We start from the raw sequence: 57,065 nt of genomic DNA, 5'->3' as shown, positions 1-57,065 counted from the left end.
GGCAGGCCGGTGGGGTGCAGGCCGAGACCGACGGCCCGTGGTGGGAGCGGACGGAGGGCGGGGACTGGGCCTCGCTGGTCCCCCTGCTGGGTGAGGGGGCGCTGCGGCACCGCCCGGGCACCCGCTTCCACTACTCCAACGTGGGGTTCGGGGTGCTCGGCGAGCTCGTCGCCCGGGTGCGGTCGGCGCCGTGGCACGAGGTCGTGCGCGCGCAGTTCCTGGAGCCGCTGGCCATGACGCGCACCTCGCTGCGCCCGCAGGCGCCCGCCGCGCAGGGGCTGGCGGTGCACCCGTGGGCCGACGTCGTCCTGCCCGAGCCGGAGCACGACGCCGGGGCGATGGCCCCGGCGGGGCAGGTCTGGTCGACGGTCCTCGACCTGGCCCGCTGGGCCGCCGTGGTGGCCGGGACCTCGCCGGTGCTGCAGCGCGCCACGGTGGAGTCGATGTGGGAGCCGCAGAGCGTCGACGACGCCCGCGCGGGGGCCTGGACGAGCGGTTACGGGCTGGGGTTGCAGGTGTGGAACGCCGGGGGCCGGCGCTTCGCGGGGCACTCGGGGTCGATGCCCGGTTTCGTCGCGATGCTGCGCGTGGACGTCGCCACGGGGGACGCCGTGATCGCCCTGACGAACTCCACGACGGGTTTCGGCGACCTGCCCGCCCGGTTGCTGTCGACGCTGCTGGAGACCGAGCCGCACCCGCCGGTGCCGTGGGTGCCGCGGGAGGTGCCCGCCGACGTGCTGGAGCTGGTCGGGCCCTGGTACTGGGGCCCGGCCCCGCTGCTGGTGCGCGCGACGGCCTCGGGCTTCGAGCTGGCGGGCATGCACGGCGCCGGGCGCGGGTCGCGGTTCGTGCGCGAGCGCGTGGTGGGGGGCGAGCAGGTCTGGCGGGGCCTGGACCACTACTACGCCGGTGAGCTGCTGCGCCCGGTCCGCGGCGACGACGGGGCGGTGTCGCACCTGGACCTGGCCAGCTTCCGGCTGACCCGCACGCCGTACGACCCGGCGGCCGACGTGCCCGGCGGGGTCGACGGGCGGGGGTGGACGCCCCTGTCGTGACCGCCACGTACGCTGGTGGGGTGACGATCGCACCGGAAGGCCGGCGCATGCTGCGCATCGAGGCGCGCAACGCCGAGACGCCGATCGAGCGGAAGCCGGACTGGATCCGCACGAAGGCCCGCACCGGGCCGGAGTACACCGAGCTGAAGGGCCTGGTGAGGTCCGGCGGCCTGCACACCGTGTGCGAGGAGGCGGGCTGCCCCAACATCTACGAGTGCTGGGAGGACCGCGAGGCCACGTTCCTCATCGGCGGCTCCGAGTGCACCCGCCGGTGCGACTTCTGCCAGATCGACACCGGCAAGCCGTCGCCGCTGGACCGCGACGAGCCCCGCCGGGTCGCCGAGAGCATCCGCACGATGGGGCTGCGGTACGCGACGATCACCGGCGTCGCGCGCGACGACCTCGCCGACGGCGGGGCGTGGCTGTACGCCGAGACGATCCGGCAGACCCACGCGCTCAACTCCGACGGCGACTTCCACACGGGCGTGGAGATCCTCGTCCCGGACTTCAACGGCCGCCCCGAGCTGCTGCAGCAGGTCTTCGACGCGCAGCCGGAGGTCTTCGCGCACAACGTCGAGACGGTGCCGCGGATCTTCAAGTCGATCCGCCCGGCGTTCCGCTACGAGCGGTCCCTGGACGTCATCACCCAGGGCCGGAACGCGGGGCTGGTGACGAAGTCGAACCTCATCCTGGGGATGGGCGAGACCGACGAGGAGGTCCTGGCCGCGCTGCGGGACCTGCACGAGGCCGGCTGCGACATCATCACGATCACCCAGTACCTGCGCCCGACGCCGCGGCACCACCCGGTCGAGCGGTGGGTGAAGCCGGAGGCGTTCGTGGAGTTCTCCCAGGCCGCCGAGGAGATGGGCTTCGCCGGCGTCATGGCCGGTCCGCTGGTGCGCTCCTCGTACCGCGCGGGACGGCTGTGGGCCGGGGCGATGCGGAAGCGCGGGGTGGCGATCCCCGAGCAGCTGGCGCACCTGGACAAGGAGACCCCCGCTGCTCAGGAGGCGTCCAGCCTGCTGGCCCGGCGCTGAACCCGGCCCCCGCGGGGGGCACGTATCCTTGCGCGCATGGCACGACGAGGCTCCGGCGGCGCGACCGCCGCACCGAAACCCAAGAAGCAGCGGTGGGCCCGGACCCGTCAGCTGAAGCAGGTCTACGACATGACCGTGCGGGTCGACCCCGCGACCCGGTGGTGGCTGCTGCTGGCGTTCGGCGGGCCGATCGTCCTCGGCCTGCTCCTGGGCCTGCTGGTGGACCACCCGATCTACTTCACGATCCTGGGTCTGCTGCTGGGCGTCCTGGCGGCGATGTTCGTGCTGGGCCGGCGCGCCGAGCGCGCGGCGTACGTGAACCTCGAGGGTCAGAAGGGCGCCGCGGGCGCGGCGCTGTCCTCGATCCGCCGGGGCTGGACGATCGAGCAGGAGCCGGTGGCCGCCGAGGCCCGCAGCCAGGACATGGTCTTCCGGGCCGTCGGGCGCGGCGGGATCGTCCTGGTCGGCGACGGCCCGCCCACCCGCGTCCGCCGGTTGCTGGAGGCGGAGAAGCGCAAGGTCGCGCGGGTCGTCCCCAACGTGCCGGTGCACCTGTTCACCGTCGGTGACGGCGGCTCGGAGGGCGAGGTGCCGCTGCGCAAGCTCGCCTCCCGCGTGCAGCGCCTCAAGCCGCAGCTGACCAAGCAGGAGGTCGCCGCCGTGCAGAAGCGGCTGCGCGCCCTGGGCGGGATCCGGCCGCCGGTCCCCAAGGGCATCGACCCGATGAACGCCCGTCCCGACCGCCGGGCCATGCGCGGGCGCTGACCCGCGCGGAGCTCCGTGACCGCAGCCCCCTCGGCCCCCGGCCGCAGGGGGCTGCGTGCGTCCGGGCTACCGCCGGACGACGACGGTGCGGGAGGCGCGGTCGTGCAGCCCGCGGCGGTCGCCGTCGAAGACGACGGCGGGGATGACCAGGGTGAGCAGGACCGCGCGGGCCGCGCCGAGCGCCAGACCGACCGGGCGTCCGTCCAGCCGGCGCACCACGAGGCCGGCGACGGCGTGGCCGATGCTCATCCCCACGGTCGAGACGAGCAGCACGTGCATGGCGAAGAAGACGAGCAGGGGGCCCAGGTCCCGGCCCAGGCCGGTGAGGAAGGCCCGCGCGATGAGCGTCGCGACGGCCCAGTCGACGAGGAGCCCCACCACGCGCCGGCCCCAGCCCGCGACGGCGCCACGCCCGGAGGCGGGCAGCCCGAGCCGCGCACCGGCGGGCGGGTCGGGGGGCTGGCTGGTCGTCGGGTCGGCCACCGAACCAGGGTACGTGCCGGCCGCCGGGGTCCCCGGTCCGCCCTGTCGCCCGCCCTGACGCGTCGGTAAGGTTGCGGAAACGCCGACGTAACGAGCATGAAACATCGTGCGCCTACGGTCGGCGCGTCCGCGGCGGCTCGACACCCGGGCCGGATCCGTTCCTGGAGGTTGGATGTTCAGCAACGCCCAAGACGTCATCGACTACATCGCGCGCGAAGACGTGAAGTTCGTCGACATCCGGTTCTGCGACCTGCCCGGTGTCATGCAGCACTTCACCGTCCCGGCCAGCACGGTGGACGTCGACGCACTGTCCGAGGGCCAGATGTTCGACGGGTCCTCGATCCGCGGCTTCCAGGCCATCCACGAGTCGGACATGAAGCTCATCGCGGACGTGACGTCGGCCTTCGTGGACCCGTTCCGCAAGGAGAAGACCCTCGTCATCAACCACTCGATCGTGGACCCGTTCACGAACGAGGCGTACAGCCGCGACCCGCGGAACATCGCGGCCAAGGCCGAGGCGTACCTGAAGACCACCGGGATCGCGGACACCGTCTTCTTCGGCCCCGAGGCCGAGTTCTACATCTTCGACGACGTGCGGTTCGAGACCAACCAGCGCGAGTCGTACTACCACATCGACTCCATCGAGGCCGCGTGGAACACCGGCCGCAAGGAGGAGGGCGGGAACCTCGGGTACAAGACCCGCTACAAGGGCGGGTACTTCCCGGTCGCCCCGATCGACCACTTCTCGGACCTGCGCGACGAGATGGTCGTGGAGCTGGAGAAGGCCGGCCTGCAGGTCGAGCGCGCGCACCACGAGGTGGGCACCGCCGGTCAGGCCGAGATCAACTACAAGTTCGACACCCTGAAGAACGCCGGCGACCAGCTGCTGCTCTTCAAGTACATCATCAAGAACGTGGCGCTGCGCAACGGTCACACCGTGACCTTCATGCCCAAGCCGCTGTTCGGTGACAACGGTTCGGGCATGCACTGCCACCAGTCGCTGTGGAAGAACGGCGAGCCGCTGTTCTACGACGAGAAGGGTTACGGCGGCCTGTCCGACCTGGCCCGCTGGTACATCGGCGGTCTGCTGCACCACGCGCCGTCGCTGCTGGCCTTCACGAACCCGACGGTGAACTCCTACCACCGCCTGGTCCCGGGCTACGAGGCCCCGGTCAACCTGGTCTACTCGGCCCGCAACCGCTCGGCGTGCATCCGCATCCCGATCACCGGGAACTCCCCGAAGGCCAAGCGCATCGAGTTCCGCGTGCCGGACCCGTCGGCCAACCCGTACCTGGCGTTCGCGGCGCAGCTCATGGCCGGCCTGGACGGCATCAAGAACCGCATCGAGCCGGCCGACCCGGTCGACAAGGACCTCTACGAGCTCCCGCCCGAGGAGCACGCGAACATCAAGACGGTCCCCTACGACCTCGGGTCCGTGCTGGACGCGCTCGAAGCCGACCACGAGTACCTGCTCGAAGGCGGCGTGTTCACCGCCGACCTCATCGAGACGTGGATCGACTACAAGCGCACCAACGAGATCGACCCGATCCGGCTGCGCCCGCACCCGCACGAGTTCGAGCTCTACTACGACATCTGATCCTCCGCCGGATCCGCTGCCGCGGTGAGTCGTCCCGGACCCCCGCCCCCTCCTGGGGGCGGGGGTCCTCGGCGTTCGTGGACACCCGGCGTGGTCGGGCTGCTGACTCACCGCCACGACCGGGAGTATCTTGTGCACCTCCGGTGACAGGACGTCGCCGCGCCGCTTCGACACGACGACCCGAGGACGGGGTGCCCGGTGCCGACCACCACCACCTGCCGTGCGTGCCGCGCCGGCATGCGCGAGGCCGACACCTTCTGCTGGACCTGCGGTGAGCGCCGCGAACCGGTTGCCCCGCAACGGCTGGAGGTCGTCACCGAACCGCGCGCCCGGCCCCGGTCGTGGCCCGTGGTCGGGGTGGTCGCCCTCGGCCTCGTCGCGGCGGTCGGGGTGTCCCTGTGGTGGCTGCTGCGCCCCTCCGACGACGCGGCCCGCACGGTCGCCGCCCCCTCCCCCAGCGCTGCTCCCGCCACCGCGTCCGCTCCCGCGCCGGTCCCCCCGGCCGAGCCCGCGGCGAACGCCCCGGCCCCCACGGCCACCTACCCGGTGGGGCCCGTCGTCCCGACCGGCGCGACCGCGCCGAGCACCTCCCCCGACAGCGCCGACGCCGCCGGGCGCACCACCGGCTACGACGTCGAGAACGTGCTCGACGGTTCGCCGTCGACGGCCTGGCGGACCGAGGGCGACGCGACGGGCTCCACGCTGACGTTCACCTTCGACGGCACGGTCCGCCTCACCGAGGTCGGGCTGGTCAACGGTTTCGCGAAGGTCGACCCGTACGACGGGACCGACCGCTACGAGCAGGGCCGGCGCATCACCGCGGTGACGTGGACGTTCCGGACCGCGGCGGGACCGGTCCCGGTGCGCCAGACGCTGCGCGACGGCGACCGCGGGGTGCAGCGCCTGACGGTCACGCCCGTGGAGGCGACGGCGGTGGACCTCACGATCGAGGACGTGACCCGTCCGGGCGCGGGCGGGCGGTTCGACCGCACCGCCATCAGCGACGTGGCGTTCGCGAACTCCTGAACCTCACCCCGTCGGGGTGCCGTCCTCGCGGCGGGCGCGGCGCACGGCCGCGTCGAACTCGGCGTCCACCCGCGCCTGCTCCCGGGCGACCCGGCGGTCGACCTCGTCGCGCGCCGGGGCGGCGTCGGGGCGCTCGTGCTCGGGGAACCCGCTCGTGCGCGCGTACCAGTGCCCGTCACCGCGACCGGGCCCGGACCCGGCGGCGCGTCCCGGGCGGCCGGCGACCAGCCAGGCGATCCCGCCGACGAGGGGCAGCAGCACGATGAGGAACACCCACGTCACCTTGGGCAGGTTGCGGACCCGCCCGGAGTCGGTCTGGACGCAGTCGACGAGGCAGAAGACGAGCATCGCGAGCTTGAGCGCGAAGGGCAGGAGACGGATCACGTGGTTCCCCGGGGTCGGTGCTGTGCGGCCGCGGTGGACCCTAGGGGGTGCGGGCTGCCCGGTGGGGGGGTTCGCGCCCGTCACCACCCGGTCGGGCGTGCGTGATCGGCGGACGTAGGTTGTCGCCGTACGCACAGCTGTCCGCACGACGGGAAGGTGGAGAACGGTGAGCCATACGGTGGACACGCACGGTCAACCTCTGAAGCTGGGCTACAAGGCGTCCGCGGAGCAGTTCACTCCCGGCGCCCTGGCCGACTTCGCCGTCCAGGCCGAGGACCAGGGCCTGGACTCGGTGTGGATCTCCGACCACTTCCAGCCCTGGCGCCACGTCGACGGCCACGCCCCCGCGGCCCTGACCTGGCTGCCGTGGGTCGCGGCCAAGACGTCCCGCGTCCAGCTGGGCACCAGCGTCCTGACCCCCACCCTGCGCTACAACCCCGCCGTCATCGCCCAGGCCTTCGCCACCCTGGGCGTCCTGGCCCCGGGCCGGGCGATCCTGGGCGTCGGCACCGGTGAGGCGCTCAACGAGCACGCCGTCGGCGTGGACTTCCCCGAGACCCGCGAACGGTTCGCCCGGCTGCGCGAAGCCGTGCGGCTCATCCGGAAGCTGTGGAGCGAGGAGCGCGTCACCTTCGAGGGCGAGTACTACCGCCTGCACGACGCCACCGTCTACGACCGCCCCGAGCAGCCGGTCCCGATCTACGTCGCCGGCGGCGGGCCGGGGGTCACCAAGTACGCCGGCCGGGCCGGGGACGGGTACATCTGCACCTCCGGCAAGGGCATGGACCTGTACTCCGAGACCCTGCTGCCGGCGCTGCGGGAGGGGCTGGAGGCGTCGGGGCGCGCCGAGGACCGGATCGACCGCACCATCGAGATCAAGCTGTCCTTCGACGAGGACCCGGCCCGGGCGCTGGAGAACACCCGGTTCTGGGCGCCGCTGTCGCTGACCGCGGAGCAGAAGGCGCAGGTCCACGACCCGGTCGAGATGGCCCGGCTGGCCGACGAGCTGCCCATCGAGCAGGTCGCCAAGCGCTGGATCGTCTCCTCCGACCCGGCCGAGGTCGCCGCCCGGGTGCAGGAGTACGTCGACGCCGGGTTCACCCACCTGGTCTTCCACGCCCCCGGCCACGACCAGTCCCGGTTCCTGACCCAGTTCACGACCGACGTCGTGCCGCTGCTGCGTCCCTGACGGTTCAGACCCCGCTGCGGCCGTAGAAGACGCGTTCGACGACGGCCCGGCAACGGCGGGTGGTGCGCAGGTACAGCTCCTCGAACTCCCGGGAGCTGCCCGGTTCGAAGCCGAACATGCGCGCCACCCCGTCCAGGTCCCGCGCCTGGGTGGGCAGCGAGTCGCCGGGTTTCCCCCGCCACAGCGCGACGGCGTTGCGGGCCCGGGAGGCGAGGTCCCACGCCGTCAGGAGCACGTCGGCGTCCTCGGCCGACACCAGCCCGGCCGCGGCCGCGGCGCGCAGCGCGCCGGGGGTCGACAGCGAGCGCAGCCCCTCGTGCTCGGCGGCGTGCTGCAGCTGCAGCAGCTGCGCGGTCCACTCGACGTCGGAGATCGCGCCGCGGCCCAGCTTCAGGTGGCGGGCGGGGTCGGCGCCGCGGGGCAGCCGCTCGGCCTCGACGCGGGCCTTGATGCGCCGCACCTCGCGCACGTCGGTCTCCGACAGGCCGCCCGCGGGCCAGCGCAACGGGTCGACGAGGGCGAGGAACCGTTCCCCGAGGTCGGCGTCCCCGGCGACCGGGCGCGCCCGCAGCAGCGCCTGCGCCTCCCAGGACAGCGACCAGCGCCCGTAGTAGGCGCGGTAGCTGTCCAGGGACCGCACCAGCGGGCCGTTGCGCCCCTCGGGGCGCAGGTCGGCGTCCACCTCCAGCCCCGGTTCGGGGCCGGCGGTCCCGAGCCGGCGGCGCAGGTCGGAGACGACCTCGGTGGCGACCTTCTGCGCGTGCGTCTCGTCGGCCCCCGGCAGCGGGTCGTGGACGAACAGGACGTCGGCGTCGCTGCCGTACCCCGTCTCCCCCGCCCCGAGCCGGCCCATGCCGACGACCAGGACCCGCGTGGGCAGCGGCCCCCCGGCGCGGCGCTCGGCCTCCCGCAGCGTGCAGCGCAGCGCGACGTCGAGGACGGCCTGGTCGGCGTCGGCCAGCGCCCGGCCCACCCCGGCGAGGTCGCGGGCGCCCACGAGGTCGGCCACCACGGTGCGGAACTGCTCGCGCCGGCGGACCCCGCGGGCCGCGAGGACCGCGGCGTCCGGGTCGTCGCGGCGCCCGGCGGCGGCCTCGGCGTCGGCGATGACCTCGTCGACGTCCTCGGCGGCGAGCCGGTCGTCGTCGGCGAACACCGCGACGGCCTCGGGTGAGCGCATCAGCAGCTCGGTCGGCATCCGCGCCGCGGACAGCACGTAGGCGAGGCGTTCGGCGGCGGCCCCGGCGTCGCGCAGCATGGTGAGGAACCACTGGGTCCCGGCGAGCGCCTCGGACACCTGCCGGAACGCGAGGAGCCCGGCGTCGGGGTCGGCGCCGTCGGCGAACCAGCCGAGCATGACGGGCAGCAGCGTCCGCTGGATGCTCGCGCGGCGGCTGACCCCGCCGGTGAGGGCCTGCAGGTGGCGCAGGGCGCCGGCGGGGTCGCGGTAGCCCAGGGCGGCGAGCCGCTCGCGGGCGGCCTCGGTCGACAGCTGCGCGCCCAGGCGCGCGTCGGCGGCGGGGAGCTTGGCGACGGCGGTCAGCAGCGGCCGGTAGAAGAGCTTCTCGTGCAGCCGCCGCACGTCGCGGCGGGTGCCGCGCCACACCTCGTCGAGGGCCTGGACCGGGTCCGGGCGCAGGCCCAGGGACCGCCCGAGGCGGCGCAGGTCGGCCTCGGCGGTGGGCAGGACGTGCGTGCGGCGCAGCCGGTGGACCTGGATGCGGTGCTCCAGGGACCGCAGCAGCCGGTAGTCGCGGTCGAGCTCGCCGGCGTCGCTGCGGCCGACGTACCCGTACGCGGCGAGCGCTTCGAGGGCTTCGAGGGTGTTCGCGCTGCGCCGCAGCCGTTCGTCGCTGCGGCCGTGGACCATCTGCAGCAGCTGGATGCTGAACTCGACGTCGCGCAGGCCCCCCGACCCCAGCTTCAGCTGCCGGTCGGCCTCCTTGGAGGGGATGAGGGACTCCACGCGGCGCCGCATGGCCTGCACCTCGGCGACGAACCCGTCGCGCTCGCTGGCGCTCCACACCATCGGCGCGATCGCGGTGAGGTAGTCCCAGCCGAGGTGGGCGTCCCCGGCGACGGGGCGGGCCTTCAGCAGGGCCTGGAACTCCCAGGTCTTGGCCCAGCGGCGGTAGTACTCCACGTGGCTGGCCAGGGTCCGCACGAGCGGGCCGGCCTTGCCCTCCGGGCGCAGCGCGGCGTCGACCTCCCACAGGGTGCCCTCGCCGGTCGGGGTCGAGCAGATCCGCTGCAGCGCGGCGGCCAGCTTCGTGCCGACGGCCAGGGCGTCGTCCTCGGCCGCCCCGGGCGCCGGTTCGGCGACGTAGACGACGTCGACGTCGGACAGGTAGTTCAGCTCCCGGCCGCCGGTCTTGCCCATGCCGATGACGGCCAGCCGGCAGGCCCGGTGGGACCCGGGCCCGGTGGCCGGGTCGTGCCCGGGCAGCTCGGCGCGGGCGGCGGCCAGGGCCGCCTCCAGGGCCGCCGCGGCGAGGTCGGCGAGCTCGGCGGAGGTGACGTGCAGGACGGCCAGCGGGTCGGCCGAGGCGAGGTCGCGGCCGGCGAGCCCGAGGAGCCGGCGGCGGTAGGCGACCCGCAGCTCGTCCTCGGGGGCGCGCCGGCAGCGGCCGGGGTCGGCGACGGGGACGTCGGCGGCGGGGTCGGCGCCCACGGCGGTGAGCAGTTCGGCGCGCAGCTCCCCCGGGTCCGGCGGCACGGCCGAGACGAGCACCGTCCAGTGCGCGGGGTGGCGCACGAGGTGGTCGCCGAGGGCCACCGACCCGCCGAGGACGCCCAGCAGCCGGGCGAGGGTGCCGCCGGTCCCGGGGGCGTCCCCGCCGCGGAGCAGGTCGAGCGCGGCGGCCACGACCTCGGCGTCGGCCGGGGACGTGTCGCGGTCGGTCCCGGCGGTGAGGGCCTCGGCCCAGCGGACCAGGCCCAGCAGGGCCTGGTCGGGGTCGGCGGTCCGGCCCAGCGCCCGCACGAGGGCGCCGGTGCCGCCGGTGAGCTCCGCCTCGCCCTCGGCCCGCACGACCCCGGCCAGGGCGGGGTCGCGCAGCAGCCGCAGGCAGCGCTCGGGGTCGGCGAACCCGGCCCGGACGAGCTGCGCGGCCGCCGACGACCGCCGGCCCGGGGTGCTCATCGCCGGGTGCTCACAGCAGCGGGAGGTACCGCTGCAGCTCGAACGGGGTGACCTGCGCGCGGTAGTCGGCCCACTCCTGGCGCTTGTTGCGCAGGAAGTAGTCGAAGACGCCCTCGCCGAGGGTCTCGGCGACGAGCTCGGAGCGCTCCATCACGTAGATGGCGTGCTCCAGGCTCTGCGGCAGCGGTTCGATGCCCATGGAGCGGCGCTCGGCGTCGGTGAGCGACCACACGTCGTCCTCGGCGCCGTCGGGCAGCTCGTAGTCCTCCTCGATGCCCTTCAGGCCCGCGCTGAGCAGCAGGGCGAACGCCAGGTACGGGTTCGCGGCCGAGTCCAGCGCGCGGTACTCCACGCGCACCGACTGGCCCTTGGACGGCTTGTACATGGGGACCCGCACGAGCGCGGAGCGGTTGTTGTGGCCCCAGCAGATGTAGCTGGGCGCCTCCCCGCCGGACCACAACCGCTTGTAGGAGTTCACGAACTGGTTCGTGACGGCGGTGATCTCCGCGGCGTGCCGCAGGATGCCGGCGATGAACTGCCGGCCGGTGCGGGAGAGCTGGTACTCGGCCCCGGCCTCGTAGAAGGCGTTGGCGTCCCCGTCGAACAGCGACAGGTGGGTGTGCATCCCCGAGCCCGGTTCCCCGGCGAGGGGCTTGGGCATGAAGCTGGCGTAGACGCCCTGGTCGCGCGCGACCTCCTTCAGGACGGTGCGGAACGTCATGATGTTGTCCGCGGTCGTCAGGGCGTCGGCGTAGCGCAGGTCGATCTCGTTCTGGCCCGGGCCGCCCTCGTGGTGGCTGAACTCGACCGAGATGCCCATGCTCTCCAGCGTGGAGATGGCGGTGCGGCGGAAGTCCGTCGTCGTGCTGCCGGGGTGGTTGTCGAAGTACCCGACGTAGTCGACCGGCTCGGGCGTCTGCCCCCGCTCCAGCGGGCCCTTGAAGAGGTAGAACTCGATCTCGGGGTGCGTGTAGAACGTGTAGCCCGCCTGGGCGGCCTTGTCCAGGGCCCGCTTGAGGACGAAGCGCGGGTCCGAGCGCGCCGGCTGGCCGTCGGGGGTCAGGATGTCGCAGAAGATGCGCGCGGTGCCCTGGTGCTCGTCGGTGGTGCGCCAGGGCAGCACCTGGAAGGTCGACGGCTCGGGCTGCAGGAGCATGTCGGACTCCGAGACGCGGCTGAGGCCCTCGATGGCCGACCCGTCGAAGCCGATGCCCTCGCCGAAGGCGCCCTCGAGCTCGGCGGGGGCGATGGCGACGGACTTCAGCGTCCCGATGACGTCGGTGAACCAGAGCCGGACGAAGCGGATGTCCCGCTCCTCCAGCGTCCGGAGGACGAACTCCTGCTGGCGGTCCATGGCACCCTCTCTGCTCGCTCCGTTCGCCGGGACCGCGCGGTCCCCGCTGCCCCGCGCGGGTCGGTGCGGTCATCATCGCGCACCGGCCCACCGGGCCGGTCCCGCACCCCGCGGGCGGACCGCGCCGGGGCCCGGGCGGCGGGCTCACTAGGCTGGTCGCATGCCCCAGCTGCGCGTGGCCATGGCCCAGATCGACACGACCGTCGGCGACCTCGACGGGAACGTCGCGGCGATCCGGGAGTGGACGGGCCGGGCGGCGCGCGAGGGCGCGCACCTGGTGCTGTTCCCCGAGACGGCGGTCACCGGTTACCCGGTGGAGGACCTGGCGCTGCGGCGGTCCTTCGTCGACGCCTCCCGGCGGGCCGTGGGACGGCTGGCGGCCGAGATCGCCGACGACGGCCACGGCGCGGTGACGGTCGTGGTGGGGTACGTCGACCACCACGAGGCGAAGGGGCGCCCGCAGAACTGCGCGGCGGTCCTGCAGGGGGGCCGGGTCGTGGGGCGCTACGCCAAGCACCACCTGCCGAACTACGGCGTCTTCGACGAGTACCGCATCTTCACCCCCGGCGACGACCTGCTGGTCGCGCGGGTGCACGGGGTGGACGTGGCGATCGCGATCTGCGAGGACCTGTGGCAGGACGGCGGCCCGGTGCAGATGGCCGACGACGCCGGGGCGGGGCTGCTCGCGGTCCTGAACGGTTCGCCGTACGAGCGCAACAAGGACGACGTGCGCCTGGAGCTGGTGGCGCGGCGCGCGGCCGAGGCCGGCTGCCCCATCGCCTACGTCAACGCCGTCGGCGGCCAGGACGAGCTCGTCTTCGACGGGGACTCGCTGGTCGTGGCGCAGGACGGGACGGTGCTGGCGCGCGGGCCGCAGTTCGAGGAGTCCCTGGTGGTGACGGACCTGGACCTGCCCGCGGCGGTGCGGACGCCGGGCTGGGAGGAGCACGTCGCGCGCGTGACGGTGAGCACCGACCCGGTGCCGGCGTACGAACCGCGCGCCGCGCCGCACCACGAGCCGCTGCCCGACGTCGCCGACGTGCACGCCGCGATCGTGCTGGGCCTGCGGGACTACGTGCGCAAGAACGGTTTCCGCTCCGTCGTCATCGCCGTCTCCGGCGGGATCGACTCCGCGCTGGTGGCCTCCCTGGCCTGCGACGCGATCGGGGCGGAGAACGTCGTGGGGATCTCGCTGCCGTCGGGCTACTCCAGCCAGCACTCCAAGGACGACGCGAAGGACCTGGCCGACCGCTGCGGCTTCGAGTACCGGCAGTTCGCGATCGCGCCGATGGTCGAGGCGTTCCTGGCGACGGTCCCGCTGGAGGGGGTCGCGGAGGAGAACCTGCAGGCGCGGGTGCGCGGCACGACGATCATGGGCCTGGCCAACCAGGAGGGCCACCTGACCCTGGCGACGAGCAACAAGAGCGAGCTGGCGGTGGGGTACTCGACGCTGTACGGGGACTCCGTCGGCGGGTACGCGCCGTTGAAGGACGTCCCCAAGACGCTGGTGTGGGAGCTGTCGCGCTGGCGCAACGCCGAGGCGGTGGCGCGCGGGGAGCAGCCGCCGATCCCGGAGAACACGATCACCAAGCCGCCGTCGGCCGAGCTGCGCCCGGGCCAGGTCGACCAGGACTCCCTGCCGCCGTACGACGTGCTCGACGCGATCCTGGAGGACTACGTCGAGGGCGACAAGGGCCGCGCGGACATGCTGGCGGCCGGTTTCGACGGTGCGCTCGTCGACTCGATCGTGACGCTGGTCGACCGCGCGGAGTGGAAGCGGCGGCAGTTCGCCCCCGGCCCGAAGATCACCTTCAAGGCGTTCGGCCGGGACCGGCGGCTGCCCATCACGAACCGCTGGCGCGAGCCGCGGGCGACCGAGCCGCTGCTGCCGGCCGCGACCGCCGAGGAGCACTGAGGTGCCGTACGCCACCGAGGCCCCCGCCCCGCGCCGCCGCACCCGCGTCCACCACCTGCGGCAGTGGAAGGACGCCGGGGAGAAGTGGGCGATGCTCACCAGCTACGACGCGATGACGGCGCAGGTCTTCGACGAGGCCGGGATCCCCGTGCTGCTGGTGGGCGACTCCGCGGCGAACACGGTGTTCGGGATGTCCAGCACGCTGCCGGTCACGCTGGAGCACCTGCTGCCGCTGACCCGCGCGGTGGTGGCCGGTGCGCCGCACGCGCTGGTGGTGGCGGACCTGCCGTTCGGCTCCTACGAGGCCTCCGACGAGCAGGCGGTGCTGTCGGCCGTGCGCCTGATGAAGGAGGGCGGCGCGCACGCGGTGAAGCTGGAGGGCGGGGTGCGGACGGCCTCGCGGGTGCGGGCCGTCGTGGCGGCCGGGGTGCCGGTCATGGCGCACGTCGGGTTCACCCCGCAGTCCGAGCACGCCCTGGGCGGGTACCGGGTGCAGGGCCGGGGCGAGGCGGCCGAGCAGGTGCTCGCCGACGCCCGCGCGGTCGCGGAGGCGGGGGCGTTCTCGGTGGTGCTGGAGATGGTCCCGGCCGAGGTCGCCGAGCAGGTCACCCGGGCCCTGGCGATCCCGACCGTCGGCATCGGCGCGGGCCCGGGCTGCGACGCGCAGGTCCTGGTGTGGCAGGACTTCGCGGGCCTGTCGGACCGGACGGCGAGGTTCGTCCGCAAGTTCGCCGACCTGCGCGGGCAGCTGGACGCGGCGGCCCGCGAGTACGCCGCGGCGGTGCGCGACTCCTCCTTCCCCGGGCCCGAGCACTCCTTCTGAGCGCGCTCAGCGCCCCGGGGTCAGCACGAGCGCGTCGCGGCGCACCTCGTCCAGCGCCCGGCGCAGCGCGCCGAGGACGACGACGTCGCGCCCGAGGGTGGAGGCCACGACCGCCGGGCGCGGCTCGTCGAGGAACCGGGGCAGCTCGGCGTTGACGCGGTCGACGACCCCGCCGGCGCCGGCCCCGCCGCCGGCCACGACGACGCGCTCGGGGTCGAAGAGGCTGGCCAGGGACACCACGACGCGGGTGAGGCGTTCGGCGGCGACCGCGAGCAGCGACCCGGCGAGCTCCTCCCCCGCCTCGGCGGCGGCCACGACGTCCTCGGCGGCGCCGGTCCCGCCGGCGGCGCGCACGAGGTCGCGCAGGACCTTCCCGAGGCCGTCGGCGGACCCGACGCCCTCGACGATGTCGAGGTAGCGCATCTCCCCGACGCCGCCGCGCGCCCCGCGCAGCAGGCGGCCGTCGTCGACGACGCCGGCGCCGATGCGCTCACCGGCCAGCAGGGTGACCTGGTTGCGCACGCCGCGGCCGCTGCCCAGCCACCCCTCGGCCAGGGCGGCGAGGTTGGCGTCGTTGTCGACGACCGCGCGCCAGCCGTGGTGCTCGGCCAGGTGGGCGGCGAGGTCGGGGTTCATGAAGAGCCAGTAGGGGTTCCCGGTGAACTCGGTGCGCCCGGAGGGGCCCACCGGGGCCGGGACCCCGACGGCGACGGACAGCACGGCCGGTGACCCGGCGGCGGCCAGCGCCCGCCGGACCGTGCCGGTGACGACGTCGAGGCGGGCCGCGGCGGGGGTGCGCCCGGGGTCGTGGTCGACGACCTCGGCCGCCTCGGCCAGGGTCCGCCCGCGCAGGTCGGCGACGCGGGCGGCGATGCGGTGCTGCCCGGCGTCGACGCCGACGACGGTCCCGGCGTGGACGTCGAAGGCGTAGCGGCGCGCGGGGCGGCCCTTGGTGTAGTCCGCGGCGGCGCGGCCGTTGGGCAGCTCGCGCAGCCAGCCGCGGCCGATGAGCTCGTCGCAGACGTCGTGCACGGTGGCGCGGGACAGCCCGGTGGCGGCGATGAGGTCGCTGCCGGTGACGCCGGGTTCGGAGCCGTCCGGCGCGGGGGGCAGGTCCCAGACGTGGTGCAGCACGGCGAGCGCGTTGTCGTCGCGCAGCCGCCGCGTGACGGAAGCTCCCCGCGCCACCCCTTGACCCCCTCCCACCGGCTGGGCACACTTTAGCCAGCCCTTAGATTTAGGCCCCACATCAAGTATCGACCATCGGAGACCCGCGTGAGCACGAACCCGAAGGACTGGTGGCGCCAGGCCGTCGTCTACCAGGTCTACCCGCGCAGCTACGCCGACCACGACGGCGACGGCACCGGCGACCTGCCCGGCATCACCTCCCGGGTCCCGTACCTGCGGCGGCTGGGCGTCGACGCCGTCTGGCTCTCGCCCTTCTACCCCTCGGCCCTGGCCGACGGCGGCTACGACGTCGACGACCACCGCGACGTCGACCCCCGCATCGGCACCCTCGACCAGTTCGACGAGCTGGTCGCCGCGCTGCACGGCGCCGGCATCAAGCTCATCGTCGACATCGTCCCCAACCACTCCTCCGACCGGCACGTCTGGTTCCGGCAGGCCCTGGCCGCCGGCCCCGGCTCCCCCGAGCGCGAGCGGTACGTGTTCCGGCGCGGCGGCGGCGCCGACGGCGAGCTGCCGCCCAGCGACTGGACCGCGGCCTTCGGCGGGCCGGCGTGGGAACCGGTCGGCGACGGCGACTGGTACCTGCACCTGTTCGCCCCCGAGCAGCCCGACTGGAACTGGGACCACCCCGACGTGCGCGCCGACCACCTGCGCACCCTGGAGTTCTGGGCCGACCGCGGGGTCGACGGCTTCCGCATCGACGTCGCGAACGCCCTCACCAAGGACCTCACCGAACCGCTGCCGACGAAGGCCGAGCTGGCCGGCCTCCTGGACGGCTCGCACCCCCTGTTCGACCGCGACGAGGTCCACGAGGTGTACGCGCAGTGGCGCGAGCTGTTCGACCGCTACGACCCGCCCCGCACGGCCGTCGCCGAGGCCTGGGTCCCGGCGCACCGCCGCGCCCGCTACGCCTCCCCCGAGGGCCTGGGCCAGGCCTTCAACTTCGACCTGCTCAAGGCCGACTTCGACGCCGCCGCCTTCCGCGAGGTCGTCACCGACAACCTCCGGTTCGCCACCGAGGCCGGCAGCTCCTCGACGTGGGTGCTGTCGAACCACGACGTCGTGCGACACGCCAGCCGCTACGCGCTGCCGCCGGGGACCGACGAGAACGCCTGGCTGCTGTCCGAGGGCAAGGACCCCGCCCCCGACACCGCCGGCGGGCTGCGCCGCGCCCGCGCCGCGACCGCCTTCATCCTGGCCCTGCCCGGCAGCACCTACCTGTACCAGGGGGAGGAACTGGGGCTGGCCGAGGTCGCCGACCTGTCGCCGGCCACCCTGCAGGACCCGACGTGGCGCCGCTCCGGCGGCGAGCAGAAGGGCCGCGACGGCTGCCGGGTGCCGATCCCGTGGACCGCGACCGGCCCCTCGTACGGGTTCGGGCCCGGCGGCGCCCACCTGCCGCAGCCGGCCTGGTTCGCCGACGTCGCCGTGGACCGCCAGGACGGCGTGGAGGGCTCCACGCTGGAGTTCTACCGGCAGGCCCTGGCCGCCCGCCGCCGGCTGCAGACCACCGAGGACCTGACCTGGGTCCCCTCCCCCGAGGGCGTCGTGACGTTCACCCGCCCGGGTGGCTGGACCGTCCTCACGAACTTCTCCGCCGCGGACGTGGAACTGCCCGCCGGGCGGGTCGTGTTGTGCAGCGGACCGCTGCGGGGGAACCTGGTTCCCCAGGACACCACGGTGTGGCTCGAGGACGAGCCCGCCTGATCCCCCTCCGGGGATCCGCACGACCCGCGCGGGCGACGGTGCCCGCACGGGAACTCGACGGAGGGACCGCTCGTGCCATCGAGAACCAGCCGGAGGACCTTCCTCGGCGCCGCCGCCGCGACGGCCGGTCTGGCCGCCTGCGGCGCGCCCGCGGGGTCGCAGGGCCGGACGACGATCCGGTTGTTCGAGTCCAAGACCGAGGTCATCGAGTACGTCTCGGGCCTGGTGGAGGAGTTCAACGCCTCGCAGAGCGACATCTGGGTCGTCCACGACTCCTCGCAGACGTCGCTGACGGCGCAGTTCGTCCGCGGCGCGCCGCCGGACGTGGGCCTGTTCAACTACAACCTGGAGACCGCCTCGTTCGTCTCCACCGGGGTCCTGGTGGACCTGGCCGGGACCCCCGAGGCCGACAGCGTCGACCCGCAGTACCAGGACCTGGTCGACCAGTTCGCCACCTACCGGGGTGAGACCAGCGTCCTGCCCTACTCGATCACCGCGGCCGGCGTCCTGTACAACAAGGCGCTGTTCGAGCAGAACGGGGTGGCGGTCCCCACCACCTGGTCCGAGCTCGTCACGGCCTGCGAGACGTTCACCGCCAACGGCGTCGTGCCCGTCCAGCTCACCTCCGCCGAGGTGTGGACCCTGGCCCAGGGCCTGTTCGACTACACCACCGGCAGCGCCGCCGACGTCGCCGGGTTCTACGAGGCGCTGAAGTCCGGTGAGGACGTCACGTTCCTGGAGACGTTCGGGGAGGCCGGCCGCAAGATGGTCGAGCTCTCCCGGTACGCCAACCCCGACAACGCCAGCCGCACCTACCCCGACGGCAACCTCGCGTTCGGCCGCGGGGAGGCCGCCATGTACCTGCAGGGGCCGTGGGCCCTCAACGAGGTCTCCAAGGTCGACCCCGACCTGCCGGTGGACACGTTCCCGCTGCCGGCCACCGAGGACCCCGCCGAGGCCCGGACCCGGGTGAACCTCGACCTGTCGCTGTGGATCCCGAAGTCCTCCCCGTACCAGGAGGAGGCCCGCACGTTCGTGTCGTGGCTGATGTCGCCGGACGTCATCGGCCGGTACAACGGCGACAACCTCGCCACGTCGCCGCTCGAGGGCGCCCCGCCGCAGACCGACCCGCGCATGGCCGGCCTGCAGGCCAGCCTCGCCGAGGGCCGCATCTACCAGGGCGCCAACACCTACATCCCGCCCGGCGTCCCCGTGGGGAACTACGTCCAGGACGCCGTGTTCACCGGCGACTCCGACACCATGCTGCGCCGGCTCGACGAGGACTGGGGGCGCCTCGCCGCACGCGACGCGGTCTGATCCCCCCCTCGAGCGACACCCCTCGACGACGACGGAGTCCCGATGGCCACCACCACCCGCACGACCGGCACCGCCGCCGACCGCCTGAGCGTCCAGCGGCGGCCCCGCAAGCGTGTCGACCCCACGTTCTTCCTGTTCCTGCTGCCGACGATCACCCTGTTCACGCTGTTCATCACCGTCCCCGCGCTGCTCGGCGCCGGGGTCAGCCTCACGAACTACATCGGGTTCGGCGACTTCGACGTCGTGGGGTTCTCCAACTTCAAGGTCCTGTTCACCGACCCGAACATCCGCGAGGCCTACGGGTTCACCCTGCTGTTCGCGCTCGTCACGGTGATCCTGACCAACGTCATCGCCCTGCTGCTGGCGCTGGGCCTGAACGCGAAGATCCACGCCAAGACGTTCCTGCGCAGCGTCTTCTTCATCCCGATGGTCGTGTCCGGGATCGTCATCGCCTTCGTGTTCAACTACCTGTTCTCGACGTCGATCCCGCAGCTCTTCGAAGCCGTCCCGGCCCTGCAGACCAGCCTGCTGGCCAACCCGGACTGGGCGTGGTTCGCCGTCGTCATCGTCACCACCTGGCAGGCCGTCCCCGGCGCCATGATCATCTACATCGCCGGGCTGCTCGCCGTGCCCGACGAGGTCTACGAGGCCGCCGCCCTCGACGGTGCGGGGGCCTCGCGGCAGTTCTTCTCGGTCACCCTGCCGCTCATGTGGGGGTACGTGATCATCAACACCGTGCTCGGGTTCAAGGGCTTCCTCAGCACGTACGACATCATCGTGGGCCTCACCGACGGCGGCCCCGGCACCGCGACCCGCAGCGTCTCGATGGTGATCTTCTCCGGGTTCACCAACGGCGACTACTCCTACCAGATGGCCAACGCCCTGGTGTTCTTCGTCCTCACCGTCGTCATCTCGATCCTGCAACTGCAGTTGATCCGTCGCCGAGGGGTGCAGCTCTGATGACCGCGATCGACCCGACCACCATCCCCACCGGCACCCGGACCCACCACGACCTGACCGTCGTGGGCCGCAAACCCCGCAAGGGCTGGGCGCTGACGATCGTGCTGGGGGTCTGCTCCCTCACCGTGCTCGTCCCGCTGTACTTCTCCGTCGCCATGGCCCTGAAGACCCCCGAGGAGGCCGTCGCCGGGTCCGGGTTCGACTTCCCGTGGCCGCTGAACTTCAGCAGCTTCGCCGACGGCTGGACGCTCACCGGGTTCGGCCGCGGCCTGGCGATCTCGGCGGCCATCAGCGCGCTGAGCGTCGTCGGGTGCCTGCTGCTGGCCAGCTGGGCCTCGTACGCCATCGTCCGCAACTGGGAGCACAAGCTGTTCCGGTACTCCTACGTGTACCTGCTCGCCGCGATGTTCATCCCGTTCCCCGTGCTGGCCCTGCCGCAGGTCAAGCTCACCGCGACCCTCGGCCTGGACAACCCCGGCGGCGTGGTGCTGCTGCACATCATGTTCCAGATGTCGTTCAGCGTGCTGCTGTACTCGGCGTTCCTGCGGTCCATCCCCGAGGAGCTGGAGGAGAGCGCCCGCATCGACGGCGCCTCGACGTGGCAGGTGTTCTGGCGCATCGTCTTCCCGCTGCTGGCCCCCATGAACGCGACCGTCGGGATCTTCGCGTTCCTGGCCAGCTGGAACGACTACATGATGCCCTCGCTCATCACCGCCGAGGCCGACATGCAGACGCTGCCGGTGCTGCTGCAGATCTTCCAGCGCGCCTTCAGCACCGACTACAACGTCGCGTTCGCGTCCTACCTCATGGCGATGGCGCCGACGATCCTCGTCTACGTCCTGGCCCAGCGGTGGGTCATGAGCGGCGTCACCCGCGGGGCCATCAAGTAACCCCACCGGGAGCCGCCCCTCCACTCCCCTCGGCGATCAAGGACACAGCTGTCCTTGATCGCGGAGGCTCAGTCCTCGATCGCCGAGGGGAGTGACGGGCGGCGGGGTGGCAGGGCGGGCGGGTACGGTCACCGCATGAGCTCGCACGAGGACCGCGACTGGGTGCACACCGCGGTCCGCGTCGTCCAGGCCGACGCCAACCGCAGCGCCGACACCCACCTGCGGGTGTTCGACCTCCCCGCGGACTGGGGGGTGCGGCTCTACCTCAAGGACGAGTCGACCCACCCCACCGGGTCGCTGAAGCACCGGCTCGCGCGGTCGCTGTTCCTGTTCGGGCTCAGCAACGGCGACATCACCGCCGGGACGACGCTGGTGGAGGCCTCCAGCGGGTCCACGGCCGTGTCGGAGGCCTACTTCGCGCGGCTGCTGGGCCTGGAGTTCGTCGCGGTCGTCCCGGCGCAGACGTCGACCGCCAAGCTCGACCTCATCCGGCGCCAGGGCGGGCGCCTGCACCTCGTCGACGATCCCGGGGAGGTGTACGCCGCCGCGGAGCACCTCGGCGCGCAGGACGGCTGGTTCTACCTCGACCAGTTCGCGATGGCCTCGACCGTCACCGACTGGCGCGGCAACAACAACATCGCCTGCTCGATCTTCGAGCAGCTCGCCCTCGAACCCCACCCGGAGCCGGAGTGGATCGTCGTGGGTGCCGGCACCGGCGGGACGAGCGCGACCATCGGCCGCTACTGCCGGTACGCCCAGCACGCGACGCGGCTCGCGGTCGCCGACCCGGAGGGCTCGGCGTTCGCGCAGGCCTGGCGGACCGGGTCGCGCGAGGTCACCGGCCGCGGCTCGCGCGTCGAGGGCATCGGGCGGCCCCGCGTCGAACCCTCGTTCGTGCCCTCGGTCATCGACGAGGTCTTCACCGTCCCCGACGACGAGTCCGTCGCCGCCATGCGGATCCTGTTCGAGCGCACCGGGATCCGCGCCGGCGCCTCGACCGGCACGAACCTGTCGGTCGCGCTGCGGCTGGTGGACCGGATGCGCCGGGCCGGCCGGGCGGGCTCGGTGGTGACGCTGGTCTGCGACGACGGGAACCGCTACCTCGACACGTACTGGTCCGACGACTGGCTGCGGGCCAAGGGGTTCGACCTGGACGCCGGCCGCGCCGCGGTGGAACCCTTCTTCCCGTGACCCACCCCGCCCCCCGCCCCGTGCACCGCACCGAACTCACCCTGCCCGACGGGCGGACCCTCGGGATCCACGACACGGGCGGGTCCGGGGACGAGGGCGGGGACGTCGTGCTCTGGCACGGCGGGACCCCGAACACGGGGGAACCGCCCGCGCCGTGGCGGGGCACCGACACCCGCTGGATCGGCGTCGACCGCCCCGGCTACGGCCGGTCGCCGCGCACCCCGGGCCGCACCGTCGCCGACGTGGCCGCGGACGTGCGGGCCGTCCTGGACCACCTCGGGATCGCGGCCTGCCGCACGGTCGGGCACTCCGGCGGCGCCCCGCACGCGCTGGCCACCGCGGCGCTGCTGCCCGACCGGGTCACCTCCGTCCTGGCGGTCTCCGGGCCCGCGCCCTTCCCCGCGGACCCCACCGCGGAGGACTGGTTCGCCGGGATGGGCCCGGCCTCGCGCGCCACCCTCGCCCGGGCCGTCGAGGGCCGCGCGGCCCGGGAGGGGTTCGAGGCCGGCCCACCCGACTTCACCGCCGACGACCACGCCGCCCTGGAGGGCCCCTGGGGGTGGTTCGGGACGGTCGTGCGGGAGGCCACCGCGGACGGTGACGGCGGCGCCGTCGACGACGACCTCGCCCTGGTGCGGCCCTGGGGGTTCGACCTCGCCTCGATCACCGTCCCGGTGGTCCTCGTGCACGGCGAGGCCGACCTCGTCGTCCCCGTCGCGCACGCCCACCGGCTGGCCGCGGCGGTCCCGGGGGCCGACCTCGTCCCCGTGCCCGGGGCCGGGCACCTGTCGGTGCTCGTGGAGATCTCGCGCTGAGCCGTCGCCGGTCCGGCGCACGGCCCCCACCGGCGACGGGTGCGGCCCCACGATCGGGGCGTGATCCTCGTGCTGGTCGTCGCGGTGGCCTTCGGCGCGCTCAACGCCCTGCTGGACAGCGCCCCCGGCCCGCTGCACCCGGCCGGCCTCGTGCTCAACGCGGGGTTCGCCTGGGCCGGGCTCGCCGTCCTGGCCGGTGCGCTGCTGCGCACCCCGGCGCGGGCCGCGGTGGGCGGCTGGCTGTCTGGGACGGCGGGGCTGGCGTGCTTCTACGTCGTGGACGCGGCCGTGCGCGACGTGCCGCTGACCGCCTCCGCCGCCCGGTTCCCGTTCTGGGCGGCGGCGGCCCTGGTGTGCTGCCCGCTGCTGGGCCTGGTCGGGACCCGGGTCCGCGGCGCGGGGATCGACGGCCTGCTCGCCCGGCTCGTCGTCCCGGTGGGGGCGCTGGCCGAGGTCCTGCTCCACCCGCCCGGCGGCGCGGCCGTCCGCTGGGGCGTCGGCCTGGCCGCCGTCGGGGCGGGCGCCGTGCTGCTCAGGCGGTGGCGGCCAGCAGCCAGCGGGCGATCTCCTCACCGGCCGCCGCCCCCACCGCGTCGGTGAGCCCGGCCGTCGGGTGCTCCCACCCGGTCCGCAGCAGTTCCCCGTGCCGGGGGCGGCGCGCCGCGCGGGCCGCGACGAGGAGGTCGACGTCCAGCAGCGAGTCCCCCGCCGCGACGAAACCGTCCGCGCCGCAGCGGGACACGACCTCGGCGACCGCGGCGGACTTCGTCAGCGGCCGCGGGACGGCGTACAGCTTGCGGCCCTGCAGCGACACCGTGAAACCCCAGCCGTCGAGCAGCCGGGTCAGTTCCCCCAGCCGGGCCCCCTCCAGCGCCGCGCGCTGACCGTCGCGCAGCACGACGTACCCGAACAACCCCGGCACCTCCCGCACCGACGGCTCGTCGGACCCCGGGACGACGGCGACGAGCTCGCGCGCCAGCCGGGTCAGCGCCGCCAGCACCTCCGGCAGCGGCGCGCACCCCGCCAGCCGCTCGCGCACCACGGCCGCCCACGCGGCGTCGGGCCCGTCCCCCGAGAGGATGACGCCGCCGTTGGCGCACACCGCGAACCGCGGCGGCCGCCCCGGCCAGCGGATCCGCCGGTACTGCTCCACCGTGCGCGTCGTCACCGGCACGAACCGGTCCGAGGCGACGAGGTCGGCGAACAGCGACCACGCCGCGGGCGTCACCCACGAGATCGTCGCGTCGCGGTACTCCTCCACGGGCACCAGCGCCGCGACGTCGGCCTGCGCCGAGCGCGCCGAGAACACCAGCGTCTGGTCCAGGTCGCTGGCCGCGAGGAGCCCCATCAGACGGCCTTCCCGTCCGCGCCGGTGGCCCCGCGGGTGAAGCGCGGGTGGATCAGGCCGATCGCCGAGTACGACAGCCCCGGCACCTCCTCGACCACGACGCCGCGCTGCTGCGCCAGCAGCCGGACGTGGGCCAGGTCGTCGGGGTGGGTCAGCTCGGCCGCCGGCCGGACCAGGACCCGCCACGGGACGCGGCGCAGCAGGACCCGCGTCGTCTCCCCCACCCCGGGTTTGACGAGGTTCACGTCCCCGATGCCGTAGTGCTCGCTGACCCGCTCGACCTCGGCCCAGCCGGTGAACGCGGCGTCCCGGTCCCCCGAGCGCACCGCCTCCACGGCGGCGGGGACCTCGGCGGCGACGTCGTCGAACCAGGAGGTCACCTCGTCGAGGAACCGGTTCGACAGGTCCACCGCGGCGAGGTCGGCGTAGAACTTGGCTCCGTGGAACTGCCCCGGGCCGGTCAGCCGGTCGTTCAGGACGGTGCGCGAGACCAGACCGGACACCGTCGAGTTCAGGCACGCCGAGGGGACCAGGTAGTCCTCGCGGGTCCCGAACGTCCGCACGCACCGCCCCGGGTCGGCCAGCACCGCGAGGTCGTCGCTGAAACCCGGGAACCGGGCCAGCGCCGCGGACAGCTCCCGCACGATGGCGCCCTTGCCGGTCCAGCCGTCCACGAAGACGACCCGCGCCGGGTCGTGGTGCGCCGCGATCCAGGCCAGCGCCACCTCGTCGATCCCCCTGCCGCGCACGATGGACACCGCGACGTGCGGCCAGTGCAGCCCCTGCCGGGCCGCCCACCGCCGCACCAGGACCCCCACCGGCGTGCCGGCCCGCGCCAGCGACGCCAGCAGCAGGTCCTCACCCCGCTCGGCGCGCAGCAGCTCGGCGACCACCCCCACCCCCAGCGCCACCCGGCGGGCCCCGCGCGCGAGCGCGTCGAGGAACAGCCGCTGGTACTCCGGGCTCGGCTGGTACTCCACCGGCAGCGACTCGGCGTAGTGCGCGCCGCCGCTCTGGATCGCCTCCTCGCGCTCCTCGGCGGGGGCCTCCAGCTCGGCGTGCGACAGGTCGGTGAGCAACCAGCTCACCTCGTCCGGCGCGTAGGAGCCGAAGTGCGGTCCCGACAGGGCGGGGGGCAGGTTCACGCGGGATTCCTCACAGGGTTCTTCACGGGTTCTCCACGGGGCCGGTGGGCCAGCGGTCGGCCGGCAGGGTGGCGAGCAGCAACCGCGCGGCGTGCGGGGCCAGCGCGGCCAGCACGCCGTCGGGGGCGTGCAGCGCCGCGGGGTCGGAGGCGGAGTCCACCACGAGCAGCACGACGTCCCACGGGCGGTCGCGGGTGACGTCAGGGGTGACGCCGCGGGTGACGTTGTGGGCGTACCGGACCCCCGGCCCGTCCTGGGCCGGGTCGTGCGAGACGAACGCGACGGACCCGCGGACGGCGTACCCCGGGTCGTCGACGGCCAGCACCGGCGAGCGGGTCGTGGAGGAGAACCGCACCGTCCCGGCGAAGCGCTCCGCCAGCTGGGTCGCCACCGCCAGCGGGGCGTGCATCAGCTCCTCGGTCCCCAGCACCAGGACGTCGGCGCCCGCGGGCAGCTCCGGCAGCAGGTGCCGCACCAGGTCGGCCCCGGTCAGGCGCAGCCCGTGGTCGGGGGCGGTGCCGAAGCGCGCCGTGGTGGGCAGCCCCACGGGCCAGTCGACCCGCACGGGCTCGGCGGCGGCCTCCGGGCGCGCCGACGGCGCGACCGGCTGCACGCGCGCGACGAGCTCGGCGCCGCGCTCCAGGACGTCCGCGGGCAGGTCGACCCCGCCCTCGGCCAGCGCGACGACGTCGATCCGCGCGCCGAGCTCGTCGGCCAGGCCGGCCAGCCGGGTCCGGTCGTCCACCGAGCGCAGGTCCACCAGCCCCGCGACGACGTAGTGCCCGTGCGGGGTCAGGGCGTGCACCGCCCGCAGGGTGTTCGCGACCGTCCGGCCCGTCGACAGCTCGTCGTCGACGAGGACGACCGGCGCCTCGGGGTCGGCGAGCGCCGCCCGGACGGCGGGGTCGGCGGGCAGCAGGCGGTGGCCGGTGGCGTGGGAGTGCTCCTCCTCGAACCCGGCCCAGTCGACCGCACCGGGCACCTCGCGGCGGGTGGAGTGCAGCCCGGCGCAGCCGAGGGCGTCGGCCACGGTCTGCCCCAGGCCGGTGGCCGTCTCGGCGTAGCCGACGACGACGGCGTCGGGGCGGGCCGGGCAGCGCAGCGCGCCGGCCAGGACGGCGCTGGTGGCGACCGGGTCGCCGTCCAGGGCCGCCCGCCAGGTGGCGACGTCGGCGCCGGGGGCGTCGGGGAAGCCCAGGACGGCGGCGACCTGGGCGCCGAGCCGCAGCCCCGCGGCCCGCACGAGGCGCGGGTCGGTGGGCACGTGCTTGCCCAGGACCCGGCTGACCAGCAGGTGGGCGCGGCGGGGGTTGCGCCGCAGGGCCAGCCCGAGCAGGTCGTGGACGTCGAGGCCGTCGACGCCGGGCCCGCCGTGGACGTGGACGCCGAGGCGGTCGGCGACCCACGCCTGCGTCGGCGCCCCCGGGCGGGTGCCCCTCACGAGCCGGTCCCCCGCCGGGCGCGGACGGTGCGCCACGCCTCGTCCTGGGCCTGGAGCAGGTGCGCGTAGGACACGTCCTCGCGGGCGACGCCGAAGGCCCCGGCGCGCAGCAGGACGCGCTCGGCCCAGGCGCGGTGCGGGCCGGCCTCGTTCATCTTGTTGCGGTAGGCCGAGGCCATCGCCCCGCCCCCGGACTGGGCCACGACGTCGCTGGCGTCGGAGTAGTCCTCGTGGGTCACCACCGACGTGGCGTGCACGACGGCGACGTGCGAGGGGTGGATGACGGTCTTGCCCTGCAGGCCGTTGACGCGGTCCAGGACGAGCTCGCGGACCAGGCCGTCGAGGTCGTCGGCGATGAGCTGCTCGCGCAGCTCCTCGGCGCCCTCGGCGAACGGCCCGGCCGACAGGGACGTCCGGAAGACGCGCTCGCCGGAGCTGAAGTGCTCCCAGACGGGCGCGGTGATCGGGTACCCGGTGCCGTCGGCGCGGCCCAGGACGTTGATGACGTCGCCCAGCACGTCCGCCACGACCCGCACGTCCCACACCGTCTGCCCGCGCGGGCGGCGCAGGCCGTAGGCCGCGGACAGGTCGGTGGCCCCGGTGCGGACGGCCAGCACGACGTCGCGGTGGGCGTCGAGGACCTCGCGGATGGCGAACAGCGCCGCGTGGCGGGTGTCGAGGTGGGCGATGTCCCGGCTCTCCAGCACGGGCATCGCCCACAGCCTGCGCCCGGCGCGGTCCGAGGCCGCCTGGACGGCCTGCAGCCACTCCTTGGGCGGGGGCTGCCCGGCGCCGCCGAACTTGGGCACGACGAACCCCAGGAGGCAGTCGAGGCCGACGCCGGCGCGCTCGACGACGTTGAGCAGCTGCTCGGGGCTGCGCGGGCGCACGAACAGCATGAGCGGCGGCCCCTCGGCCCACGCCGGGGTGCGGGCCAGACCGGCCAGCTCCCGGACGAGGACCTCCTCGGCGCGGGCGACGGCGTCGTCGGGGACGGAGTCCTCCAGGCAGGCGACGGCGGACAGGACGCCGCGGCCGACCAGCTTCAGCAGGTCCCCGGCCAGACGCTCGCGCGTCGCCGGGCAGTACAGGGTCGCCCCGAGCGCCACCGCCAGCTCGTCGCGGCCGGCGCCGAGGTCGAGGGGTCGCGGGGGGTGGAGGAACAGCCGCTGGTGCTGCTCGGCGTCGAGGGTGGCGAAGTGCCGCACGTGCGTGGCGCGTCTTACACGTGGGCGGCGACGGCGTCGCGCAGGTCGCGGATGTGCCGGCCGTTGGCGGGCGCGCCGATCGCGGTCATCGCCCAGCCCGGCCCCTCGCGGGTCAGCTTCGCCATGATCTGCGCCGTGTGCGGGCCGGCGTCGGACAGCGCGTAGCGGGCCAGCTCGACCGGGGTCGGCCCGGCGGCGTCGACGAGGCGGCAGACGGCGTTCTGGACCTGGGAGAAGTCCTGGCCGGTGAAGCTGGAGACGACGAAGACGAGCGTGGTCACCGCGGCGGGCACGGCGGGCAGGTCGACGTACACGACCTCGTCGTCGCCCTCGCCCTCGCCGGTGAGGTTGTCCCCGGTGTGCGTGACGGACCCGTCCTTGCTGCGCAGCTGCTGGAACCACACCTCGTCGACGACCTTCCCGGCGGCGTCGAACAGCAGGACGCTGGCGTCGAGGTCGATGTCGACGGCCTTCTTGCGGAACAGGCCCTTGGCCACGGCGTCCCAGCCGAGGCCCATGAAGACGCGGGTGAGCTCACCGCCGCCGGACTTGCTCAGCGACAGCTTCTGGCCCTTGGTGAGACTGACGGCCACGGGTTCTCCTCGGGTGGTGGGTGGGTGGGTGGGTCGGGTCAGGAGGCCCGCGGGATCGTGCCCTCGGCGTTCCAGTCGAGGTCGTCGAACCCGTGGGCGAGCCCGGCCTCGCGGGCCGGGCCGGGGAAGAAGTCGTTCTCGCGGCGCACCACGAGGTCGCCGCCCACGTCGTGCAGGGAGGCGAGCACGCAGGTGCGTGCCCCGGCGGGAGCGCCCTGCGCCCACAGCTGGACGCTGCCGCCGCCGCGGCGGGTGATGCTCAGCCGCGGCGCCAGCCGCTCGTAGTCCGGCGGCCGGGGCCCCACGGCGTAGGCGTAGAAGACCAGCCGGCGCATCAGCCCCAGGTGCGCGGCGTCGCCGAGGACCTCCTCGCCGGCCTGCTCGCTGCGCGCGCCCAGGCGCAGGACCTGCCGGGCGCCGAAGCCGGGGGCCGCGAGCAGGCCGCCGAGGGACTGCAGGGCACCGGAGTGCCGGTCCCGGGTCTGCCAGAAGCACCCCAGGTGCAGGTCCGACGAGCGGTGCAGGCCCGAGGCGGTGACCAGCTGGTCCCACTCCAGGGTGATCCGCAGGGTGCCGGAGCCGCGCTCGGCGGCGGGGATGGTGAGGACGGGGCGCTCGTCGTCCAGGACGACGCGGCGCTCGGCGGCGCGGGCCTGCCCGACGACCGCGGCCGGCGGGGGCGCCGGTGCGGGGGCCGGTGCGGGGGCGGGTCGGGGCGCGGGGGCCGGCGCCGGCCGCGGGGGCCGGGCCGGGGCCGGCCGGGGGTGGAGGTGGTCGGCGAGGGTGCGCGTGCTGCGGCGCGGCACGGGGTGCCCCAGGAAGTTGTGGACCGCCTCCGCCGGCCGCCCGTCCGCCCCGCTCACCCGATGCCCTCCCGATCCCCCGTCCCCGCCCGTCCCCCGACCGCTGCGCCCGTCAGCTGTGCACGGCGTGCGTGTCCACGTGCGCCTCCTCCGGGTGGGCCCGGTTGTAGCGGATGGAGCTGATGAGGGAGGCGACGATGAAGGCCAGGCCGATGAGGCCGGTGACGACCTCGGGGATGTGCACCTCGATGCTCAGGAGCAGGATCACGGCGAGCGCGCCGATGGCCCACAGCGCACCGTTCTCCAGGTACGGGTACTGGGCCAGCGTGCCCTCCTCGACGAGGTGGACGGTCATGGACCGGATGTACATGGCGCCGACCCCCAGGCCGATCGCGATGATGACCGGGTCGGAGGTGATGGCGAACGCGCCGATGACGCCGTCGAAGGAGAACGAGGCGTCCAGCACCTCCAGGTACAGGAACAGGAAGAACGCCGCCTTGCCGGTGGCCTTGGCGGCCGTGGTCGGCCCGCTGCGGACCGGCGTGGCGCCGCCGGTGGCGGCGGTGGCGTCCGCGCCGTCGGGGTGCTCCCCGTGCTCGAGGTGCTCCTCGACGTTGAACAGCTCACCGAGGCCGTTGACGAGCAGGTAGGTCACGATGCCGGCCAGGCCCGAGGCCAGCACGGTGCGGCCGTGGTCGGTCGCGAAGGTCTCGGCGACGATGAGCAGCACGCCGCCGGCCACGATGACCTGGACGTACTCCAGCTTGCCGACCCGCTCCAGCAGGCGCTCCAGCGGCCCGAGCCAGTGGTGCTCCTTCTCCCCGAAGATGAAGTTGAGGAAGAGCATGAGCAGGAACATCCCGCCGAAGGCGGCGATGGTCGGGTGCGCCTGGTTGAGCTCGTACCCGTACGTGCCGGGCGTCTCGGGCTCCCCACCGGCCAGCGCGAGGCGGATGACCTCGGCGGGGCTGAGGCCGGCGGTGACGCAGACCAGCACGATGGGGAAGACCAGGCGCATGCCGAAGACGGCGATGATGATGCCGACGGACAGGAAGATCTTGCGCCAGAAGTCGCTCATCCGTTCGAGGATCGTGGCGTTCACGACCGCGTTGTCGAAGGAGAGGCTGATCTCGAGGATCGACAGGATCAGGACGAGCGCGATGGCCTGGCCGATTCCCAGGTGGGCCGACAGCCCGTACCACGCCGCGAGCACGATGCCCAGGGCCGTCACGGCGAACGACCAGCGGTAGGTCTTGAGGATCACCAGAAACTCTCTTGTCGAGCGGAGCCCCTGCGGGCCTGACGTGCAGCAGGGACGACCTTCTCATCCCGCGCCCGGCGCGCGCACGGGAGAACGCCGCGCGTCGTCCCGGTGGGGACGACGCGCGGCGCGGGGGTGGTGCGGGTCAGACGCTGACGCCGAAGTCGGTCGCGATGCCGCGCAGGCCGTCGGCGTAGCCCTGGCCGACGGCGCGGAACTTCCAGTCGCTGCCGTTGCGGTACAGCTCGCCGAAGACCATCGCGGTCTCGGTGGAGGCGTCCTCGGACAGGTCGTAGCGCGCGACCTCGGTGTTGCCCTCGGCGTTCACGACGCGGATGAAGGCGTTGCGGACCTGGCCGAAGGACTGCTTGCGGGTGTCGGCGTCGTAGATGGCGACGGTGAAGACGACCTTGTCGATCTCCGCGGGGATGCGCGACAGGTCGACGTTGATCTTCTCGTCGTCGCCGTCGCCCTCGCCGGTGCGGTTGTCACCGGTGTGCTCGACCGAGCCCTCGGGCGACTTCAGCTGGTTGAAGAAGACGAAGTAGCCGTCGCTGGGCACCTTGCCGTTGGGGCCGACCATGATGGCCTGCGCGTCGAGGTCGAACTCCGAACCGGTGAACGAGTTCGCGTCCCAGCCCAGGCCGATGACGGCCTTGGTCATCCCCGGCGCTTCCTTCGAGAGGGAGACGTTGCCGCCCTTGCTGAGGCTGACGCCCATGGTGTGTCGCTCCTTCTGCGTGGTTGTGCTGTCGTCGTGGTGTTCCGACGTGCGGTCCAACGATCACCGGCCCCCGGGAGTGCCCGGTCAGTCCCGGGACCCCGAGAACAGGCCGCCGAGCGCGCCCAGACCCTGCTGGTCGGGTTTGGCGCTGTTCTTCACGAGGGCCTTGGCGAAGGCCTCGATGGTGACCGACTGCAGGATGACGCGCCCGTTGCCGCGCAGCGTCGCCAGGGTCAGCCCCTCGCCGCCGAAGACCGCGCTCATGATGCCCTGCCGGTTGAGCCGGCCGACGGTCTCGACGCCGTAGGTGATGCGGTCGTCCCAGGCCACGATGCAGCCGGTGTCGACGCGGATCGTGCCGCCGTAGTCGGCGGGGTTGATGTCGATGAAGTCCCCGGCGCCGGCGATCACCAGAGACCCGCGGCCGGTGAACTTCTCCAGGATGAAGCCCTCCCCGCCCATGACGCCTTGGCCCAGGCCGGAGAAGGCGATGTCGAAGTGGACGCCCGCCTCGGCGGCCACGAAGGCGTCCTTCTCGGCGAACCACGTCGTCGCGCCGTCGAGCTCCAGGACCCGCATCTCGCCGGGCAGGACGCCGGCCAGGCCCAGCAGGCCGTCACCGCCGGGGGTGTGGAAGTGCTGGAAGGCGAAGGACTCCCCCGCCAGCACCCGCTTGCCCGCGTTGGCCGCCCCCCGCAGCAGGCCGCCGAGCCCACCGCCGCCGCCCGGACCGCCGTGCGGGTCGCTGGGGGCCGTCAGCTTCGTCTCCATCACGACGTCGCCGGAGGAGAACAGGAACTTGCCCGCCTCGCAGTAGACCGTCTGGCCGGGTCGCAACGTCACCACGGCCATCTGGGTCGTGGAGCCGACGAGCTGGACGTCGAGCGTCATGGCCCCTTCCTACCGCACCCGGCGACCGCGCGGGAGGGTCGGCGGGGGCCGGTCACAGGTCCAGGTCGCTGCGGCGGAACTTGGTCTCCAGGAACCGGCTCTGCTGCTGCTGGCGGTCCACGTCGGCGGCGTGCACCGCGTCGCGCAGCTGCCGGCAGCCCTCCACGAGCAGGTGCAGCTGGCTGCGCAGCTCCTGCGCCGGGGTGGTGCCGTCGCCGGCCCGGGGCGTGCGGGCGACGTCCGGGGGCAGGGAGAGGTAGTCGTCGACGGTGCGGGGCAGGTGCTCGGCGGCCAGGGTCTCCAGGTCGTGCCGGACCTGCGGGTCCCCGCCGCGCTCGGCGATCCGCAGCAGCAGCGGGCCGAGCAGGTCGGCGACCTCGTGGACGAGCACGACGTCGGTCCGCTCGAAGCGGTCGCTGGTGTCGACGCGCCGCACGGTCGCCACCAGCGCCTTCTCGGCCGCGCTGACCCGCGGGGCGGCGGCCGGGGGCGGTGCGGCGGCGGGCTCGGGGGTCCGCTCCCGGCGCCGGGGCGCGGGCTCGACCGGCAGCGCCGGGACGGCCAGGCCGTACTTGACCGCGCGGCGGTAGTGCCGGCGCAACCGGCGGCGGCGGCGGGCCTCGTTCTCGTAGGCGACGTTCGCGCCGATCCAGGCCCACATCGCCAGGAAGCCGACCCACCACAGGCCCAGCGGCCCGAGCAGGGCGTACAGGACGATCCAGCCGCCCAGCCCGACGAAGCGGAACAGCTGGAACTGCACGTCGGAGACCCAGCCGAGCACCGGCAGGTCCGCCCCCAGGCGCGGTTCGAGGTCCTCGGCCCGCACGACCTCGACCTCGCGGTCGGGCAGCACGACCCGCCGGTGCTCCCCGCCGGGCTCCTCCGGCCGGCTCAGCTCGACGCCCACGGCTCCTCCCCGGCTCTCACAGGTCCAGGTCGCTCTTGCGGAACTTCGCCTCCAGGAACCGGCTCTGCTGCTGCTGCCGGTCCACGTCGCGGGCCAGGACGGCCTCGCGCAGCTGGCGGCAGCCCTCGACGAGCAGCTGCAGCTGGCTGCGCAGCTCGTCGGCCGGGGTCGTCCCGGCCGCGGTGCGGTGCTCGTGGGCGTAGTCGTCGGGCAGGACCAGGTAGTCGTCCACGGTGCGCGGCAGGTGCTCCCCGGCCAGGGTCTCCAGGTCGTGCCGGACCTGCGGGTCGGCCTCGCGCGTGCGCAGCTGCGCCAGCAGCGGCCTCAGCAGGCGGTCGACCTCGCGGACCAGGCCGACCGCCTCGGCGTCCATCCGGCCGCCGGAGGTCTCGGCGCGCACGACGGCGGCGGCCAGCGCGCGCTCGGCCGCGGCCAGCGGGTCCGGCAGCGCCGGTGGGCTCGCCGCCTCCACCGGCGCGGGCTCCCGGCGCCCGGCGCGCCGGCGGTGGCGTTCGAGGCGGCGGGCGCGGCGCTCGGCGGCGTGCCCGGCCCACGGGACGCCCTGGTGCTTGAGGTACCCCATCGCGGCGCCCTGGCTGAACATCAGCGCGAGCGCGAGGCCGATCCACCCTTGAGCGAAGGCGACGATCCAGGCGGCCATCCAGACGGCGTTCGCCAGCCCCATCGCGTGCGGGTTCAGCCCCCGGCCCTGCTCCTGCTGCGGCGGCGCCGAGGGTTCCCGCTTGACGTACGGCGCCGGCGGCGGGGTCGTGCGGGCCGGCGACGCCCCGGTGCGCACCGTGGGCGGCGCGTCGGGGCGTGCGCGCACCCGGCCGTCGTCGCCCTTGCCGAGTTCGACTCCCACGTCGGCCTCCCTACAGGTCCAGGTCCGAGCGCCGGAACTTCGCGTCGAGGAACCGGCCCTGCACCGACAGCTTGCGCGCGTCCTGGTCGTGGACGGCGCGCTGCAGGTCGCGGGAACCCTGCACGAGGAGCTGCAGCTGGTTCACCAGCTCCTCGGCGGGGGTCGCCCCGCCGGGGCCGCGGCTGGTCAGCGCGTAGTCCTCGGGCAGGTCGAGGTAGTGCTCCAGCGCGCCCGGCAGGTACTCGGTGACGATGGCCTCGAGGTTGTGCAGCTCCTCGACCTCGGCCCCGCGGCGGGCGACGTGCGCCAGGAGGGGCCCCAGCACGTCCTCGATCTCGCGCACCGCGGGCACGGCGCCGTCGGGCAGCCGACCGCCGTGCCGCTTGGCGGTGCGGACGACCTCGCCCAGCCGCTGCTGCAGCGCCTCGACCGGGTCGGCCGGCGGCGCCGGCTCCACCGGCGCCGGCGCCGGGGCGGGGGGCAGTTCCTCCCCGGTGAACGCCGCCTTGATCCGCAGCCAGGCCGAGTTCGCCATGATCGAGTGCACCAGTCCCAGTCCCCAGGTCCCGGTGCCGGCCAGGGCACCCAGGACCGTCCACAACGTCGCGTCCGCGGCGATCCCGACGCCGAGGCCGGTCACCGCCCCGCCGAAGAGCACGAAGTACGCGATCGCCGCCAGCACCCACTGCGGGCGGCGGGCCCGCAACCCCATGTAGAGGAACGACAGCCACGGCAGTCCCACGGCCGGGATCGCCAGCCACCAGGAGTTCGCCACCCGCCACGTGCGGCTGCGCAGCCGGCGCGCGACGAGCTCGGGCGGGGCCTGCGCGGCCCCCCGGCGGACGACGTGCCCGTGCACCGCGGCGGGCCGGGCCCGCCGCAGGGACCGCGAGGGTGTCTCGGGAGTCACCGGGGACCCTCGAGGGCCGGGCCCGGGCCGCCCTCACCGTTGCGCGCCCGCTCCAGGTAGGACCGCGAGCGGTGAACCTGGCCCTCGAGGGCGTCGACGGTGCTGGCCATGCTGACGACGGCCTGCTGCTTGAACGTGTCGATGGCGTCCATCGTCGCGAAGACGTTGTCGAAGGCCTTCTGCAGGGTCGCGACGTCCACCGTGGACGAGGACGCCTGCTGGTGGATCTGCCCGGTCTGCTGCTTGAGCATCTCCGAGGTCGACAGGATCATCTGGTTCGTCGTGGTGTTCAGGGCGTTGATCTGGTCCAGGACGAGCTTCTGGTTCGCCAGCGCCTGCGCCACGATGACGGCGGTGCGCAACGCGGCGACCGTCGTGGTCTGGGCGCGGTCCACACCCTTGATGAGCTCGATGTTGTTCTTGCGCACCAGGTCCAGGGCGAGGTAGCCCTGCACGCTGACGGCCAGCTGGGTCAGCAGGTCCTGGTGGCGCTGGCGGATGGGGAACAGCGCGTCGGAGGTCAGCGCGTCCGCGGCCTGCGGGTTCGTCGCGCGCAGCTCGTCGATCTTGGCGACGGTCGCGGCGTCGAGCGCCTTGGCCAGCGTGGCGTACTCGGTGAGCTTGCCCATCGTCGTCCACAGGTTCTGCTTCTCGGACTCGATGGAGGCGTTGTCCTTGCGCAGCTCGTCCTGCCCGCTGGCGAGGGCCTTGATGATGGCGTCGAGCTGGGACTGGGCGTCCTGGTAGCGCTCGAAGTAGCGCTGGATCTTGTTGCCCGCGGGGATGATCCCGAGGATCTTCTTCACGCCCTTGAGGTCGGCGCGGCCGGGGTCGAGGGCGGTGACGGTCTGGCGCAGCTCCAGGAGCGTGTTCGCCACCTTCACCTGGGAGTCGGCGCCGGGCCCGGACGCCTTCTGCCCCTTGGCACCGGCGAGGCTGGACTGCGGGCGCTCCAGCATCCGGTTGGAGACCTGGGCCGAGGAGCGGACCTCCTGCTCGCCCATGCGCGTGATGTCGTCGACCTTCTTCTGGAAGGCGGGGCTGCGCGGGTCCTGGGCGGCGAGGTCGGCGACGAACGCCTGGGCCTTGCGGTTCAGCTCGACCCGGGTCGCCTCGTCCAGCGGGATCATGCCCTCGGCGGTGTCGTCGGCGACGACGGGCACCGGGGCGGGCGGGGTCAGCTGCAGGTCGCTGACCGCCGGGGCCGGCGCGGCCGCGGCCGGCGGGTTCAGCGGCTTGCTCAGGTCCAGCGACTCCGACATCAGGCGGTTCCCCTCGTCCTCGACATGCGATCCACCCGCGCCTCCCCCGGGCGTGCACCGATCCTAGGTCGGGTGCGGTCCGGGGCGTCACGTGCGGTCCCACGATCCTGACCGACCGTGCGGCTGCGGGCATCCACCCCTCGGTGGAGGAACCGGGACGGTCAGTACCCCGGTCGTAGCGGGTCACCCCGGTCGACGTCGGGGCGCTCCCGCGGGTTCCCCGGCCCCCGCCCCCGGCTCAGGGCCGGGCCGGGGCGCGGCGCGGGCTCACCAGTCGTCCTCCTCGCGGTCGCGGCGGTCGTTCTCCTCCGTGCGGGCGTGCGCGCGCGCGAGCGCCTGCTCGGCCTCCTCCCGGCTCGCGTAGGGGCCGAGGAGGTCCTTGGCCTGCCCCTTCCTCTCCAGCTCCTGCACCTGACCGGTGCTCGTGTCGTAGAACCACTGCTTGGCCATGGGGGCATCCTGGCGCGTCGGCGCCCGCGCCGCTCGTCCCGCCGGGGGCCGGCGGCGGGCGACCTAGACTCGTGCCCATGAGCACGGGAACCACCACCGCACCGCTGGGCACGCTCGTGCCGGGCACCACCTCCCCGCGGCGGGCGGTCCCCGCGCAGATCGCCCGGCCCGAGTACGTCGACCGGCCCGCCCCCACGCCCTACACCGGCTCCCACGTCATCGACCCCGAGGGCGTCGAGCGGATCCGCCGCGCCAGCCGGCTGGCCGCGCGGGCGATGGCCCTGGTCGGCGAGCACGTCGTGCCGGGCACGACGACGGACGAGCTGGACCGCATCGGGCACGAGTTCCTCTGCGACCACGGCGCCTACCCCTCCACCCTGGGCTACCGGGGCTTCCCGAAGTCGCTGTGCAGCAGCCTCAACGAGGTCATCTGCCACGGCATCCCGGACTCCACGGTGCTGGCCGACGGCGACATCGTGAACATCGACATCACCGCCTACCTCGACGGCATGCACGGCGACACGAACGCGACGTTCCTGTGCGGGGACGTCGACGAGGAGTCCCGCCTGCTCGTGGAGCGCACGCACGAGGCGACGATGCGCGGCATCAAGGCGGTCGCGCCGGGCCGGGCCGTCAACGTCATCGGCCGCGTCATCGAGAAGTACGCCGCCCGGTTCGGCTACGGCGTGGTGCGCGACTTCACCGGCCACGGGGTCGGGCCGGCGTTCCACTCCGGCCTGGTCGTGCCGCACTACGACGCCGCGCCCCAGCACGGGCTGGTCATGGAGCCGGGCATGGTCTTCACGATCGAGCCGATGCTGACGCTGGGCACCCACGAGTGGGACATGTGGGAGGACGGCTGGACCGTGGTGACGCGGGACCGGAAGCGGACGGCGCAGTTCGAGCACACGATCGTGGTGACCGAGACGGGTGCGGAGATCCTCACGCTCCCCTGACGGCTCCTCGACGGGACCTCGACGGGACCGGCGCAACCGATCGGGGCGCTCGCGCGTTGGACGGGGCGTACGGAACCACCCCGAGCCACCCGAGCCACCCGAGCCACCAGGAGCCCGCCGTGAACGCCCCCGCCCTGTCCCGCCCGAGGAACGGCAAGCTGATCGCCGGCGTGTGCGCCGGCCTGGGCCGCCGCTTCGGCCTGTCGGCCAACGTGGTGCGGCTGCTGTTCCTGCTGTCGTGCGTCCTGCCCGGCCCGCAGGTGCTGGTGTACCTGGCGCTGTGGGTCGTCATGCCGAAGGACACCGGCGGCTACGGCCGCTGACCGGCGGCACCGCGCTCGACGGCGCGGTGGCGTGGCCGCCGCGTCGCGGTCGCCCTAGGCTCCCTGCCGTGAGCGAGACGACCAACGACCCGTCGGCCCGGACCACCAGCGGGGCCCGCCCCCGCACGTCGCGACGGGCGCCGCAGAGCGCCGTGGCGGTGAGGGGGCTGGGCGTCGACATCGGCGGTTCCGGCATCAAGGCCGCGCCGGTGGACCTGGCCGCGGGCGCCTTCTCCGCCGAGCGCGTCCGGCTGGAGACCCCCCAGCCGGCGACCCCCGCCGCGGTGGCGCCCGTGGTGGCCGAGGTGCTGGCCGGTTTCGACGTCCCCGACGACACCCCGGTCGGCATCACGTTCCCGGCGGTGATCCAGCACGGCATCGCCCGCAGCGCGGCGAACGTGGACGACTCCTGGATCGGCACCGACGCCGGGACCCTGTTCTCCGAGACGCTGGGCCGCAAGGTGCTCGTCGTCAACGACGCGGACGCGGCCGGGTTCGCCGAGGTGCAGTTCGGGGCGGCCAAGGGCGTGCGCGGCGTCGTGCTGGTGACGACGCTGGGCACGGGGATCGGCAGCGCGCTGTTCGTCGACGGCAAGCTCGTGCCGAACACCGAGCTGGGTCACCTGGAGATCGACGGGCACGACGCCGAGAAGAAGGCGGCCGACTCCGCGCGCGAGCGGCACGACCTGTCGTGGTCGCAGTGGGCCAAGCGGTTGCAGCGCTACTACTCCCACGTGGAGGACCTGCTGTGGCCGGACCTCATCGTCGTGGGCGGCGGGGTCAGCAAGAAGCACGAGAAGTTCCTGCCGCTGCTGGACCTGCGCACGCCCATCGTGCCGGCGCAGCTGCGCAACGACGCCGGGATCATCGGGGCCGCGTCGCTGGCCTCGGCGCCGGTGTCCTGAGAACGTTCCCCGGCCAGGGCCTTCCGGTACCCGGTCGCGGGGCCCTAGGGTCCGGGCATGACTGACGCGACGCCGCGGCTGGGGTTCGGGCTGTTCGTCCCGCAGGGCTGGAAGCACGACCTCACGCAGGTCGAGCCGGCCCGGCACTGGGACGTCATGAGCGGTCTGGCGCGACGCGCCGACGCCGGGGACGTGTGGGACTCGCTGTGGGTCTTCGACCACTTCCACACCGTCCCCGAGCCGACCGACCAGGCCACCCACGAGGCGTGGAGCCTGATGGCCGCCTTCGCCGCCTCGACGCAGCGCATCCGGCTGGGGCAGATGTGCACCTGCATGAGCTACCGCAACCCGGCCTACCTGGCCAAGGTCGCGACCACCGTGGACGTCGTCTCCGGCGGCCGCGTGGAGATGGGCATCGGCGCCGGCTGGTACGAGCACGAGTGGCGCGCCTACGGGTACGGCTTCCCGTCCGCGGGTGAGCGCATCGCCCGCCTCGACGAGGGCGTGCAGATCATGCGGCAGCTGTGGACCGAGGGGACCTCGACGTTCGAGGGGAAGCACTACCGCACCGACGGCGCCCTGAACCGGCCGCTGCCGCTGCAGGCCGGCGGCATCCCGTTGTGGATCGCCGGCGGCGGGGAGCGCAAGACGCTGCGCACGGCCGCGAAGTACGCCGACTTCACGAACTTCGACGGCACGCTGGAGGGCTTCACGCACAAGTCCGAGGTGCTGCGCGGGCACTGCGAGGACGTCGGCCGGGACTTCTCCACGATCACCCGCTCCGCGGACTACAACGTCGCGATCGGGCGGGACGAGAAGGAGGTCGCCGACCGGGTCGCGGCCCGCCGGGACGTGCTGGCCCGCTACGTGAGCGCCGACGCCGCCGACCGCGAGGTCGCGAGCCTGGGCCCGGCCTCGGCCGGGGTGGGGACCCCGGAGCAGATCGTCGAGAAGCTGCGGCCGCTGGTGGCCGCGGGCCTGGGGTACGCGAACTTCTACTTCCCCGAGATCGCGACGGACACCTCGGGGCTGGAGCTGTTCGAGCGCGAGGTCGTGCCCGCGCTGCGGGGCTGACCCGCCCCGACGATCCGCGGCTGAGGCCCCTCCGGCCTCAGCCGCGGCCGGGGGCCTGCGCGGCGGCGATCGCGCGCACCACACCGGCGAAGACGGGCACGGCCGCCGCCCACAGCAGCGCCGAGACGAGCGTGAACGCCGTCGACGCCTGCTCCAGGCCCTGACCGGACAGCCGCAGCCCCAGGCTGGAGGTCAGCAGACCCGCGAGCCACAGGCCCCACCACAGGTCGGTCCGGGGCGCCGGCACCCGCGGTGCCCGGTGCCGCGAGGCGGTCCACACGTCCGCGACGACCTGGTGCGGCACGAACAGCCAGGCGATCGGGACGATCCACCCGAACCACGCCCACAGCGCGTTCCGGCGGTGCCGGACGGCCGGCGCGAGGCGCTCAGCGTTGGCGCGCGCCCGGGTCAGCCACAGCGCCACGACGACCCAGTTCGCGACGAGCACGGCGAAGGAGGCCAGCCCGGCCAGCAGGGTGACCACGGCGGCGACCAGCGAGGTGCCCGCCGCCACGGAGGCCAGCGCCGCCAGCACGTCGGTGGCCGCGACGACCCCGGCCAGCACGACGGCGGCCTGCCCGAGCCCGGTCAGCGGCCGCAGGCCCGCGACCGCGGGCGCGGGTCCGGGCGCCGGCACCGGGGCGGGACCCCCGAACCGGGCGGTGGGGAGCGTGCCGAACGGCGCGGGCGCCGCGGGCTGCTCGCGGGGGAAGTCGCCGCCGGCGGGGGCGAAGAACGGCACCTCGACGGACGGGCGGGCCCGGTCGTCGCGGAACGGCTGGCCGGTCACGGGGAGTCCTCCTGGTGCGGTGAACGACGGCTGTCGTGACCACTGTGCGTCACCGCGACAGCACGGGGAGGCAGTACGGCGGGCTGCCACCCGCTCGGCCCAAGCACCACCGGCACCGGCGGGCAGCCGCACGGGGCATGCTGGGGTCGTGGCTGGTCAGGAGGTCTGCGCGTTCTGCGCAGCGGGCGGGGACGAGGCGGACGAGGCGGACGTCCAGGTCACCGAGCGGCTGGGCGTGCGCATCGCCGTGTGCGCCGGCTGCCGGGAGCGGTTCGCCGCCCGTCCCGCCGTGCGCCCCGCACCCGTCGTCGAGGCCGCGGACCTGCCGCCCACCCTCGGTCAGCAGACCTCGGCGGTGCTGGAGCACGTGCGCCGGATGCAGCGCCGGGCCGCCGAGCGCCCGTACGTCGAGGAGGACTGCGCGTTCTGCGGGCACGTCGTGCACCGCTACCCCGGCCCCGACGGCGCCCCGGTGCGGCTGGCGAAGGAACCGGTCCTGGCCGCCGGCGTCCCGGCGCAGGAGCGGTGGCGGGTCGAGGGGGGACGGGCCCGGCCGGCCCCGCAGGACGACCCCGAGGACGAGGACGCGGTCGGGGCGCGGGTGCGGCACGAGGTCGTGTGCCCCGAGCACCCCGCCCCCGACAGCCCCCGGCTGCTGCGGATGTGGCGGGCGCACCACCGCCCCCCAGCCACGGACCTCTGACGGACGTCCGACCCGTGCCAGGATCGGTGCGGGGTCCTCGAGGGAAGCAGGTGGGTGCGGTGCCGTTCTCGTTCCGCTGGTCCAAGGCGCTGGGCAAGGGCGTGCGGCTGAACGCCGGCCGGTCCGGGCTGAGCGTGTCCAAGCGCTTCGGCCGGGCGACGGTGTCCTCGACGGGCCGGGTCAGCGTGCGACTGCTGAAGGGGCTGAGCTGGCGCGGGAAGCTGTGGTGACCCGCGCGCGGGGAGGGGGACGAGCCGGCCTGTAAGCCGGATCCTGTACCGCTCCCCGGGGGGAGCGGCGGCGACCATCCCTCTAGGACGTGCGTTGCCGCACGCCTCAAGCGACCTACCCGGCAGCTCGGGCGGGCCGCCCTCGAACGCTGCCTGTCTGGTCTTGCTCCGGGTGGGGTTTACCGAGCCGCGCTGGTCACCCAGCGCGCTGGTGGTCTCTTGCACCACCGTTTCACCCTTACCGCCCCGATCGCTCGGGGAGGCGGTTTCCTTTCTGTGGCACTGTCCCGCGGCTCACGCCGGGTGGCTGTTAGCCACCACCCTGCCCTGTGGAGTCCGGACTTTCCTCGGCGGCCGGGTCACCCCGGCCGACGCGGTCGCCCGGCCGACTCGTCCGCCGGACACCCTAGGCCATCGAGCCCGTACCCTCGTCCCTCGTGCTCGTGCTGCTCCCCCCGTCGGAGACCAAGTGGGCGGGGCCGCCGCGCGGCGCCGCGGTCCGTCTCGACGCGCTGTCCCACCCCGACCTGACGGCCGCGCGCGAGCAGGTCCTCGACGCCCTGGTCGAGGTGTCCGCCCGGCCCGACGCGCCGGAGCTGCTGGGGGTCGGGGCGAGCCTGGGCGACGTCGTGGCCGCCAACACGACGCTGCGGACCCGTCCCGCCGCGCCCGCGGCCCGGGTCTACACCGGCGTCCTCTACGACGCCCTGGACCTGCCGAACCTCCCGGCCGCCGCCGCCCGCCGCGTCCTGGTCTTCTCCGCCCTGTGGGGGGTCCTGCGCCCGGGTGACCGCGTCCCCGGGTACCGCCTCTCGATGGGCACCTCGCTGCCGGGGACCGGTCCGCTGGCGGCCTTCTGGAAGCCGCGGCTGACCGGGGCGCTGGCGCCCGCGGGCGTCGTCGTCGACTGCCGCTCGGCGACGTACGCCGCCGCCTGGACCCCCGACGCGGACACCGCCGCGCGCACCGTCGGGGTGCGGGTCCTGTCCGGCGGCCGGGTCGTCTCGCACGCGGCCAAGCACACCCGCGGCCTGGTCGCCCGGCACCTGCTCACCCGCGCCGGGCGGGCCCCGCGCACCCCCGGCGCCCTGCGGGACGCGGTGCGCGAGGCGTTCCCTGCCGAGCTGCGCGAACCGGCCCGGCGCGGCGGCGCGTGGACCCTCGACGTCGAGGCCCGCTGAGGTGTGGTGGGCGTGCGGGCTCGCCGGAGCCGCCGTCCTGCTCACCGGCCTGCTCGGCGGTGACGACGTCGCGGCCGTGGCGGACCGGGCCGGGCCGGTCCTGGCGTTCCTGGTCGCCGTCACGGTCGTCGCCGAGCTCGCCGACGCCGCCGGGGTCTTCGACGCCGCGGCCCGGCTCGCGGCGCGGGCCGGGCGGGGGCGGACGTGGCGGCTGTGGCTGCTCGTCGTGGCCCTGGGCACCCTCGCCACCGTCGTGCTGTCGCTGGACACCACGGCCGTCCTGCTGACCCCGGTGGTCCTGGCCCTGGCCGCGCAGCTGGGGCTGGACCCGCTGCCGTTCGCGGTGACGACGGTCTGGCTGGCCAACACCGCCTCGCTGCTGCTGCCGGTCTCCAACCTCACGAACCTCATCGCCCTCGACACCCTCGCCGGGTTCGGCGTCCACGGGACGGCCGGGTTCACGGCGCTGTCGTGGGCGCCGGCCCTGGCCGGGCTGGCGGGTGCGGTCCTCGTGCTGGGACTGGCCCACCGGCGGCGGCTGCGCGGCCGGTACGGCGCTCCCCCGCCCGCACCCGGGCGCGACCCGGTGCTGTTCGGCACCGCCACGGTCGTGTGCTGCCTGCTGGCGCCGGCGTTCGTCAGCGGCCTGACCCCCGCGGTCCCGGCGGCCGTGGCGGCCGCGGTCCTGGTCGCGGTCTTCGCCGTCCGGCGGCCCGGGGTGCTGCGGCCCCGGCTGCTGCCCTGGCGCACCGTGGTCCTCGTCAGCGGCCTGTTCCTGGTCGTGGAGGCCGCCCAGGTCCACGGCCTGGAGGACCTGCTGCGCCCGCTGGCCGGGTCCGGGGAGACCTTCGGCGACCTCCTGCGGCTGGCCGGGACGGCCGCGCTGACCGCCAACGTCGCCGACAACCTGCCCGCCTACCTGGCCGTCGAGCCGCTCGCCGGCAGCGCCTCCCGGCTGCTGGCGGTGCTCGTCGGGGTGAACCTGGGGCCGCTGGTCACCCCGTGGGCGTCGCTGGCGACGCTGCTGTGGCTGGACCGCTGCCGGGCCCGCGGGGTGGCGATCTCGCTGCCCCGCTTCGCGCTGCTGGGGCTGGTGGGGGTGGCCGTGTGCGTCCCGGCCGCGACGGCCGCCCTGGCGCTCACGCGCTGAGCAGGCCGGCGACCGCGGTCAGCGTGGGGCTGCCCGGGACCAGGTAGTCGTCGTGGTCGCCGTCGGCGGGGACGGGCAGCCGGTGCGCGCCCGGGGTCGAGGCCGGGTCGCGCCCCAGGCCGAGACCGCCGAGCCGCACGTGCGGGACGAACCGGATCGGGTCGGCCTCCCCCAGCGCGACGTACCGGTCCACGCCAGGCGCCAGCCGCCCGTCGAGGACGCCCGCGCTGGCCAGGTCGACGACGTCGCCCACCCCGTGGTCGTGCCCGTCGGCGAGCGCCGCCGCGCAGACGGCGCTGCCGTAGCTGTGGCAGACCAGGACGACCCGCTGCGCGGAGCCGTGCTCGCGCAGGCTGTCGAGCAGGACGCGCAGCCGGTCGCCGCCGGTGCGGGCCAGGGCGGGCCCGGCGGCGGCGAGCCCGAGACCGCCTGGGCTGACGTAGTCGGCCCAGGCGACGACGGCCGCCTCCGGGGCGCTCGCGGCGAGCGCGGCGGCGCCGGCGCGCAGCGTGCCGCGGTCGAAGGTGGCGAGGTCGGTGCCGACCCCGCCGACGACGACGGCGACGGCCCGGGCGCCGGTCAGGTCGCCGAAGACCTCGGTGACCAGGCCGCGGCCGGTGGTGTCGCGGGTGAGGAACCGCCGGTCGTGCCCGCCGGCCGTCCGGTGCGCGGCGTAGGCGGTGGCGGGGTCGGCGGGCACCGCGGTCGCCGGTGGGGCACCGGCCGGGTCCACCGGCGTCGCGGGGGGCAGCAGGCACGCGACCAGGAGCAGCGGCGCGAGGACGTCGCGGCAGGCGGCGACAAGACCCATGACGGTCTCCCGGGGTTGAGTGGGTTGCCGCGATGCGTTGCGGCGGAACGCTTCCATCCTCGAACCGGGGGGCCGGTGCCCCCAGGGCGCCAGCCCACCCCCTCGTCCTCGTGACGGCCGACCCGCGGGGGTCGTGCCAGCACGAGGGACGCGGTGGGCGCGGGTCGCTACGGTCGGTCCATGGCCGGGACGGGGCGCACCGCACGAGCGCTGCTGCGCGCACCGGTCGCCGCCCGGACGTGGCGCGAGGTCGGCTACCAGGTGCAGGCGCTGCTGCTGGCGCCGGTGGGCCTGCTGGTCGTCGTGCTGCTGCTGCTGGGGGTCGTGCTGTCGCTGACGTTCCTGGGGTTGCCGGTCGTCGCGCTGGCGCTGCGCTGCGCGCGGGGCCTGGTGCGGGTCCACCGCTCGCTGGCCCGCCGCGTGCTGGGGGTGCCGGTGGCCGAGCCGGCGGCGCGGGCGCGGGGGGCGAACCCGGTGGAGGGCCTGGTGCGGGCGCTCACGGACGCGACGGCGTGGACCTCCACGGGCTACCTGCTGCTGCAGGCGCCGCTGGCGGTGCTGGCGACGGCGGCGCCGGTGTACACGGGGGCGCTGTTCGCCGAGGCCGTGCTGGGCCCGGGGACGCCGGTGCTGCCGCAGGTGGTCGCGGTCGCGGTGGTCGTGGCGTTCGGCAGCCCGTGGGTGCTGCGGGGCTGCGTGTGGTTCGAGACGCTGACGCTGCGGGCGGTCTCGGCCGAGCAGGGCGGGGACAGCGAGCGGTTGCGGCGCAGCCGGTCGGCGGTGCTGGAGGGGTCGGCGGCGGCGGTCCGGGCCATCGAGCGGGACCTGCACGACGGCACGCAGGCCCGGCTGACCGCGATCGCGCTGCACGTCGACCTGGCCCGGTCCCGGCTCGCCGAGGACCCGGCCGGGGCCGGGGAGCTGCTGGACGTGGCGCACGCGACGACGCGGGAGGCCATCACCGAGCTGCGCACCATCATCCGCGGCATCCACCCGCCGGCGCTGGACGAGGGGCTGGGGGCGGCGTTGCAGGCGCTGGCCGAGCAGGCCGGGGTGCGGGTGCACCCCCGGATCGAGGTGGGGTCGGCGCGGTTCTCCCCCGCGATCGAGACGATGGCCTACTTCTGCGTGGCGGAGCTGCTGGCCAACGCGACCAAGCACGCCGACGCGGCGAACGCGTGGCTGACGGTGCGGGCGCACCGGCGCCGGCTGGTGCTGGAGGTCCGCGACGACGGCCGCGGCGGGGCCGACCCGGCGCGCGGCAGCGGGTTGCGGGGGCTGCGGGAGCGGATCGCGGCGGTCGACGGGACGTTGCGGCTGGACAGTCCCGCCGGGGCCGGGACGACGGTCCGGCTGGAACTGCCGGTGGCCGCGTGAGCGGGCCGGGCGCGGCGCCGGACGGGGTGCTGGACGTGGTGCTGGCCGAGGACTCGGCGGTGCTGCGCGAGGGGATGGTCCGCCTGGTGGAGCTGCGCGGGCACCGGGTGGTGGCCGCCGTCGGGGACGGTGGGGCGCTGGTGGCGGCGGCCGCCCGGCACCGGCCCGACGTCGTCGTCACGGACGTGCGGATGCCGCCGGGGCACACCGACGAGGGGTTGCGGGCGGCGCTGGAGATCCGCCGGGCGCACCCGGCGACGCCGGTGCTGGTGTTCTCGCAGTACGTGGAGAACCGCATCGCGCGGGACCTGATCGCCCGGTCCCCCGCCGGGTTCGGCTACCTGCTGAAAGACCGGGTGGCGGACTCGGCGGAGTTCCTGCAGGCGCTGGAGCGGGTCGCCGCCGGGGGGACGGCGCTGGACCCGGACGTCGTCGCGCAGCTGGTGCGCCGGGGCCGGGACGCGCTGGCCGAGCTGACCCCGCGGGAGCTGGAGGTGCTGGCGGCGATGGCCGAGGGCCTGTCCAACGCGGCCATCGCGACGCGCCTGGTGGTGGGTGAGCGGGCCGTGGAGAAGCACGTCGCGGGGATCTTCACGACGCTGGACCTGCCGCCGAGCCCGGACGGGAACCGGCGGGTCATGGCGGTGCTGCGGTACCTGGGCCGGGAGTAGTCACAGCTCCCGGTGGTGCTCCTCGAAGGCGTGGCGCATGGCCGACAGGAACCGGTGCACGGTGTCGAGCTCGGCGTCGTCGAACTGCTCCATCATCGCGCCGCTGCGGCGGCCGAGGGGGCCGAAGAACTCCTGGGCCAGCGCCATCCCGGGTTCGCCGTAGCGCAGGAAGACCTTGCGCCGGTCGGTGTCGCCGCGGTCGCGGCGCAGGTGGCCGTGGCGCTCGAGGCGGTCCACGACGCCGGTCGCCGCGCCGGTGGTGACGTCGAGCAGCCCCGCGAGCTCACCGGCGGTCAGCGGTTCGCCGGCGACCTCGCGGCGCATGACGTGGATGAGGGCCTGCAGGTCGGTGGGGTGCAGGCCGTGGCGGGCGGCGAAGGCGTGCGCGATGCGCTCGGAGACGCCGACGAGGTCGCGCAGCTCGTCGACGATCTCCCGCTCGCGGCGGTCGCGGGGGGTGTCACGGGGTCGGTACATGGTCATCGGGTTGCCATCCTACCGCTCGCACGCTACACATCTTAGTCACTGAGACATTTACCTGGAGAGGAAACAATGAGCATCCTGACCGGGCGGATCACCGCGTGGCTGGTCCTGCTGGCCGCCGTGCTGCTCGCCGGCACGGTGAGCGCCGTCAGCGGCAGCGCCCCGGAGGGTTCCTCCGGCAACGGCGGCCCACCGGCCTCCTCGGAGTCCGTGCGCGCCGCCGAGCTGGCCGAACGCCTCCCCGACGACGGCCGCGGCGCCCTGCTCGTCGTGTACTCCCGCGAGGGCTCCCCCCTGACCCCCGCCGACCTCGCGGCCGCCGCCGCGCTCGGCACTCCCGTCCCCGCCGAGGACGGCGAAGTCGCCCTCGTCACCGTCCCCGTGCAGGCCGACGGCACCCGCGAGGAACTGGCCGCCGCCGTCGGCGACGTCCGCGAGCGCGCCCGGCAGGACCTGCCCGCCGGTCTCGTCGTCGAGGTGACCGGCGGACCCGCCTTCGCCGTCGACAGCGCCGACGCCTTCACCGGCGCCAACACCCGCCTGCTGCTCGTGACCGCCGCCGTCGTGGCCCTGCTCCTGCTCGTCACCTACCGCTCCCCCGTCCTGTGGCTCGTGCCGCTGGCCGTCGTCGGCCTCGCCGACCAGGTGACCGTGCGGCTGCTGGAGCTCATCGGCCGCCTCACCGACACCCCCGTGGACCCCTCGGCCACCGGCATCACCAGCGTCCTCGTCTTCGGCGCCGGCACCGACTACGCCCTGCTCCTCATCGCCCGCTACCGCGAGGAGCTGCGCCGCGACCCCGACCGGCGCAGCGCCATGCGCACCGCCCTGCGCGGCGCCGGCCCGGCGATCCTGGCCAGCGCCACCACCGTCGTGCTGGCCCTGCTGACCCTGCAGGCCGCCGTCCTGCCCAGCAGCCGCACCATCGGCCGCGACGCCGCCATCGGCGTCGTCGTCGCCCTGGTCTTCGGCCTGCTCGTCCTGCCCAGCGCGCTGGTCGTCTGCGGCCGCGGGCTGTTCTGGCCGTTCGTGCCGACCGAGGGCTCGGCCGAGCCCACCCGCACCGGGACCTGGTCGCGCATCGCCGGCGCCGTGCTCGCCCGCCCGGTCCGGGTCGTGGCCGGGACCGTGGTCCTGCTGGCGGCCCTGGCCGCCGGGCTCGGCGGGGCCACCCTGGGCCTGTCCCAGACCGAGCAGTTCCGGGTCGCGGCCGAGTCGGCCGACGGGGCCGAGACGCTGGCCCGCGCCTTCCCCGGGGCCGCGGCCGAACCCGCCCGGATCGTCGTGCCCGGTGCGGTCGACCCCGCGCAGGTGGTCGCCGCCGCGCAGGGCGTCGAGGGCATCGGCGCGGCCCGCCCCGGCCGCACCGCCGACGGTCTCACCGAGGTCCTGGCCACCTTCGAGACCGAACCCGGTTCCGCCGCCGGCCGCGAGGTCGTGGAACGGCTGCGCGAGGCCGTGCACGAGGTCGCCCCCGACGCCCTCGTCGGCGGCACCGAGGCGGAGTCGCTGGACAGCCGCACCGCGACCGTGCGCGACCTCCTCGTCGTCACCCCGCTGGTCGTCCTGGTCGTCCTGGTCGTGCTCGTGGTCCTGCTGCGCTCGGTCGTCGCGCCGCTGCTGCTCGTCGCGACCGTGCTGGCCACCTACCTGGCCGCCCTCGGCGCGGCGAACCTGATCTTCACGCAGCTGGCGGGGATGCCCGCCCTGGACAACTCCGTGCCCCTGCTGTCCCTGCTGTTCCTCGTCGCCCTGGGCGTGGACTACAACATCTTCCTCGTCACCCGGATCCGGGAGGAGACCCCGGCCCTGGGCACCCGGGAGGCGACCCGCCTCGGCGTCGCCGTCACCGGCGGGGTCATCACCAGCGCCGGGATCCTGCTCGCCGCGGTGTTCGCCGTCCTGGGGGTGCTGCCGCTCATCGTGCTCACCCAGATCGGCGTCGTCGTCGGGATCGGGGTGCTGCTCGACACGCTGGTCGTGCGGACGGTCCTCGTGCCCGCGCTGTTCGCCCTGCTCGGCCCCCGGGTGTGGTGGCCGAGCAGGCTCGACGCGGGCGCAGGGTCCGGCGAGGGGTCCGGCGAGGGGTCGGGGCGGCACCGGGCTCAGACCCGGTTGACCGCCAGCACCTCCGAGGAGCCGTCGGCCCGGTAGCGCAGCACCGTCCGGGACCCGGGGTCGACGTGGATGCGGCGCTGCATCTGCGCCCCCACCCCCAGCACCGACCGCAGCAGCACCCGCAGCGGGTCGCCGTGGGTCACCAGGACCACGCGCTCGCCGCCCCAGCGCGCCAGCAGCGCGTCGCGGGCGGCGAGCACGCGGCGCTCGACGGTCTGCAGCGACTCGCCCCCGGGTGGGGCCGCCGTCGGCGAGGCGTCCCAGGCGGCGAACTCGCGCGGCCACCGGCGGACGACCTCGGGGGTGGTCAGCCCGTCCCACTCGCCGAAGTCCGTCTCGTCCCACTGCCGGTCCACGTGCACCGGCAGGCCGAGGCGGTCGGCGACGACCTGCGCGGTCTGCTGCGAGCGCCGCATCGTCGAGGACAGGACGACCCCGGCCCCCGCCACCTCCGCGCACTGCGCCGCGGTCCGCGCCTGCGCCAGCCCCAGCTCGGACAGCTCAGGGTCCTGCCCGCGGCGGCCGCACACGCGCCGCTGCTCGGTCAGCTCGGTCGAGCCGTGGCGGACGAGGACCAGCGTCGTCGGCGGGGCGTCCGGGCCGGCCGGCCGGGCGGCGGGGGTCGACGCGGCGGGGGTGGTGGGGGTGGTGGCGCGCTGCCACTGCCTCCCCGCGGCCGCCGCGTCCATCGCCTCGTTCGCCAGCCGGTCGGCGTGGGAGTTCTGCGCCCGCGGGATCCAGGCGAAGTCGACGTGCGGCCCGGCCAGCGACCGGGCCTCCTGCGCGAGGACCCGCATGTCCGCGTGCTTGACCTGCCAGCGCCCGGACATCTGCTCCACGACGAGCTTGGAGTCCATCCGCACCTCGACCCGCGCGTCGGGGTCGACCGCCTGCGCGGCCCGGAGCCCCGCGATCAAGCCCCGGTACTCGGCGACGTTGTTGGTGGCCCGCCCGATCGACTCGGCGACCTCGGCGAGCACCTCCCCGGTCGCGGCGTCCTTGACGACGGCCCCGAAGCCCGCCGGCCCCGGGTTCCCCCGCGAGCCGCCGTCGGCCTCGACGCGCAGGACCCTGCTCACAACCCGGATTCCTCCGTGCGCACCAGGATCCGCCCGCACTCCTCGCAGTGCACGACGTCGTCGGGGGCCGCCTTGCGGATCTCGGCGAGGTCGGAGGCGTTCAGCTCCAGCTGGCAACCGCCGCAGCGGCGCGAGCGCAGCAGCGCGGCCCCGACCCCGCCGCGCGGGGCCCGGACCTTCTCGTACAGGGCCACCAGCGCGTCGTCGATGCCCATGACGATCGCCTGCCGGCGGGCCAGGACGGCCGTCTCCTCCGCGGCGATCTCGGCGAGGGCGGCGTCCCGGCGGGCGGTGACCTCGTCGATCTGCTCGGCGAGCTCGGTGTCGGTGGTCGTCAGCTCGGCGGCGGCGAACTGCACCTGCTCCAGCCGCTCCATGACGGCCAGCTCCTCGTCCTCCAGCACGCCCTGGCGGCGGGCCAGCGACTCCAGCTCGTGCTGCAGGCCCTGCAGGTCCTTGGGCGAGCCGACCCCGGCCTCCAGCCGCTTCGTGTTGCGCTGCGCGCGGTCGCGGACCTGCGCGACGTCGGCCTCGGCCTTGGCGACCTGCCGCTCGACGTCGCCGACGAGCGTGCGGGCCGCGACCAGCACGTCCGCCGACCGGCGGCGCTCCTTCACGAGCCCGTCGAGCTCGGCCTGCTCGGGCAGCGTCGACCGGCGGTGCGCGAGCTGCGCCAGCCGCGTGTCGACGGTCTGCAGGTCCAGCAGACGCTGCTGGTCGATCGCGGGAGCCTTGGGCATCGCCCCGCTCACTCTCCTCGGCTGGGGACGCGCAACGTCCAGGGATCGGTGCGCGTGGTGGACACGTGGGCCTCAACGGTACGGCCGTCCGCGGCGAGCGCGGCCACCAGGCGGTCGGCGCACCCGGCCAGCCAGGGCCACTCGCTCGCCCAGTGCGCCACGTCGACGAGGTACGGGCGGCCGTCCCCGAACGCCGCGCGCTCGCGGGCCTCCGAGGCGGGGTGGTGGCGCAGGTCGGCCGTGACGTACACGTCGGCGCCGCTCGCGCGCACCCGGTCGAACAGGCTGTCGCCGGACCCGCCGCAGACGGCGACGCGGCGCACGAGGGCGTCGGGGTCGCCGGCCAGCCGGACGCCCTGCTCGGTCGCCGGCAGCGCACCCGCCACCCGGTCGGCGAAGTCGCCGAGGCGCTCGGGCGCCGCGAGGTTCCCCACGCGCCCGATGCCCAGGTCGGGCCGGTCCGGCAGCGGGTCGAGCGGGACGAGGTCGTCGAGGTCGAGCACGCGCGCGAGGGCGTCGGAGACCCCCGGGGCTCCGGCGTCGGCGTTGGTGTGGGCGACGTGGATCGCCAGCCCGGCCGTCACGGCCCGGTGCACGACGGCGCCCTTGAACGTCGTGGCCGCCACCGACGTCACCGGCCGCAGCAGCAGGGGGTGGTGCGTGACGAGCAGGTCCGCGCCCGCCGCGACCGCCTCCTCGACGACCTCGGTGGTGGGGTCGACGGCGAAGTGGACCCGCCGCACGGGGGCCGCGGGGTCCCCGCACACGAGCCCGACCGCGTCCCAGGACTGGGCCCACCCGGGCGGGTGCAGGGACTCGAGGACGTCGATGACCTGCCGCAGCGCCGGTGCGTCGGGGACGGAGGGGATCACGGACGCTGACACTAACGGCTACCGTGGTCCCGTCGGGTCGTCAGCGGCCGACGAGGGGCCCGTAGCTCAGTTGGTAGAGCACCGCGTTTACACCGCGGCTGTCGTCGGTTCGAGCCCGGCCGGGCCCACCCGCGGACCGCACCGGCGGCCTGGTCACGGCTCCAGCGCCGCCAGGTGCGCCCGCAGGGGCCGGGGCGCGTCGTGCTCGCCCCGCAGCACCCAGCGCACCCGCCCGTCCTCGACGAGCAGCGACAGCCGCTGCGCGACGCCCCGCTCGTCGTCGAAGGCGCCCAGGGCCCGGCTGACCGCGCCGTGCGGCCAGAAGTCGCTGAGCAGCGGGAACGGGTAGACGCGGTCGTCGGCCCAGGCCCGCAGCGCCGGGACGGGGTCGCACGACAGGGCCGCGAGCTGGACCCCGGCAGCGTCGAACCGGTCGATCTCGAACGCCAGCGCCCCCAGCTCGGCCGTGCAGTGGGTCGAGAACGCCGCCGGGACGCAGACCAGCAGCGCCGGGCCCTGCTCCCACAGCTCGCGCAGCGCCACGCGCTCGCCGTGCTGGTCGGGGACCACGGCGTCGGGGACCGGGAAGGCGTCCCCGACCGCCGGGTTCAGCGGCGCCCGTTCTTCGGCGTCGTCATCCGGGTCCCGGCCCAGTTCGCGCACGCGCTCACGCTGGAGGTGGCGTGCAGACCGGCCGTGGGGGCGGCCTCGTCGATCTCGGAGGCGTTCACGTGGCCCGGCCGGCCCTTCTTCGGGGTCAGCAGCCAGACGATGCCGCCCTCGGCGAGGTTGGTGATGGAGTCGACGAGCGCGTCGACCAGGTCACCGTCGCCCTCCCGGTACCAGCACAGGACGACGTCGGCGACGTCGTCGGCGTCCTCGTCCAGGAGCTCGCTGCCGACGATCTCCTCGACGGCCTGCCGGAAGTCCTCGTCGACCTGCTCGTCCCAGCCGAACTCCTGGACCAGTTGCCCTGACTTGAAGCCCAGCTTGGCCGCTGCAGCAACATCCGCCGCAGGGTCCGCGGTCGCACCCACTGGTGTCCTACCTTCCTCGAGGCCCCCTGGAGGTGGGGACGCTGGTGGTCTTGACCTCCTAGTGGAGCGGAGGAACGGTGTCCTGCGCAAGACGGAGCACCCGCGGGCCGATCACGGACCCTCCGCGCTGCCGGGTCCCCCGCACCGGTGGGAGGCTGTGCAGGTGGCAGTCTCGTCGGTCCGCACGCGCACGACCCGGCTCGACCTGAGCACCGGCGCGCCCCGGGACCGCGCCGACGCCCTGGCCGTCGAGGAACCGCTGCAGCTGGTGGTGGACGGCGAGGAGCTGACCGTCACGATGCGCACCCCCGGGCACGACGTCGAGCTCGCGCTGGGCTTCCTGCACGCCGAGGGGCTGCTGCGCGGGGCCGACGACGTGGTGTCCATGCGGCACTGCGCCACCGGTGAGCAGCCGGCGGCCAGCTCGAACCTGCTGCGGATCGGCGCGCGCCCCGGCTCCCGGCTGGCCGGCCGGCGCGTCGCGCGGCCCTTCACGACGACCTCGGCGTGCGGGGTGTGCGGGTCGGTGAGCGTCGAGGACGTCCTGTCGCGGGTGCCGGCGGCGCTGCACGGCGACGACGTGCGGGTGCCCGTCGACGTGCTGGCCGCCCTGCCGGACGCCCTGCGGGCCGCGCAGCCCGCCTTCGACCGCACCGGGGGCCTGCACGCCGCGGGCCTGTTCGACGCCGGCGGGCGGCTGCTGTGCCTGCGCGAGGACGTGGGCCGGCACAACGCGGTCGACAAGGTCGTGGGCTGGGCGCTGCGCTCGGGGCAGCTCCCGCTGCGCGGGCGGGTCCTCGTCGTCTCCGGCCGCGCCTCCTTCGAGCTGGTCCAGAAGGCCGCGATGGCCGGCGTCCCGGTGCTCGCGGCGGTCTCGGCCCCCTCCTCGCTGGCGGTGTCGCTGGCGCGCGAGGCCGGGATGACGCTGCTCGGCTTCCTGCGGCCCCCGACCGCCAACGTCTACGCGGGCGGGGCACGTCTGGGCCCACCGGCGGGGACCGGGGTGGGTCCGCGTCCGACGTCCGTCCTAACCTGAACCCACCACTGGGTCCGACCCCCGTCCCACCCGGGCGGGACGGGCCCTCGACGAATGCGGGAGGACCACCACCGTGGCCAGACGCGATGAAGCGGGAGCACCCGCCGGCAAGGGCCCCATCCTCAACGGCCTGCCGTCGCAGTTGCCGGACATCGACCCGGAGGAGACGGCCGAGTGGCTGGCCTCCCTCGACGGGATCGTCGACGAGCGCGGCCAGAACCGCGCGCGGTACCTCATGCTGCAGCTGCTGCAGCGGGCCCGCGAGCGCCAGGTCGGCGTCCCCAGCCTCACCGCGACCGACTACATCAACACCATCGGCCCCGAGAGCGAACCGTGGTTCCCCGGGGACGAGGAGGTCGAGCGCCGCTACCGCGCCTGGATCCGCTGGAACGCCGCGGTCATGGTGCACCGCGCCCAGCAGCCCGGCATCGGCGTCGGCGGGCACATCTCGACGTACGCGTCGTCGGCGACGCTGTACGAGGTGGGCTTCAACCACTTCTTCCGCGGCAAGGACCACGCCGGCGGCGGTGACCAGGTCTTCATCCAGGGGCACGCCTCCCCCGGCGTGTACGCCCGCGCCTTCCTCGAGGGCCGGCTGAGCACCGAGCAGCTCGACGGCTTCCGCCAGGAGGTCTCCAAGGCCCCGAACGGGCTGTCGTCCTACCCCCACCCCCGGCTCATGCCGGACTTCTGGGAGTTCCCGACGGTCTCGATGGGCCTGGGCCCGGCGAACGCGATCTACCAGGCGCAGTTCAACAAGTACCTGCACAACCGCGGTTTCAAGGACACCTCGCAGCAGCACGTCTGGGCGTACCTGGGCGACGGCGAGATGGACGAGCCGGAGTCGCGCGGCTTCGCCCAGCTCGCGGCCTACGAGGAGCTGGACAACCTCACGTTCGTCGTGAACTGCAACCTGCAGCGCCTCGACGGGCCGGTGCGCGGCAACGGCAAGATCGTCCAGGAGCTGGAGGCGTTCTTCCGCGGTGCGGGCTGGAACGTCATCAAGGTCCTGTGGGGCCGGGAGTGGGACACGCTGCTGGCCCAGGACCACCAGGGCGCGCTGGTCAACCTCATGAACGCCACCCCCGACGGGGACTACCAGACGTTCAAGGCCGAGAACGGCGCCTTCGTCAAGGAGAACTTCTTCGGCCGCGACCCGCGCACGGCCAAGCTCGTCGAGGGCATGTCCGACGACGAGGTCTGGAACCTCAAGCGCGGCGGCCACGACTACCGCAAGGTCTACGCGGCCTACCAGGCGGCGGTGAACCACACCGGGCAGCCGACGGTGATCCTGGCCAAGACCATCAAGGGCTACGGGCTCGGCCCGCACTTCGCGGGCCGCAACGCGACCCACCAGATGAAGAAGCTCACGCTGGAGGACCTCAAGCTCCTGCGCGACTCGCTGCGGATCCCGATCTCGGACGAGCAGCTGGAGAAGGACCCCTACCGCCCGCCGTACTACCACCCCGGTGACGGCGACGAGGCGATCCAGTACCTGCGCAAGCGCCGCGCCGACCTCGGCGGGCCCGTCCCGCAGCGCCGCGTGCAGCACGCACCGCTGCACCTGCCCGGCGACGACTCGTACAAGATCGCCGCCAAGGGCTCGGGCAAGCAGGAGATCGCCACCACCATGGCGTTCGTCCGGCTCCTGAAGGACCTCATGCGGGACAAGGAGTTCGGCGCGCGCGTCGTGCCCGTCATCCCCGACGAGGCCCGCACGTTCGGGATGGACTCGCTGTTCCCGACGCTGAAGATCTACAACCCGCACGGGCAGAACTACACCTCCGTGGACCGCGAGCTGATGCTCGCCTACAAGGAGTCCGAGCAGGGGCAGATCCTGCACGTGGGCATCAACGAGGGCGGGTCGCTGGCGGCCTTCACCGCGGCCGGGTCGTCGTACGCGACGCACGGCCAGCCGATGGTCCCGATCTACGTCTTCTACTCGATGTTCGGCTTCCAGCGCACCGGTGACGCCATCTGGGCCGCGGCCGACACCATGGCCCGCGGGTTCATGATCGGCGCCACCGCCGGGCGGACGACGCTGACCGGTGAGGGGCTGCAGCACGCCGACGGGCACTCGCTGCTGCTGGCCGCGACGAACCCCGCGGTCGTGTCCTACGACCCGGCGTACGCGTACGAGATCGGGCACATCGTCAAGGACGGCCTGCGCCGCATGTACGGCGAGGACCCCGAGAACCTCATCTACTACCTGACGGTCTACAACGAGCCGATGGTCCAGCCGGCCGAGCCGGAGGGCGTGGACGTCGAGGGGATCCTGCGCGGCATGCACAAGGTCTCGACCGGTGAGGGCGACGGGCCGCGCACCCAGCTGCTCGCCTCCGGCGTGGGTGTGCCGTGGGCGCTGGAGGCGCAGGCGCTGCTGCGCGACGACTTCGGCGTCGTCGCCGACGTGTGGTCGGTCACGAGCTGGAACGAGCTGCGCCGCGACGGCCTGGCCTGCGACGAGCACGCCTTCCTCAACCCCGGCGACGACTCGAAGGTCCCCTTCGTGACGCAGAAGCTGAAGGACGCCCCCGGCCCCGTGGTGGCCGTGAGCGACTGGATGCGCCAGGTGCCCGACCAGATCGCGCAGTGGGTCCCGGGCGAGTTCGCCTCCCTGGGGGCCGACGGGTTCGGCCTGTCCGACACCCGCGCAGCGGCCCGCCGGTACTTCCACATCGACGGCCCCTCGGTCGCGGTCCGTGCGCTGGAGATGCTCGCCAAGCGCGGCGAGGTCGACTGGCGGGCGCCGGGTCAGGCGATCGAGAAGTACCAGCTGCACGACGTGCGGGCCGGCCGCAGCGGCAACGCCGGCGGGGAGAGCTGACCGGGCGCTGACCGGCGGCTGACGGCCGCCCGGGGACGGTGGGTCCACCGTCCCCG

At 74.6% G+C, this 57,065-nt stretch carries 53 protein-coding genes, 1 tRNA gene, 1 other RNA gene and 1 pseudogene (1 of these 56 running past the window's edge); 29 read left to right on the top strand and 27 right to left on the bottom strand.

Features of this window, described 5'->3' with window-relative positions; all coding sequences use genetic code 11:
• The 3 genes in view from ACRYRX_RS16365 to ACRYRX_RS16355 are tightly spaced (at most 36 nt apart) and all read left to right on the top strand, a layout consistent with a single transcriptional unit that may run on beyond the window.
• Positions 1–1,055 carry the 3' portion of a serine hydrolase domain-containing protein gene (locus tag ACRYRX_RS16365; RefSeq protein WP_432513417.1) on the top strand. 328 nt of this gene lie to the left of the window's left edge, so 1,055 of the gene's 1,383 nt are visible here — the last part of the coding sequence; the start codon falls outside the window, past its left edge; its stop codon occupies positions 1,053–1,055.
• 20 nt (positions 1,056–1,075) lie between these two features.
• Positions 1,076–2,092: a lipoyl synthase gene (gene lipA, locus ACRYRX_RS16360; protein WP_432513415.1), complete on the top strand. Its 1,017-nt coding sequence runs from the start codon at positions 1,076–1,078 to the stop codon at positions 2,090–2,092.
• A 36-nt stretch (positions 2,093–2,128) separates the two neighbouring features.
• Positions 2,129–2,857: a DUF4191 domain-containing protein gene (locus tag ACRYRX_RS16355; protein ID WP_432513413.1), complete on the top strand. Its 729-nt coding sequence runs from the start codon at positions 2,129–2,131 to the stop codon at positions 2,855–2,857.
• A 66-nt stretch (positions 2,858–2,923) separates the two neighbouring features.
• Here ACRYRX_RS16355 and ACRYRX_RS16350 read toward each other — a convergent pair whose 3' ends face one another.
• Positions 2,924–3,340: an RDD family protein gene (locus tag ACRYRX_RS16350; protein ID WP_432513412.1), complete on the bottom strand. Its 417-nt coding sequence runs from the start codon at positions 3,338–3,340 to the stop codon at positions 2,924–2,926.
• A gap of 172 nt (positions 3,341–3,512) precedes the next feature.
• Between ACRYRX_RS16350 and glnA the strand changes: the two genes are divergently transcribed.
• Both glnA and ACRYRX_RS16340 read left to right on the top strand, forming a co-directional pair.
• Positions 3,513–4,937, top strand: coding sequence for a type I glutamate--ammonia ligase (gene glnA, locus ACRYRX_RS16345; RefSeq protein ID WP_432513410.1), 1,425 nt, complete (start codon positions 3,513–3,515; stop codon positions 4,935–4,937).
• A gap of 198 nt (positions 4,938–5,135) precedes the next feature.
• Positions 5,136–5,963, top strand: coding sequence for an NADase-type glycan-binding domain-containing protein (locus tag ACRYRX_RS16340; protein WP_432513407.1), 828 nt, complete (start codon positions 5,136–5,138; stop codon positions 5,961–5,963).
• Between the two features lie 3 nt (positions 5,964–5,966).
• On the opposite strand, the gene ACRYRX_RS16335 is transcribed toward ACRYRX_RS16340, so the two are convergent.
• Positions 5,967–6,347 (bottom strand): PLD nuclease N-terminal domain-containing protein, encoded by a 381-nt coding sequence (locus ACRYRX_RS16335; RefSeq protein ID WP_432513405.1) that lies wholly within the window; start codon positions 6,345–6,347, stop codon positions 5,967–5,969.
• Positions 6,348–6,525: 178 nt separating this feature from the next.
• Between ACRYRX_RS16335 and fgd the strand changes: the two genes are divergently transcribed.
• Positions 6,526–7,536 carry a glucose-6-phosphate dehydrogenase (coenzyme-F420) gene (gene fgd / locus ACRYRX_RS16330; RefSeq protein WP_432513402.1) on the top strand — a complete coding sequence of 337 codons (1,011 nt, stop codon included), beginning with the start codon at positions 6,526–6,528 and terminating at the stop codon, positions 7,534–7,536.
• Positions 7,537–7,540: 4 nt separating this feature from the next.
• Here the strand turns inward: fgd and ACRYRX_RS16325 are convergent, their stop codons facing one another.
• Together ACRYRX_RS16325 and ACRYRX_RS16320 are read right to left on the bottom strand one after the other, a co-directional pair.
• Positions 7,541–10,678 (bottom strand): bifunctional [glutamine synthetase] adenylyltransferase/[glutamine synthetase]-adenylyl-L-tyrosine phosphorylase, encoded by a 3,138-nt coding sequence (locus ACRYRX_RS16325; protein ID WP_432513400.1) that lies wholly within the window; start codon positions 10,676–10,678, stop codon positions 7,541–7,543.
• Between the two features lie 10 nt (positions 10,679–10,688).
• Positions 10,689–12,032, bottom strand: coding sequence for a glutamine synthetase family protein (locus tag ACRYRX_RS16320; protein WP_432513399.1), 1,344 nt, complete (start codon positions 12,030–12,032; stop codon positions 10,689–10,691).
• A gap of 160 nt (positions 12,033–12,192) precedes the next feature.
• Between ACRYRX_RS16320 and ACRYRX_RS16315 the strand changes: the two genes are divergently transcribed.
• Together ACRYRX_RS16315 and panB are read left to right on the top strand one after the other, a co-directional pair.
• Entirely contained in the window at positions 12,193–13,947 is a 1,755-nt protein-coding gene (locus tag ACRYRX_RS16315; RefSeq protein WP_432513397.1) for an NAD+ synthase, read from the top strand.
• Position 13,948: 1 nt separating this feature from the next.
• Positions 13,949–14,770: a 3-methyl-2-oxobutanoate hydroxymethyltransferase gene (panB, locus tag ACRYRX_RS16310; protein ID WP_432513394.1), complete on the top strand. Its 822-nt coding sequence runs from the start codon at positions 13,949–13,951 to the stop codon at positions 14,768–14,770.
• 6 nt (positions 14,771–14,776) lie between these two features.
• Here the strand turns inward: panB and ACRYRX_RS16305 are convergent, their stop codons facing one another.
• The gene (locus ACRYRX_RS16305; RefSeq protein WP_432513393.1) at positions 14,777–15,958 is read right to left on the bottom strand and encodes an ROK family transcriptional regulator; all 1,182 of its coding nucleotides are present in this window, start codon (positions 15,956–15,958) and stop codon (positions 14,777–14,779) included.
• An 87-nt stretch (positions 15,959–16,045) separates the two neighbouring features.
• Between ACRYRX_RS16305 and ACRYRX_RS16300 the strand changes: the two genes are divergently transcribed.
• From ACRYRX_RS16300 to ACRYRX_RS16270, 7 genes are all read left to right on the top strand, one after another.
• Positions 16,046–17,665: a glycoside hydrolase family 13 protein gene (locus ACRYRX_RS16300; RefSeq protein ID WP_432513392.1), complete on the top strand. Its 1,620-nt coding sequence runs from the start codon at positions 16,046–16,048 to the stop codon at positions 17,663–17,665.
• Between the two features lie 72 nt (positions 17,666–17,737).
• A complete protein-coding gene (locus tag ACRYRX_RS16295; protein ID WP_432513390.1) occupies positions 17,738–18,982 on the top strand; it encodes an ABC transporter substrate-binding protein in 1,245 nt (414 codons plus the stop codon).
• Between the two features lie 42 nt (positions 18,983–19,024).
• Positions 19,025–19,942: a carbohydrate ABC transporter permease gene (locus ACRYRX_RS16290; RefSeq protein WP_432513389.1), complete on the top strand. Its 918-nt coding sequence runs from the start codon at positions 19,025–19,027 to the stop codon at positions 19,940–19,942.
• On the top strand, positions 19,942–20,832 hold the full coding sequence (locus ACRYRX_RS16285) for a carbohydrate ABC transporter permease (RefSeq protein WP_432513388.1): 891 nt from the start codon (positions 19,942–19,944) through the stop codon (positions 20,830–20,832). The genes ACRYRX_RS16290 and ACRYRX_RS16285 overlap by 1 nt, the downstream gene beginning before the upstream one ends.
• Before the next feature lie 135 nt (positions 20,833–20,967).
• The gene (locus ACRYRX_RS16280; protein ID WP_432513386.1) at positions 20,968–22,023 is read left to right on the top strand and encodes a PLP-dependent cysteine synthase family protein; all 1,056 of its coding nucleotides are present in this window, start codon (positions 20,968–20,970) and stop codon (positions 22,021–22,023) included.
• Positions 22,020–22,838: an alpha/beta fold hydrolase gene (locus ACRYRX_RS16275; RefSeq protein WP_432513384.1), complete on the top strand. Its 819-nt coding sequence runs from the start codon at positions 22,020–22,022 to the stop codon at positions 22,836–22,838. The genes ACRYRX_RS16280 and ACRYRX_RS16275 overlap by 4 nt, the downstream gene beginning before the upstream one ends.
• A 60-nt stretch (positions 22,839–22,898) precedes the next feature.
• Positions 22,899–23,438, top strand: a complete 540-nt coding sequence (locus ACRYRX_RS16270; protein WP_432513382.1) for a hypothetical protein — start codon at positions 22,899–22,901, stop codon at positions 23,436–23,438.
• Here the strand turns inward: ACRYRX_RS16270 and ACRYRX_RS16265 are convergent.
• The 13 genes and pseudogenes from ACRYRX_RS16265 to ACRYRX_RS16205 all read right to left on the bottom strand — a co-directional run bounded on the left by ACRYRX_RS16265 (position 23,371) and on the right by ACRYRX_RS16205 (position 36,646).
• Entirely contained in the window at positions 23,371–24,186 is an 816-nt protein-coding gene (locus tag ACRYRX_RS16265) for an HAD family hydrolase (RefSeq protein WP_432513381.1), read from the bottom strand. The two genes, ACRYRX_RS16270 and ACRYRX_RS16265, sit on opposite strands and share 68 nt — an antisense overlap.
• Positions 24,186–26,772, bottom strand: a pseudogene (locus ACRYRX_RS16260) (phosphoribosyltransferase). The gene ACRYRX_RS16265 and the pseudogene ACRYRX_RS16260 overlap by 1 nt, the downstream one beginning before the upstream one ends.
• Positions 26,769–27,980 (bottom strand): HpcH/HpaI aldolase/citrate lyase family protein, encoded by a 1,212-nt coding sequence (locus ACRYRX_RS16255; protein WP_432513379.1) that lies wholly within the window; start codon positions 27,978–27,980, stop codon positions 26,769–26,771. Before ACRYRX_RS16255 ends, ACRYRX_RS16260 begins: the two are co-directional and overlap by 4 nt.
• A gap of 14 nt (positions 27,981–27,994) precedes the next feature.
• Positions 27,995–28,573: a TerD family protein gene (locus ACRYRX_RS16250; RefSeq protein WP_432513377.1), complete on the bottom strand. Its 579-nt coding sequence runs from the start codon at positions 28,571–28,573 to the stop codon at positions 27,995–27,997.
• A 38-nt stretch (positions 28,574–28,611) separates the two neighbouring features.
• Complete coding sequence (locus tag ACRYRX_RS16245) at positions 28,612–29,436, bottom strand: hypothetical protein (RefSeq protein ID WP_432513375.1); 825 nt, start codon at positions 29,434–29,436, stop codon at positions 28,612–28,614.
• A 52-nt stretch (positions 29,437–29,488) separates the two neighbouring features.
• Complete coding sequence (locus ACRYRX_RS16240) at positions 29,489–30,640, bottom strand: DUF475 domain-containing protein (RefSeq protein WP_432513374.1); 1,152 nt, start codon at positions 30,638–30,640, stop codon at positions 29,489–29,491.
• 142 nt (positions 30,641–30,782) lie between these two features.
• Positions 30,783–31,358, bottom strand: coding sequence for a TerD family protein (locus ACRYRX_RS16235; protein ID WP_432513372.1), 576 nt, complete (start codon positions 31,356–31,358; stop codon positions 30,783–30,785).
• Between the two features lie 87 nt (positions 31,359–31,445).
• Positions 31,446–32,252 (bottom strand): AIM24 family protein, encoded by an 807-nt coding sequence (locus ACRYRX_RS16230; protein ID WP_432513371.1) that lies wholly within the window; start codon positions 32,250–32,252, stop codon positions 31,446–31,448.
• 52 nt (positions 32,253–32,304) lie between these two features.
• Entirely contained in the window at positions 32,305–33,159 is an 855-nt protein-coding gene (locus tag ACRYRX_RS16225; RefSeq protein ID WP_432513368.1) for a hypothetical protein, read from the bottom strand.
• Between the two features lie 16 nt (positions 33,160–33,175).
• Positions 33,176–34,024 (bottom strand): hypothetical protein, encoded by an 849-nt coding sequence (locus tag ACRYRX_RS16220; RefSeq protein ID WP_432513367.1) that lies wholly within the window; start codon positions 34,022–34,024, stop codon positions 33,176–33,178.
• A 10-nt stretch (positions 34,025–34,034) separates the two neighbouring features.
• Positions 34,035–34,934, bottom strand: a complete 900-nt coding sequence (locus tag ACRYRX_RS16215) for a hypothetical protein (RefSeq protein ID WP_432513365.1) — start codon at positions 34,932–34,934, stop codon at positions 34,035–34,037.
• Positions 34,931–36,196, bottom strand: a complete 1,266-nt coding sequence (locus ACRYRX_RS16210) for a toxic anion resistance protein (RefSeq protein WP_432513364.1) — start codon at positions 36,194–36,196, stop codon at positions 34,931–34,933. Before ACRYRX_RS16210 ends, ACRYRX_RS16215 begins: the two co-directional genes overlap by 4 nt.
• Before the next feature lie 267 nt (positions 36,197–36,463).
• Positions 36,464–36,646 (bottom strand): SPOR domain-containing protein, encoded by a 183-nt coding sequence (locus ACRYRX_RS16205; protein ID WP_432513362.1) that lies wholly within the window; start codon positions 36,644–36,646, stop codon positions 36,464–36,466.
• A gap of 77 nt (positions 36,647–36,723) precedes the next feature.
• Between ACRYRX_RS16205 and map the strand changes: the two genes are divergently transcribed.
• The 4 genes from map (at position 36,724) to ACRYRX_RS16185 (ending at position 39,904) form a co-directional block, all read left to right on the top strand.
• Positions 36,724–37,602: a type I methionyl aminopeptidase gene (gene map, locus ACRYRX_RS16200; RefSeq protein ID WP_432513361.1), complete on the top strand. Its 879-nt coding sequence runs from the start codon at positions 36,724–36,726 to the stop codon at positions 37,600–37,602.
• Between the two features lie 119 nt (positions 37,603–37,721).
• On the top strand, positions 37,722–37,925 hold the full coding sequence (locus ACRYRX_RS16195) for a PspC domain-containing protein (RefSeq protein WP_432513359.1): 204 nt from the start codon (positions 37,722–37,724) through the stop codon (positions 37,923–37,925).
• 152 nt (positions 37,926–38,077) lie between these two features.
• Positions 38,078–38,830, top strand: a complete 753-nt coding sequence (ppgK, locus tag ACRYRX_RS16190) for a polyphosphate--glucose phosphotransferase (RefSeq protein ID WP_432513450.1) — start codon at positions 38,078–38,080, stop codon at positions 38,828–38,830.
• A gap of 78 nt (positions 38,831–38,908) precedes the next feature.
• A complete protein-coding gene (locus ACRYRX_RS16185) occupies positions 38,909–39,904 on the top strand; it encodes an LLM class F420-dependent oxidoreductase (protein WP_432513448.1) in 996 nt (331 codons plus the stop codon).
• Positions 39,905–39,941: 37 nt separating this feature from the next.
• Here ACRYRX_RS16185 and ACRYRX_RS16180 read toward each other — a convergent pair whose 3' ends face one another.
• Positions 39,942–40,694 carry a DUF4328 domain-containing protein gene (locus tag ACRYRX_RS16180; protein WP_432513357.1) on the bottom strand — a complete coding sequence of 251 codons (753 nt, stop codon included), beginning with the start codon at positions 40,692–40,694 and terminating at the stop codon, positions 39,942–39,944.
• Positions 40,695–40,842: 148 nt separating this feature from the next.
• On the opposite strand from ACRYRX_RS16180, the gene ACRYRX_RS16175 reads away from it, so the two are divergent.
• Positions 40,843–41,397, top strand: a complete 555-nt coding sequence (locus ACRYRX_RS16175; RefSeq protein ID WP_432513355.1) for a DUF6083 domain-containing protein — start codon at positions 40,843–40,845, stop codon at positions 41,395–41,397.
• 59 nt (positions 41,398–41,456) lie between these two features.
• A complete protein-coding gene (locus ACRYRX_RS16170) occupies positions 41,457–41,627 on the top strand; it encodes a DUF4236 domain-containing protein (protein WP_432513353.1) in 171 nt (56 codons plus the stop codon).
• 16 nt (positions 41,628–41,643) lie between these two features.
• On the opposite strand, the gene rnpB is transcribed toward ACRYRX_RS16170, so the two are convergent.
• Positions 41,644–42,020, bottom strand: an RNA gene (gene rnpB, locus ACRYRX_RS16165) — RNase P RNA component class A.
• 44 nt (positions 42,021–42,064) lie between these two features.
• Here rnpB and ACRYRX_RS16160 point away from each other — a divergent pair.
• Together ACRYRX_RS16160 and ACRYRX_RS16155 are read left to right on the top strand one after the other, a co-directional pair.
• Positions 42,065–42,808, top strand: a complete 744-nt coding sequence (locus tag ACRYRX_RS16160) for a YaaA family protein (protein WP_432513352.1) — start codon at positions 42,065–42,067, stop codon at positions 42,806–42,808.
• Position 42,809: 1 nt separating this feature from the next.
• Complete coding sequence (locus ACRYRX_RS16155) at positions 42,810–43,958, top strand: SLC13 family permease (protein ID WP_432513350.1); 1,149 nt, start codon at positions 42,810–42,812, stop codon at positions 43,956–43,958.
• Here ACRYRX_RS16155 and ACRYRX_RS16150 read toward each other — a convergent pair.
• Positions 43,948–44,769 (bottom strand): alpha/beta hydrolase, encoded by an 822-nt coding sequence (locus ACRYRX_RS16150; protein ID WP_432513348.1) that lies wholly within the window; start codon positions 44,767–44,769, stop codon positions 43,948–43,950. The two genes, ACRYRX_RS16155 and ACRYRX_RS16150, sit on opposite strands and share 11 nt — an antisense overlap.
• A 180-nt stretch (positions 44,770–44,949) precedes the next feature.
• Here ACRYRX_RS16150 and ACRYRX_RS16145 point away from each other — a divergent pair, with 180 nt between their 5' ends.
• Positions 44,950–46,146: a sensor histidine kinase gene (locus tag ACRYRX_RS16145; RefSeq protein WP_432513347.1), complete on the top strand. Its 1,197-nt coding sequence runs from the start codon at positions 44,950–44,952 to the stop codon at positions 46,144–46,146.
• Positions 46,147–46,175: 29 nt separating this feature from the next.
• Positions 46,176–46,817 (top strand): response regulator transcription factor, encoded by a 642-nt coding sequence (locus ACRYRX_RS16140; protein WP_432513446.1) that lies wholly within the window; start codon positions 46,176–46,178, stop codon positions 46,815–46,817.
• Here the strand turns inward: ACRYRX_RS16140 and ACRYRX_RS16135 are convergent, their stop codons facing one another.
• Positions 46,818–47,294 carry a MarR family winged helix-turn-helix transcriptional regulator gene (locus tag ACRYRX_RS16135; protein WP_432513444.1) on the bottom strand — a complete coding sequence of 159 codons (477 nt, stop codon included), beginning with the start codon at positions 47,292–47,294 and terminating at the stop codon, positions 46,818–46,820. It abuts the gene before it with no gap.
• 75 nt (positions 47,295–47,369) lie between these two features.
• On the opposite strand from ACRYRX_RS16135, the gene ACRYRX_RS16130 reads away from it, so the two are divergent.
• Positions 47,370–49,454, top strand: a complete 2,085-nt coding sequence (locus tag ACRYRX_RS16130; RefSeq protein ID WP_432513345.1) for an MMPL family transporter — start codon at positions 47,370–47,372, stop codon at positions 49,452–49,454.
• Here the strand turns inward: ACRYRX_RS16130 and ACRYRX_RS16125 are convergent.
• From ACRYRX_RS16125 to ACRYRX_RS16115, 3 genes are read right to left on the bottom strand one after another with little or no spacing between them, the layout of a single operon-like run.
• On the bottom strand, positions 49,406–50,497 hold the full coding sequence (locus ACRYRX_RS16125; protein ID WP_432513343.1) for a bifunctional RNase H/acid phosphatase: 1,092 nt from the start codon (positions 50,495–50,497) through the stop codon (positions 49,406–49,408). The genes ACRYRX_RS16130 and ACRYRX_RS16125 overlap by 49 nt on opposite strands.
• On the bottom strand, positions 50,494–51,237 hold the full coding sequence (locus ACRYRX_RS16120; RefSeq protein ID WP_432513341.1) for a zinc ribbon domain-containing protein: 744 nt from the start codon (positions 51,235–51,237) through the stop codon (positions 50,494–50,496). The genes ACRYRX_RS16125 and ACRYRX_RS16120 overlap by 4 nt, the downstream gene beginning before the upstream one ends.
• 8 nt (positions 51,238–51,245) lie before the next feature.
• On the bottom strand, positions 51,246–52,106 hold the full coding sequence (locus ACRYRX_RS16115) for a Nif3-like dinuclear metal center hexameric protein (RefSeq protein WP_432513441.1): 861 nt from the start codon (positions 52,104–52,106) through the stop codon (positions 51,246–51,248).
• A 58-nt stretch (positions 52,107–52,164) separates the two neighbouring features.
• On the opposite strand from ACRYRX_RS16115, the gene ACRYRX_RS16110 reads away from it, so the two are divergent.
• Positions 52,165–52,237, top strand: a tRNA-Val gene (locus ACRYRX_RS16110).
• A 25-nt stretch (positions 52,238–52,262) separates the two neighbouring features.
• Here ACRYRX_RS16110 and ACRYRX_RS16105 read toward each other — a convergent pair.
• Together ACRYRX_RS16105 and ACRYRX_RS16100 are read right to left on the bottom strand one after the other, a co-directional pair.
• Positions 52,263–52,772 (bottom strand): redoxin domain-containing protein, encoded by a 510-nt coding sequence (locus ACRYRX_RS16105; RefSeq protein ID WP_432513339.1) that lies wholly within the window; start codon positions 52,770–52,772, stop codon positions 52,263–52,265.
• Entirely contained in the window at positions 52,718–53,146 is a 429-nt protein-coding gene (locus ACRYRX_RS16100) for a DUF3052 domain-containing protein (protein WP_432513337.1), read from the bottom strand. Before ACRYRX_RS16100 ends, ACRYRX_RS16105 begins: the two co-directional genes overlap by 55 nt.
• Positions 53,147–53,309: 163 nt before the next feature.
• Between ACRYRX_RS16100 and fdhD the strand changes: the two genes are divergently transcribed.
• Together fdhD and aceE are read left to right on the top strand one after the other, a co-directional pair.
• Complete coding sequence (gene fdhD, locus ACRYRX_RS16095; RefSeq protein WP_432513335.1) at positions 53,310–54,182, top strand: formate dehydrogenase accessory sulfurtransferase FdhD; 873 nt, start codon at positions 53,310–53,312, stop codon at positions 54,180–54,182.
• A gap of 73 nt (positions 54,183–54,255) precedes the next feature.
• On the top strand, positions 54,256–57,009 hold the full coding sequence (gene aceE, locus ACRYRX_RS16090) for a pyruvate dehydrogenase (acetyl-transferring), homodimeric type (RefSeq protein ID WP_432513333.1): 2,754 nt from the start codon (positions 54,256–54,258) through the stop codon (positions 57,007–57,009).
• The last annotated feature ends 56 nt before the right edge of the window (positions 57,010–57,065 follow it).

Source organism: Kineococcus lubricus (assembly GCF_050871965.1).
Lineage (GTDB): Bacteria > Actinomycetota > Actinomycetes > Actinomycetales > Kineococcaceae > Kineococcus.
The sequence above is the reverse complement of the archived record's forward strand: the minus strand, read 5'-3'. Positions and strand labels throughout refer to the sequence as shown.

Coding starts and splice junctions, on each gene's coding strand:
- ACRYRX_RS16210 (WP_432513364.1), bottom strand. CDS start 36,196: ATGTCGGAGTCGCTGGACCTGAGCAAGCCGCTGAACCCGCCGGCCGCG.
- ACRYRX_RS16285 (WP_432513388.1), top strand. CDS start 19,942: ATGACCGCGATCGACCCGACCACCATCCCCACCGGCACCCGGACCCAC.
- glnA (WP_432513410.1), top strand. CDS start 3,513: ATGTTCAGCAACGCCCAAGACGTCATCGACTACATCGCGCGCGAAGAC.
- ACRYRX_RS16265 (WP_432513381.1), bottom strand. CDS start 24,186: ATGGGGCTCCTCGCGGCCAGCGACCTGGACCAGACGCTGGTGTTCTCG.
- ACRYRX_RS16325 (WP_432513400.1), bottom strand. CDS start 10,678: ATGAGCACCCCGGGCCGGCGGTCGTCGGCGGCCGCGCAGCTCGTCCGG.
- map (WP_432513361.1), top strand. CDS start 36,724: ATGAGCACGGGAACCACCACCGCACCGCTGGGCACGCTCGTGCCGGGC.
- ACRYRX_RS16320 (WP_432513399.1), bottom strand. CDS start 12,032: ATGGACCGCCAGCAGGAGTTCGTCCTCCGGACGCTGGAGGAGCGGGAC.
- ACRYRX_RS16130 (WP_432513345.1), top strand. CDS start 47,370: ATGAGCATCCTGACCGGGCGGATCACCGCGTGGCTGGTCCTGCTGGCC.
- ACRYRX_RS16280 (WP_432513386.1), top strand. CDS start 20,968: ATGAGCTCGCACGAGGACCGCGACTGGGTGCACACCGCGGTCCGCGTC.
- ACRYRX_RS16120 (WP_432513341.1), bottom strand. CDS start 51,237: ATGCCCAAGGCTCCCGCGATCGACCAGCAGCGTCTGCTGGACCTGCAG.
- ACRYRX_RS16230 (WP_432513371.1), bottom strand. CDS start 32,252: ATGACGCTCGACGTCCAGCTCGTCGGCTCCACGACCCAGATGGCCGTG.
- ACRYRX_RS16145 (WP_432513347.1), top strand. CDS start 44,950: ATGGCCGGGACGGGGCGCACCGCACGAGCGCTGCTGCGCGCACCGGTC.
- ACRYRX_RS16205 (WP_432513362.1), bottom strand. CDS start 36,646: ATGGCCAAGCAGTGGTTCTACGACACGAGCACCGGTCAGGTGCAGGAG.
- ACRYRX_RS16290 (WP_432513389.1), top strand. CDS start 19,025: ATGGCCACCACCACCCGCACGACCGGCACCGCCGCCGACCGCCTGAGC.
- ACRYRX_RS16135 (WP_432513444.1), bottom strand. CDS start 47,294: ATGTACCGACCCCGTGACACCCCCCGCGACCGCCGCGAGCGGGAGATC.
- ACRYRX_RS16150 (WP_432513348.1), bottom strand. CDS start 44,769: ATGGGTCTTGTCGCCGCCTGCCGCGACGTCCTCGCGCCGCTGCTCCTG.
- ACRYRX_RS16315 (WP_432513397.1), top strand. CDS start 12,193: ATGCCCCAGCTGCGCGTGGCCATGGCCCAGATCGACACGACCGTCGGC.
- ACRYRX_RS16235 (WP_432513372.1), bottom strand. CDS start 31,358: ATGGGCGTCAGCCTCAGCAAGGGCGGCAACGTCTCCCTCTCGAAGGAA.
- ACRYRX_RS16355 (WP_432513413.1), top strand. CDS start 2,129: ATGGCACGACGAGGCTCCGGCGGCGCGACCGCCGCACCGAAACCCAAG.